52 protein-coding genes (1 of these 52 cut by a window edge) are annotated in these 57061 nt (G+C 63.4%); 29 read left to right on the top strand and 23 right to left on the bottom strand.

Going from position 1 to position 57061, the window contains the following annotated elements:
• Window positions 1–257: the final stretch of a serine O-acetyltransferase EpsC gene (gene epsC, locus AC1DSF_RS06340; protein ID WP_478126381.1), read on the top strand. The gene continues 658 nt to the left of window position 1, outside the view; 257 of the gene's 915 nt are visible here — the last part of the coding sequence; its start codon lies beyond the left edge, outside the window; the stop codon is at window positions 255–257.
• Window positions 258–307: 50 nt separating this feature from the next.
• Window positions 308–862 (top strand): NADPH-dependent FMN reductase, encoded by a 555-nt coding sequence (locus AC1DSF_RS06335; protein WP_478126380.1) that lies wholly within the window; start codon window positions 308–310, stop codon window positions 860–862.
• Here AC1DSF_RS06335 and AC1DSF_RS06330 read toward each other — a convergent pair.
• Genes AC1DSF_RS06330 through AC1DSF_RS06320 form a run of 3 tightly spaced genes read right to left on the bottom strand, consistent with a single transcriptional unit; the run spans window position 843 to window position 3277 of the window.
• The gene (locus tag AC1DSF_RS06330) at window positions 843–1634 is read right to left on the bottom strand and encodes a cyclase family protein (RefSeq protein ID WP_478126379.1); all 792 of its coding nucleotides are present in this window, start codon (window positions 1632–1634) and stop codon (window positions 843–845) included. The genes AC1DSF_RS06335 and AC1DSF_RS06330 overlap by 20 nt on opposite strands.
• Window positions 1615–2199, bottom strand: coding sequence for a flavin reductase family protein (locus AC1DSF_RS06325; RefSeq protein ID WP_478182470.1), 585 nt, complete (start codon window positions 2197–2199; stop codon window positions 1615–1617). The genes AC1DSF_RS06330 and AC1DSF_RS06325 overlap by 20 nt, the downstream gene beginning before the upstream one ends.
• The gene (locus AC1DSF_RS06320; RefSeq protein WP_478126377.1) at window positions 2174–3277 is read right to left on the bottom strand and encodes an LLM class flavin-dependent oxidoreductase; all 1104 of its coding nucleotides are present in this window, start codon (window positions 3275–3277) and stop codon (window positions 2174–2176) included. The genes AC1DSF_RS06325 and AC1DSF_RS06320 overlap by 26 nt, the downstream gene beginning before the upstream one ends.
• Window positions 3278–3503: 226 nt before the next feature.
• Here AC1DSF_RS06320 and AC1DSF_RS06315 point away from each other — a divergent pair, with 226 nt between their 5' ends.
• The gene (locus tag AC1DSF_RS06315; RefSeq protein ID WP_478126376.1) at window positions 3504–4514 is read left to right on the top strand and encodes an AraC family transcriptional regulator; all 1011 of its coding nucleotides are present in this window, start codon (window positions 3504–3506) and stop codon (window positions 4512–4514) included.
• A gap of 72 nt (window positions 4515–4586) precedes the next feature.
• On the opposite strand, the gene AC1DSF_RS06310 is transcribed toward AC1DSF_RS06315, so the two are convergent.
• The 4 genes from AC1DSF_RS06310 to AC1DSF_RS06295 are packed head-to-tail and all read right to left on the bottom strand — an operon-like array spanning window position 4587 to window position 7050.
• Window positions 4587–5285, bottom strand: coding sequence for an HD domain-containing protein (locus tag AC1DSF_RS06310; protein WP_478126746.1), 699 nt, complete (start codon window positions 5283–5285; stop codon window positions 4587–4589).
• The gene (locus AC1DSF_RS06305) at window positions 5285–5767 is read right to left on the bottom strand and encodes a carboxymuconolactone decarboxylase family protein (protein WP_478126375.1); all 483 of its coding nucleotides are present in this window, start codon (window positions 5765–5767) and stop codon (window positions 5285–5287) included. Before AC1DSF_RS06305 ends, AC1DSF_RS06310 begins: the two co-directional genes overlap by 1 nt.
• Window positions 5768–5787: 20 nt before the next feature.
• Window positions 5788–6498 (bottom strand): nitroreductase, encoded by a 711-nt coding sequence (locus AC1DSF_RS06300; protein WP_478126374.1) that lies wholly within the window; start codon window positions 6496–6498, stop codon window positions 5788–5790.
• 3 nt (window positions 6499–6501) lie between these two features.
• Window positions 6502–7050 (bottom strand): 4-hydroxylaminobenzoate lyase, encoded by a 549-nt coding sequence (locus AC1DSF_RS06295; protein WP_478126373.1) that lies wholly within the window; start codon window positions 7048–7050, stop codon window positions 6502–6504.
• A gap of 116 nt (window positions 7051–7166) precedes the next feature.
• On the opposite strand from AC1DSF_RS06295, the gene AC1DSF_RS06290 reads away from it, so the two are divergent.
• Window positions 7167–8147, top strand: coding sequence for a LysR family transcriptional regulator (locus tag AC1DSF_RS06290; RefSeq protein ID WP_478126372.1), 981 nt, complete (start codon window positions 7167–7169; stop codon window positions 8145–8147).
• 101 nt (window positions 8148–8248) lie between these two features.
• On the opposite strand, the gene AC1DSF_RS06285 is transcribed toward AC1DSF_RS06290, so the two are convergent.
• Window positions 8249–8896 (bottom strand): FMN-dependent NADH-azoreductase, encoded by a 648-nt coding sequence (locus AC1DSF_RS06285; protein WP_478126371.1) that lies wholly within the window; start codon window positions 8894–8896, stop codon window positions 8249–8251.
• Between the two features lie 130 nt (window positions 8897–9026).
• On the opposite strand from AC1DSF_RS06285, the gene AC1DSF_RS06280 reads away from it, so the two are divergent.
• From AC1DSF_RS06280 to AC1DSF_RS06245, 8 genes are all read left to right on the top strand, one after another.
• A complete protein-coding gene (locus tag AC1DSF_RS06280; RefSeq protein ID WP_478126370.1) occupies window positions 9027–9944 on the top strand; it encodes a LysR family transcriptional regulator in 918 nt (305 codons plus the stop codon).
• A 122-nt stretch (window positions 9945–10066) separates the two neighbouring features.
• The gene (locus AC1DSF_RS06275; protein ID WP_478126369.1) at window positions 10067–10645 is read left to right on the top strand and encodes an RBBP9/YdeN family alpha/beta hydrolase; all 579 of its coding nucleotides are present in this window, start codon (window positions 10067–10069) and stop codon (window positions 10643–10645) included.
• On the top strand, window positions 10642–11646 hold the full coding sequence (locus AC1DSF_RS06270) for a sulfate ABC transporter substrate-binding protein (protein WP_478126368.1): 1005 nt from the start codon (window positions 10642–10644) through the stop codon (window positions 11644–11646). The genes AC1DSF_RS06275 and AC1DSF_RS06270 overlap by 4 nt, the downstream gene beginning before the upstream one ends.
• A complete protein-coding gene (cysT, locus tag AC1DSF_RS06265) occupies window positions 11647–12540 on the top strand; it encodes a sulfate ABC transporter permease subunit CysT (protein WP_478126367.1) in 894 nt (297 codons plus the stop codon).
• On the top strand, window positions 12537–13427 hold the full coding sequence (cysW, locus tag AC1DSF_RS06260) for a sulfate ABC transporter permease subunit CysW (protein WP_478126366.1): 891 nt from the start codon (window positions 12537–12539) through the stop codon (window positions 13425–13427). The genes cysT and cysW overlap by 4 nt, the downstream gene beginning before the upstream one ends.
• A 167-nt stretch (window positions 13428–13594) precedes the next feature.
• On the top strand, window positions 13595–14689 hold the full coding sequence (locus tag AC1DSF_RS06255) for a sulfate/molybdate ABC transporter ATP-binding protein (RefSeq protein WP_478126365.1): 1095 nt from the start codon (window positions 13595–13597) through the stop codon (window positions 14687–14689).
• Window positions 14686–15198 (top strand): disulfide bond formation protein B, encoded by a 513-nt coding sequence (locus tag AC1DSF_RS06250; RefSeq protein ID WP_478126364.1) that lies wholly within the window; start codon window positions 14686–14688, stop codon window positions 15196–15198. The genes AC1DSF_RS06255 and AC1DSF_RS06250 overlap by 4 nt, the downstream gene beginning before the upstream one ends.
• 288 nt (window positions 15199–15486) lie before the next feature.
• Window positions 15487–16515, top strand: a complete 1029-nt coding sequence (locus tag AC1DSF_RS06245; protein ID WP_478126363.1) for an AraC family transcriptional regulator — start codon at window positions 15487–15489, stop codon at window positions 16513–16515.
• A 109-nt stretch (window positions 16516–16624) separates the two neighbouring features.
• On the opposite strand, the gene AC1DSF_RS06240 is transcribed toward AC1DSF_RS06245, so the two are convergent.
• From AC1DSF_RS06240 to AC1DSF_RS06220, 5 genes are all read right to left on the bottom strand, one after another.
• Complete coding sequence (locus tag AC1DSF_RS06240) at window positions 16625–16981, bottom strand: LysR family transcriptional regulator (RefSeq protein ID WP_478126362.1); 357 nt, start codon at window positions 16979–16981, stop codon at window positions 16625–16627.
• A gap of 165 nt (window positions 16982–17146) precedes the next feature.
• Window positions 17147–18310: a porin gene (locus AC1DSF_RS06235; protein ID WP_478126361.1), complete on the bottom strand. Its 1164-nt coding sequence runs from the start codon at window positions 18308–18310 to the stop codon at window positions 17147–17149.
• A 290-nt stretch (window positions 18311–18600) separates the two neighbouring features.
• Window positions 18601–19293: a P-loop NTPase family protein gene (locus tag AC1DSF_RS06230; protein WP_478182469.1), complete on the bottom strand. Its 693-nt coding sequence runs from the start codon at window positions 19291–19293 to the stop codon at window positions 18601–18603.
• On the bottom strand, window positions 19290–20405 hold the full coding sequence (locus tag AC1DSF_RS06225; RefSeq protein ID WP_478182468.1) for an esterase/lipase family protein: 1116 nt from the start codon (window positions 20403–20405) through the stop codon (window positions 19290–19292). Before AC1DSF_RS06225 ends, AC1DSF_RS06230 begins: the two co-directional genes overlap by 4 nt.
• An 84-nt stretch (window positions 20406–20489) precedes the next feature.
• Window positions 20490–21260 (bottom strand): hypothetical protein, encoded by a 771-nt coding sequence (locus tag AC1DSF_RS06220; protein WP_478182467.1) that lies wholly within the window; start codon window positions 21258–21260, stop codon window positions 20490–20492.
• Window positions 21261–21364: 104 nt separating this feature from the next.
• Here AC1DSF_RS06220 and smc point away from each other — a divergent pair, with 104 nt between their 5' ends.
• From smc to def, 5 genes are all read left to right on the top strand, one after another.
• The gene (gene smc / locus AC1DSF_RS06215) at window positions 21365–24880 is read left to right on the top strand and encodes a chromosome segregation protein SMC (protein WP_478182466.1); all 3516 of its coding nucleotides are present in this window, start codon (window positions 21365–21367) and stop codon (window positions 24878–24880) included.
• On the top strand, window positions 24877–25971 hold the full coding sequence (locus tag AC1DSF_RS06210) for a cell division protein ZipA C-terminal FtsZ-binding domain-containing protein (RefSeq protein WP_478182465.1): 1095 nt from the start codon (window positions 24877–24879) through the stop codon (window positions 25969–25971). Before smc ends, AC1DSF_RS06210 begins: the two co-directional genes overlap by 4 nt.
• Window positions 25972–26092: 121 nt before the next feature.
• A complete protein-coding gene (ligA, locus tag AC1DSF_RS06205) occupies window positions 26093–28180 on the top strand; it encodes an NAD-dependent DNA ligase LigA (protein ID WP_478182464.1) in 2088 nt (695 codons plus the stop codon).
• A gap of 97 nt (window positions 28181–28277) precedes the next feature.
• A complete protein-coding gene (locus AC1DSF_RS06200) occupies window positions 28278–28661 on the top strand; it encodes a hypothetical protein (protein WP_478126355.1) in 384 nt (127 codons plus the stop codon).
• A 27-nt stretch (window positions 28662–28688) separates the two neighbouring features.
• The gene (def, locus tag AC1DSF_RS06195; protein WP_478143091.1) at window positions 28689–29228 is read left to right on the top strand and encodes a peptide deformylase; all 540 of its coding nucleotides are present in this window, start codon (window positions 28689–28691) and stop codon (window positions 29226–29228) included.
• On the opposite strand, the gene AC1DSF_RS06190 is transcribed toward def, so the two are convergent.
• Window positions 29229–29633, bottom strand: a complete 405-nt coding sequence (locus tag AC1DSF_RS06190; protein WP_478126353.1) for a DoxX family protein — start codon at window positions 29631–29633, stop codon at window positions 29229–29231.
• 159 nt (window positions 29634–29792) lie between these two features.
• Between AC1DSF_RS06190 and AC1DSF_RS06185 the strand changes: the two genes are divergently transcribed.
• From AC1DSF_RS06185 to AC1DSF_RS06175, 3 genes are read left to right on the top strand one after another with little or no spacing between them, the layout of a single operon-like run.
• A complete protein-coding gene (locus AC1DSF_RS06185) occupies window positions 29793–30824 on the top strand; it encodes an amino acid ABC transporter substrate-binding protein (RefSeq protein ID WP_478182463.1) in 1032 nt (343 codons plus the stop codon).
• Window positions 30821–31825 (top strand): amino acid ABC transporter permease, encoded by a 1005-nt coding sequence (locus AC1DSF_RS06180; RefSeq protein WP_478182462.1) that lies wholly within the window; start codon window positions 30821–30823, stop codon window positions 31823–31825. Before AC1DSF_RS06185 ends, AC1DSF_RS06180 begins: the two co-directional genes overlap by 4 nt.
• A complete protein-coding gene (locus tag AC1DSF_RS06175; RefSeq protein WP_478126350.1) occupies window positions 31822–32886 on the top strand; it encodes an amino acid ABC transporter permease in 1065 nt (354 codons plus the stop codon). The genes AC1DSF_RS06180 and AC1DSF_RS06175 overlap by 4 nt, the downstream gene beginning before the upstream one ends.
• A 30-nt stretch (window positions 32887–32916) precedes the next feature.
• On the opposite strand, the gene AC1DSF_RS06170 is transcribed toward AC1DSF_RS06175, so the two are convergent.
• Together AC1DSF_RS06170 and map are read right to left on the bottom strand one after the other, a co-directional pair.
• The gene (locus AC1DSF_RS06170) at window positions 32917–35502 is read right to left on the bottom strand and encodes a [protein-PII] uridylyltransferase (protein WP_478126349.1); all 2586 of its coding nucleotides are present in this window, start codon (window positions 35500–35502) and stop codon (window positions 32917–32919) included.
• Window positions 35503–35531: 29 nt separating this feature from the next.
• Window positions 35532–36362 (bottom strand): type I methionyl aminopeptidase, encoded by an 831-nt coding sequence (map, locus tag AC1DSF_RS06165; RefSeq protein ID WP_478126348.1) that lies wholly within the window; start codon window positions 36360–36362, stop codon window positions 35532–35534.
• Between the two features lie 127 nt (window positions 36363–36489).
• Between map and purL the strand changes: the two genes are divergently transcribed.
• Window positions 36490–40518 (top strand): phosphoribosylformylglycinamidine synthase, encoded by a 4029-nt coding sequence (gene purL / locus AC1DSF_RS06160; RefSeq protein WP_478126347.1) that lies wholly within the window; start codon window positions 36490–36492, stop codon window positions 40516–40518.
• 37 nt (window positions 40519–40555) lie between these two features.
• Here the strand turns inward: purL and AC1DSF_RS06155 are convergent, their stop codons facing one another.
• The 7 genes from AC1DSF_RS06155 to AC1DSF_RS06125 form a co-directional block, all read right to left on the bottom strand.
• Complete coding sequence (locus AC1DSF_RS06155; protein WP_478126346.1) at window positions 40556–42028, bottom strand: hypothetical protein; 1473 nt, start codon at window positions 42026–42028, stop codon at window positions 40556–40558.
• A gap of 148 nt (window positions 42029–42176) precedes the next feature.
• Window positions 42177–42539: a hypothetical protein gene (locus AC1DSF_RS06150; RefSeq protein ID WP_478126345.1), complete on the bottom strand. Its 363-nt coding sequence runs from the start codon at window positions 42537–42539 to the stop codon at window positions 42177–42179.
• A 304-nt stretch (window positions 42540–42843) separates the two neighbouring features.
• On the bottom strand, window positions 42844–43629 hold the full coding sequence (locus AC1DSF_RS06145) for a peptidylprolyl isomerase (protein ID WP_478126344.1): 786 nt from the start codon (window positions 43627–43629) through the stop codon (window positions 42844–42846).
• 78 nt (window positions 43630–43707) lie between these two features.
• Entirely contained in the window at window positions 43708–43971 is a 264-nt protein-coding gene (locus AC1DSF_RS06140) for a BolA family protein (RefSeq protein WP_478126343.1), read from the bottom strand.
• Window positions 43968–44507, bottom strand: a complete 540-nt coding sequence (locus AC1DSF_RS06135; RefSeq protein WP_478126342.1) for a septation protein A — start codon at window positions 44505–44507, stop codon at window positions 43968–43970. Before AC1DSF_RS06135 ends, AC1DSF_RS06140 begins: the two co-directional genes overlap by 4 nt.
• An 8-nt stretch (window positions 44508–44515) precedes the next feature.
• Entirely contained in the window at window positions 44516–44935 is a 420-nt protein-coding gene (msrB, locus tag AC1DSF_RS06130) for a peptide-methionine (R)-S-oxide reductase MsrB (protein WP_478126341.1), read from the bottom strand.
• On the bottom strand, window positions 44932–46413 hold the full coding sequence (locus AC1DSF_RS06125) for a protein adenylyltransferase SelO (RefSeq protein WP_478126340.1): 1482 nt from the start codon (window positions 46411–46413) through the stop codon (window positions 44932–44934). The genes msrB and AC1DSF_RS06125 overlap by 4 nt, the downstream gene beginning before the upstream one ends.
• 67 nt (window positions 46414–46480) lie before the next feature.
• Here AC1DSF_RS06125 and AC1DSF_RS06120 point away from each other — a divergent pair, with 67 nt between their 5' ends.
• From AC1DSF_RS06120 to AC1DSF_RS06085, 8 genes are all read left to right on the top strand, one after another.
• Complete coding sequence (locus AC1DSF_RS06120) at window positions 46481–48121, top strand: carboxylesterase/lipase family protein (RefSeq protein WP_478182461.1); 1641 nt, start codon at window positions 46481–46483, stop codon at window positions 48119–48121.
• A gap of 146 nt (window positions 48122–48267) precedes the next feature.
• The gene (locus AC1DSF_RS06115; RefSeq protein ID WP_478126338.1) at window positions 48268–49911 is read left to right on the top strand and encodes a 3-(methylthio)propionyl-CoA ligase; all 1644 of its coding nucleotides are present in this window, start codon (window positions 48268–48270) and stop codon (window positions 49909–49911) included.
• Window positions 49912–50076: 165 nt separating this feature from the next.
• Window positions 50077–51312: a branched-chain amino acid ABC transporter substrate-binding protein gene (locus AC1DSF_RS06110; RefSeq protein WP_478126337.1), complete on the top strand. Its 1236-nt coding sequence runs from the start codon at window positions 50077–50079 to the stop codon at window positions 51310–51312.
• Window positions 51313–51392: 80 nt separating this feature from the next.
• Complete coding sequence (locus AC1DSF_RS06105; RefSeq protein ID WP_478126336.1) at window positions 51393–52346, top strand: branched-chain amino acid ABC transporter permease; 954 nt, start codon at window positions 51393–51395, stop codon at window positions 52344–52346.
• Between the two features lie 162 nt (window positions 52347–52508).
• On the top strand, window positions 52509–53852 hold the full coding sequence (locus AC1DSF_RS06100) for a branched-chain amino acid ABC transporter permease (protein WP_478126335.1): 1344 nt from the start codon (window positions 52509–52511) through the stop codon (window positions 53850–53852).
• Window positions 53849–54619, top strand: a complete 771-nt coding sequence (locus AC1DSF_RS06095) for an ABC transporter ATP-binding protein (RefSeq protein WP_478126334.1) — start codon at window positions 53849–53851, stop codon at window positions 54617–54619. The genes AC1DSF_RS06100 and AC1DSF_RS06095 overlap by 4 nt, the downstream gene beginning before the upstream one ends.
• 1 nt (window position 54620) lies before the next feature.
• The gene (locus AC1DSF_RS06090) at window positions 54621–55316 is read left to right on the top strand and encodes an ABC transporter ATP-binding protein (protein ID WP_478126333.1); all 696 of its coding nucleotides are present in this window, start codon (window positions 54621–54623) and stop codon (window positions 55314–55316) included.
• A 303-nt stretch (window positions 55317–55619) separates the two neighbouring features.
• Window positions 55620–57061, top strand: a 1442-nt coding sequence (locus AC1DSF_RS06085; protein WP_478126332.1) for a 3-hydroxyacyl-CoA dehydrogenase NAD-binding domain-containing protein, incomplete at its 3' end; no start/stop codon positions are given.

Here is a 57061-nt window from a genome sequence, read left to right as displayed (position 1 = left end):
GCATCTACCAGGCGGTGACGCTCGGTGCCAAGCGCTTTCCGACCGATGTCGAGGGCAATCTGCAAAAGGGCCTGCCGCGCCACCCGGTCGTTGAAGACGACGTGGTCATCTACGCCGGCGCGACCATCCTGGGGCGCGTGACGCTGGGCAAGGGCGCGACCATCGGCGGCAATGTGTGGATCACCGATGATGTGCCGCCCGGCGCCAATGTGACGCAGGCCAGCCTGCAGAACGCGCCGCAGCGTCGGCAGGCCTGACCCGCCCATCGTTCATTGCAACTTCCTTCAACCATAGACAAGGAGTTTTCATGGCCCAGAAAAAAATCGCCGTGGTCATCGGCAGCCTGCGGAAGGACTCGCTAAACCGCAAGCTCGCGCTGGCCATTGCGCATCTTGCCCCCGAGGACTTCACTTTCGAGCATCTGCAGATCGACGATCTCCCGCTCTATAACCAGGACCAGGACGGCAATCAGGCGCCTTCGGTCAAGCGCCTCAAGACCGAGATCGCGGCGGCTGACGGGGTGCTGTTCGTTACCCCCGAATACAACCGCGCAGTCCCGGGCGTGATGAAGAACGCAATCGATAACGCTTCGCGCCCCTATGGCCAGAGCGCCTGGGCGGGCAAGCCAGCCGGCGTGATCGGTATTTCGGTGGGCCAGATCGGCACCGCCATTGCGCAGCAGCAGTTGCGCACGATCCTGGCCTACCTGGACATGCCGACGCTAGGCCAGCCCGAGGTTTTCCTGCAGAACAAGGAAGGCCTTTTCGACGACAAGGGACATGTCGCGGAAGGTTCGACCAAGCAGTTTCTGCAGAGCTGGGTCGACAAGTACGTCGCCTGGATCAAGGACCACTCGAAATAAGCGCAAGAACGCGCAGCGGGCTGCCGGAGCCGCCCTGGATCTTCAGTGGCGCTGCCCAGATCATGGCGCCCCTCGGCGGCAACTGATGCAGGTTCGTCAGGCATTGCAGCCCGTAGCGATTGGCGCCGTGCATCAGCGTGTGGCACGGATAGGGCAGTGGCCACGAATGCGCCTGCCCGGCGTCGGTGTTGATGGTCTCCACGCCGAAGCCATGCACGTCGCGCTGCTCGATGAGCCATTGCACTGTTTCCTGGGTGGGCCCCGGCGTGTGGGCGCCGTCCTCGCGCAGATTCAGGAACGCCGCCGGATCGCTCGCGCGGCGGGACCAGTCCGTGCGAAACAATACCCACGCACCGGCTGGAATGCGGCCATGCTTTGATTCCCACGCTTCGAGGAAGGGCACGGTCAACAGCCAGTCAGGGTTGCCGGCGACTTCAGCGGAGGCGTCGACCACCACAGCCGGCGCGACAAAATTCCGGGCGTCGATGGTATCGACGCTGTTGTTCGGATGGTCCTTGCCGCTGATCCAGTGCACCGGTGCATCGAAGTGCGTGCCCGTGTGTTCGCCGCAAGAAAAGTTGTTCCAGTACCAGCCCGGACCCGCTTCGTCGTAGTGCGAGATCTTCTCCATCTTGAAGCCCCAGACTTGGCCGAACTGCGGCGGCAGTTGCAGCGCTGGAAAGTCGGGCGACAAGGTCTGGGTGAGGTCGACGACGCGGATTCGCCCTTCGAGCAGTTCGGAGGCGAGGCGATCAAGAGTGGCATGTGTCATGGGTGCGGATCTCCGTGGGAACAGTGAGAGCAGTGAGAGCAGTGGGAATGGTCAAGGCCGTGTAGTTGGTTTTCCAGTAGACGAGCGCGCCCTCGTCGCGCTCGCCGGTGCGAACTGCGCGCACGCGGCCAAGCACGACGCAGTGGCCGTGACGCTCGAAGCTTTCCTCGATCTCGCAGGCGAAGGCAGCCGTTGCGCCGTCGAGCAGCCACGCTTCTTCGATCCGATGCCACCTCGATCGCGCGTAGCGGCCCTCGCCCTGAATGCCCTGTCGGCCCGAAAAGCGCTCTGCGACGGTTTGCTGGTGCTCCCCAAGTACGTTGACGCCAAACCGTCCGTGCTCGCGCATCAACGGCCAGGACGAAGACGAGGCGTTGACGGACACCAGCAATACCGCGGGTTCGACCGACAGCGAGACGACGGACGTGGCCGTGAAACCCGTGCGCGCTCCAAGAGTGCCAACGGTGATGACGCTGACCCCGCCCGCGAGCTGCCGCATGGCCGTGCGGAAGGCGTGGCCGTCGACTGGATCGGCCGTGTCATGCATCGCGCAGGCCATGTGCATGGAGGATCGGGAGAACCGTGTCTCGGAAGTACGGGAACTCCTTGACGTAGTCGACGAAGGACAGCGTGGTGCCGCTGAAGCCGGCCTCGGCGAGGCTGATGATCCCCTGAGCCACTTGCTCGGGGGTGCCGACCAGCGGATAGCCACCGTGGCCCGCCGCCATGCGGTCGCGGATCAGCGCCAGCAGATCGTGCGGAAACGATTGTGCGTGCGCGAACTGAAGGTTGACCAGGTTGTCCACGGCCGCCCAGTCCGCATGCTCCTGCCCGAAATGCGAGAGATAGGCGCGCGCCTCTGCCTCCGTCGGCCGGCAGACCACATGAGAGAAAGTCAGTACTCCGACCTCGCGCCCCTTGGCGTTTGCCGAGCTTCGCAATTCGGCGACTTCATCCTTCGAGCGGGCAAGATCAATAGCCGGCGTGAAGAGGAAGTTCGCATTGCGCGTGGCGAATTCACGCCCCAGCCCCGAGCCTGCCGCATTGAGGATCGGCGGCAATTCGCCGTAGGGCTTCGGATGGCTGTGTATGCCCTTGAGCTGGAAATGCGCGCCGTCCCAGTCGAAGATGCCCGGGTCTTGCCAAAGCTTGCGCACCAGCTGATACCACTCTTCGGCGTAGGCATAGCGCGTCTCGTGATCGGGCGGGAGCTTCAGGCCCAGCGCCTCGTACTCCGGGTTGTTCCATCCGGCCACGATGTTCAGGCCGGCCCGGCCCTGGCCGAGCTGGTCGATGGTGGCAATCTGCTTCGCGACAACGACCGGATGGTTGGCCGCGGTGTGCGTGGTCGCGAACACCGTCAGTTGCTTGGTTTGGGCGACCAGTCCGGTTGCCCAGGTCACGGTTTCGAGAACATCGCCGTGGAAGTTGGTTTCGCCGCCGTAGCCGATCCAGCGTGCGATGGGCAGCATGAAGTCGATGCCCGCGTCGTCGAGCATTTGGGCGAGTTTCAGGTTGTTGTCCCAGGTGTTCTGCCAACGTTCCGGCACTTTGGTGACGGACATGCCGCTGGAACAGTTGGATGCAAAGGTGCCGAGCAGGAAGTGCTTGCGTTGCAGGAGGGGAGTTGCTTGGATTGGCATGGGGCGTGCATGTGTGGACTTGGACGGGTTCACGATAGGGGCACGGCGCGAGGGCAGTGTCCCGGGCGCGCAAGCGCTGTCCCATGAGTGCAAGTCTTTGTGCCGCCATGGCCGCAGGGAGCGCGGCGGTCGAGGGTTATCCCCGAAGTCCGGGCTCGGCGCGAGCGCCCAGTATCGGGACACGGGACTGCCCAGACGCGTTTCAGACCAGATTTCCGGAGAGAGCGTGATTCAAGCTTCAGTTGTTGCCGATGCCCAGAGCCCGTTGGCTCACGTCGGCCACTTTCAGACTTCAGATCTCGACGAGGCGCGCAGCCGCGTCACGCAGGTGTTCTGCGATCACAAGCTGACGGTCGTCGGCAGCCGCCAGCGCGTCAAGGCATCGATGCACTATCGCGGAATCGGCGCTTTGGGTTTGGGGCGGATGGGCTACGGCGCCACTGTGGCGATCGATCCGGGACGGCTTGAGAGCTTTTATCTCGTTCAGGTCCTTCTGAAAGGGAACGAAAGCGTGCGCACGGCGGGTGAAACGGTGCAGTCGACGAGCGCCGTCGCGTCGGTCGTCAGTCCCAGCGAGTCGATGACGATGCTCCACCATGAAGGTTGCGAGAAGCTGTTCGTGCGCGTGGAGCGCGCGGCACTCGAAAAGCATTGCGCCGGCCAGCTCGGCCGGCCCTTGCGCGACCCGCTCGTCTTTACGCCAGCGATGGTGCTCGATCAGCCGCAGGTGGCGGCATGGGCACGGTGGATTCGCTGGTTGTTCGAGGAGCTCGGCGACGACCTCTCGAAAAGTTCGCCATGGGTCGACTCCCCGCTGCTGGCTTCGCAAATTGAGCAAGCGGGCATTGCCGCACTGTTGCAATGCCAGCCGCACACGTACCGCGAAGTTCTCGGCGCGGCCGAGCACAGCGTCTCTCCCGGTTTCGTGCGGCGGGCGGAGGCTTACATCCACGATCACGCACACGAGTCGATTTCGATCGCGGACGTCGCCGGCCACGTGGACGTGAGCACGCGGGCGCTGTTCCTCGGGTTTCGGAAGTACAAGGGCACCACGCCGATGCGCTACATGTCCGATGTGCGCATGGCGCGCGTGCGCGACGAGCTGTCGCAAGGGCGCCTTGCCGGTGAAACGGTGCGCGATGTCGCATTGCGGTGGGGCTTCGCTCACCTTGGGCACTTCAGCGCACGTTATCGCGAGAAGTACGGCGAGTTGCCATCCCAAACGCTGAACCGCTGAGACCTAGGTCGACCGAATCAATCGCGCGCGCTATGACTGTTCATCCGTTGTCCCATCCTTCGTTGCGATGGCCTAGTGACCGCAGCTTCCCAGATGGTCGTGGGCGGATGAACAACCTGTTGGGACATTTCGGCTGTTCCAGCTTGATGCAAGGATGACGCTGCACATATCAACCCGCCGAAACTGTGGATCCTTGAACGCCAGGACGTCATCGTTGAAGGTTCCGAAAGTGCTGTCGGGGCGGTGCTTCATGCCCTGGTAGAAGGCGTCGATGATTCCCTGATTGAAGTCAGTTTCTCGGGGAAAGGCGGCGACAACGGCCTCCCGCTGAGCGTTGGTATATTGGTCATAGCCGCGGCCGGCTACATCCATGCCAGCCCCCGCCTGCACCAATGCGATCTCCGGACGCATGAATTGCGGTATGCCAGGCGTTGTGTGGAGAGCGACGGCGTTCCAAACCGTCTCGATATCGCTATCGGCGATGCCGTGCCCCCGAAGAAATTCACGCGCGGCATTCGCGCCATCCACTTCAAAGCGTAGCTGACTATTTTTATAGCGTGCGGTGAGGCCAATGTCGTGGAACATGGAAGCCGCGTAAAGCAGTTCAGGATCGAATTTCAATCCTGTTCGGTTTCCTGCCAAGACTCCCCAGCAATAAACTCGGACCGAGTGGTGGAAGAGCAAATCACTCTCGGTATCGCGAATGAGCTGAGTCAGTTCGCGCGCGAGTTTGCTGTCCGGGATACGCACCCCTGATATTTCCTTAAGCATCATGACTCTCTCCTGGCGTTGACTACCTGTTTTGGAATGACCGCCATAGGGGTGTTGCGGAAACTGATCGCCATGCGGTTGTAGGTATTCATCAGCCCGATGGCAATGGTCAGGTCCACTAGCTCCCGCTCGTCAAAGACGGTGCGAGCAGCTTGGTAGTCGCTGTCGGGGACCCCGGTCTCCGCCACGCGTGTCACCGATTCAGCCCAAGCCAGCGCGGCACGTTCCCGCTCGTCAAAGAGGGCACCTGCCTCTCTCCATGCTTGCAGCAGTGCGAGCTTTTCGATTGCCTGCCCCTTCTTCAACAGGTCACGCGTGTGCATGTCCAAGCAGTAGGCGCAGTTGTTGATCTGCGAAACACGCAAGTACACCAGATCCACCAGAACCGGTGAAAGACCGCTCTGCGAGATGTACCCGTACACGTTGCCAAGTGCCTTGATGCCCGTTGGGGCGACTTCGTTGTAGTCGATTCGATTGCTCATGGTCATGGTTCTGCTGATCTTCAGGCCGGGAAACCGAGAAGTCGCGCGAAATCGTGCCTGCGTTCCCGAGGCATGCTTGCTTGATTCACCGGGGCCTCCAGATCGCCGTATCCCATGGACATGCCGAAGGCGGTTACTTCCTCCGGGGGCATCGCAAGATGGGATGCGATCTGGTCATGAAACTGCGCAAATGCGACCTGCGGGCAGGTGTCGACGCCACGTGCTTTCGCGGCGATCATCACGTTCTGCGCGAAGAGGCCGAGGTCGATCCAGCTGTGTGCCTTCAGTCTGCGGTCGATGCTGAAAATGAGACCGACCGGGGCGCCAAAAAATGAGAAGTTTCGCTCGGTTTGGCGCATGCGCGCCGAAGCATCGTTGCGATCAATCTTGAGGGAGGCGTAGTACCGCGCGCCGAAGTCAAGCAACCTCGTACGGAATACATCCGGCAACGGTTCGGGGAAGTGCGTCGGCGCCGGTGCGGTTCCGGCACGAAACGCTGCGACCAACGCATTTGCCAGCTGCTCCTTGGCCACGCCGCTGACCACATGCACCCGCCAGGGCTGGATGTTGCCACCGCTTGGGGCAGTTGCTGCATCCTCCAAGATCGCTTCCACAAGCGTGCGGCGCAAAGGCTCCGGCTTGAATGCACGAACCGCTCGGCGCGAATGCATGACGGAGGAGACGCATTTCGCAATGGTCTCCTGGGACCATTCAGTTGCCGTCTGGACCATGGTTCACCCCTGCAGCGGCGCGTCGTGATACGAAATCCGTCCGGAGGGGAGGAAGAACAGCGCAATCACGGCGCCGCCCTTTGCTTCCGGATAGTGGTGACTGCCCGGCGGCGGTGCGGTCCAGCCACCAAAGCACCAGCCATTCGGCCCCTTCAATGCGGCGCCGGAATTGAGCGGAATGACCATGTTGATCTCGCCATAGGGATGGCCGTGGTACTGCCCGAGGAAGTGATGATCAGGATGACCCTGCTGATTCCCTGTGCTGTCCATGTATACGGCTGTGATGCTGAAGTGCAGTGTGCGCTCCGAGGGCTCCGCGATGCGGCTGCGGCGGTAAGCCTGACCGTCGATCGGGACGTTCGCTGCCCAGCCGTCTTGCACGCCCTTCAACACCAAGTGAGCCAGGGTCCGATAGAGCTCGCTGTCAGCCCCGTACTTCTGGTTCAACCAGTTTTCGACCGCGGCTCCGGCGGTCATGTCCTTCACTTCTTCGAGGAAGGGGATGCAGCGCTCGATGAGCGCCTGTCTGTCCTGAATGTTTGTTTCGGTCATCGTGGTCTCGCCTTTGCGGAATGCCTGGACACGATCATGGGCGAAACTCGAACTGAATGGAAACGATAGATCTGCAGTTCCATAATGAACGCAATTCAACTGCAGGAGGTGAAGTCGTGAGCATTGGTCGCATGGACCTCAACCTGTTGAAGGTGTTCGAGGCCGTCTACGAGGACCGCAATCTGCTAGTGGCGGGTAAGCGCCTCAATCTGACGCCATCGGCGGTTAGCCATGCGCTCAGGAGGCTGCGCGAACTTGTGGGCGACGAGCTTTTTATGCGTACGGGGAAAGGCATGGTGCCGACCGGCCGTGCAACGGCGATGGCGCCGGGCCTGCGGGACTCATTGCGCCAGATCGAGGCTATCGTGGGAGTGGAGCCGTTTTCACCCGAAACATCCAAGCGGCGTTTCGTCATTGCGGCGAACGACCACGTGACCGAGGTGATTGTTGTGCCCTTGTCCCGAGAACTGCAAGAAATTGCTCCGCATATCGATCTCGTCATCCGTCCGTCCACGCGACTGGACTTGGCTGAGCAGATTGACTTGGGGCGCATCGACCTGGCTATTGGCATTTTTTCGCAGGTGCCGTCGCGACTCAACTCTCAAACGTTGTTGTCCCAGGGAGAGGCGATCTTGATGCGCAAGGGACACCCCGCCTCCCGCCGGAAACTCACGCTCCAGGATTTGACGAAGTACCCGCTGGTCACCCTGTCCGTCGGAGGACAGGAGGAGGGCGCAGTGGGAGGGTTTATCGTTGAACGTGGCCTCGCACGCCAGTCGGAAATGTTTGACCGGCATGCGTTGGAAGAGGCACTCATTGAATCGAAGGAGGGGCCGCGGGTGAGAATCACCGTCCCCCACGCGCTCGCCATTCCCGCGCTGCTTCGTGACACTTCAATGCTGTCCATCGTGCCCGCGTCTCTGGCAGTGGCTCTCACGAAGCGCGAAGACCTTATTCGCCGACCGCCGCCCTACCAAGCTCGACCATCGACCATGCGTGCGATCTGGCATGGCCGCGACGAGCATGACGTGGGTCACGCTTGGCTGCGCGAGAAGGTAGCGAAAGCGGCTCGAACCACTGAGAAGGCGCTCGCATAGCTGGCCTACGTGTCCGCAAACCGGCTCTGCGCGTTGGCGCACCTCTCAAATCTGCCAATTCGGGTGGTGCGCACCCAGAGGTGCGCGAGCCAGTGTGTGGCTTACGCGGCCAGCGTTGCGACGTCCTGATTGGCAGCCTTGCCTGTCGCTCCGCCAATATTTGCGCGTGCAGCGGCGATCGCAGCCGACTTTGCAGCATCGCCCATGGCAAGTCCTTCGGCGCGCACGATGCGCACATCGGTAATTCCGAAGAAGCCGAAAATGACCTTCAGGTAGCTCTCCTGGTGCTCCATCGCCTGGCCGCCGTCGCTGGTCGAGTACATGCCGCCGCGCGTCGAAGCGACGATCACGGTCTTGCCGGTTGCGAGGCCGACTGGGCCCTTGTCGGTGTACTTGAAGGTGCGGCCGGCTTGAGCCAGACGGTCGATCCACGCCTTGAGTTGGGTCGGCACCGTGAAGTTGTAGAGCGGAGCGCCGATCACGATGACATCCGCAGCCAGGAATTGCGTCACGAGGCGCTCGGAAACTTCGTTTTCGCGGCGCTGCGCTTCGGTGGGTTCAGCCTGAACGCCGACCTTGATGCCGAGCGCATCGGCGCTGAAGTGGTTGGGGGTGTCCACGGCCAGGTCGAGGTACTCGACGGTAGTGTGGGAGTGGGCCTTGCGCCAGTCGGCCACGATTTCGGCACTCAGTTGACGCGAAACGGAGTTGGTGCCCAGGACACTGGAGTCGACGTGCAGCAGTTTCATGATCGATAGTCTTTCTTGAACAGTGCCGGCGCTGAAATCGGTCGGCGTGAGTAGGATTCTATTTTTGTGGCGATTGGCTGATAAGTAAGTAAAAATGGCCCAGTTCGTTCCAAAAATAGGACAGTGGATCATGCAAGACCTGAACGACATGGTGTTCTTTGCCGAAGTGGCGGAGCGCGGCGGCTTTGCAGCTGCCAGCCGCGCGCTTGGCATTCCAAAGTCGCGGCTTTCGCGCCGCGTCGCCGATCTGGAGGCCCAACTCGGCGTCCAACTCATGCAGCGCAGCACCCGGCGCCTATCCCTCACGTCTGCCGGCGAGATCTACCTGAAGCATTGCGCTGCCATGCGCGATGCGGCGCAAGCGGCGGCGGAGGCGGTGGCGCAAGCCCAGACGGAGCCGCGCGGAACGGTCCGCTTGAGCTGCCCCGTGACCTTGGCGCAGAGCAGCGTGGGGCCTTTGCTACCGCGTTTCATGGCGCTTTATCCCGCAGTGCGCGTGGAGATGCGTGTGCTGAACCGGCCGGTCGACCTGGTCGAGGAGGGCGTCGACCTGGCGCTGCGCGTGCGACCCGAGGTCGAGGACAGCACAACACTTGTAGCCAAGATTTTCGGAATCAGCCGCGGCATCCTGGTCGGCAATCCAGAACAGATCCGGCAGCAGGGGCCCGTGTCGGCGCCAGCGGACTTGTCGAAGCTCGACACCGTTTCGATGTCGACTGGCGATGGTCGTGCCAACTGGCGCCTCGAAGGGCCGAGTGGCAAGGTGACCGTTCATTCGCATGTGCCGCGCTACGTGGCCGACGACCTGCTTACGCTCAAGTTCGCCGTGGTGCAAGGCACCGGAGTCTCAGTTCTGCCTGACTACATGTGCCGCAGCGAACTGAAAGCAGGAAAGCTGGTTGAGGTGCTGCCGGGCTGGGGGCCGGCTCCGGGCATCACGCACATGATGTTCCCCGCCCGGCGCGCGTTGGTCCCGGCGGTGCGCCGGCTGATCGATTTCCTCGTGGAAAACCTCGACAGCGATGAGCCGCACGATCTTGCCGGGTGAGTTCCACCGCTTTTCCTTATGCGCAAAACACCATATTCAAACAAGCAGATATTCGTTTGTCTTTGAAGCGATGCTTCGCAGAATCCGGGGCTGCCCACCAACGCCTCCAACGTATTCTCCGTGTGACAAAACAAACCATCGTGATCGTGCCGGGCTGGCGTGACTCCGGTCCGGGCCACTGGCAAAGCCTGTGGGCCGAGCGGATGCAAGGCGCAGTTCGAGTGACGCAGGATGACTGGATCACGCCGACACGTGCGGCGTGGGTCGCTGCACTCGAAAAGCTTGTGCTCGAGAGTCCCACGCCGGTCGTCATCGCCGCACACAGCCTGGGCTGCATTGCGACGGCACACCTCTGCGAAGCCGCGGCCGCTCGCATCAGCGGCGCGCTGCTGGTGGCGCCGGCGGACCCCGAGCGCCGTGCCGTCTTGTCCGATTTCGCGCCGGTCCCTCACGCCAAGCTGCCCTATCGAAGCATCGTCGTCGCGAGCAGCAACGACCCCTTTTGCCCCGTGCGTTTGGCGGGTGCTTATGCTCGCGCTTGGGGAAGCGAATTCGTTCGGATGCAGAATGCCGGCCACATCAACATCGAATCCGGGCATGGGGACTGGCCGCTGGGCCTCGCTCTGCTCCAATCCTTGACGGACGAGCCGACCACTCTGATGGACGGCCGTCGAAATTTCGAACCTTTGGCAACTCTATGACTTCCAGAATCAAGACGATCCTCGGCGCGCTGGTGCTCGCCGCCGCCGGCGCTGCGTCCGCGCAACCGACCTCGCTTCTCAATGTCTCGTACGACGTGGCGCGCGAGTTCTACAAGGACTACAACGCCGCCTTCGTTGCGAACTACAAGAAGACCACCGGCAAGGACGTCAAGATCGACCAGTCGCATGCGGGCTCCAGCGCGCAAGCTCGCGCCGTTGCGGATGGGCTGGACGCCGATGTGGTCACAATGAACACCAGCACCGACATCGAATTCCTCGCCAACGCTGGCGTGGTCGCAAAGGACTGGGCCAAGCGTTTCCCGTACAACGCGTCGCCGACCACGTCGACGATGCTGTTCCTCACGCGCAACGGCAATCCCAAAGGCATCAAGGATTGGGACGATTTGATCAAGCCCGGCGTTCAGGTCGTGATCGTCAACCCCAAGACCGGCGGCAATGGCCGCTACGCCTATCTCGCCGCGTGGGGCTACGTGAAGAAGAAGGGAGGCACCGACGCCCAGGCGGCCGAGTTCGTCGGCAAGCTCTTCAAGAACGTGCCGGTGCTCGCGCGCGGCGGCCGCGATGCGACGACCGCCTTCCTGCAACGAAACATAGGCGACGTGCTGATCACCTTCGAATCCGAAGTGGTCTCCATCGACCGCGAATTCGGCGCAGGCAAGGCACAGGCCGTGTATCCGTCCATCAGCATCCTGGCCGAGAACCCCGTCGCTGTCGTCGAGCGCACGACCGCAAAGCGCGGCTCCGGCGAGCTTGCCAAGGCATATCTCGAGTACCTCTACTCGGACGAGGCGCAGGAAATCGCGGCCAAGCATGCGCTTCGCCCGCGTTCCGAAGCGGTGCTCAAGAAGTTCTCCGCGACCTTCAAACCGCTGCAACTCTTCACCGTGCAGGAACTGTTCGGCAGCCTGAGCGAAGCGCAGAAGGTGCACTTCAACGACGGCGGGCAGTTCGACCGGCTGTACACGCCCGGCGGCAAATAAATGAGCGGTGCCGTGTCTTCGGCGCTGCCGTCCTCGGCGGCGCCGCTTGCGCGTGCGGGTGGCACAGGTGTATCTCGGCGCGTGCTGCCGGGCTTTCACCTCACGCTCGGCTATGCGCTGCTCTACCTGAGCCTGATCGTCCTGATTCCGCTTTCGGCGCTGGTTTTCAAGACCTTCACGCTCACCTGGGACCAGTTCTGGGTCGCGGTCACAGCACCTCGTGTGATGGCGTCGTATCGCCTGACCTTTGGCGCATCGCTGATTGCCGCGCTGGTCAACCTGGTGTTCGGGTTGCTGGTCGCCTGGGTGCTCGTTCGCTACAAGTTTCCCGGCAAGCGGATCGTGGACGCGCTCGTCGACCTTCCTTTCGCATTGCCGACGGCGGTCGCCGGCATCTCGCTGACCGCGCTACTTGCCGGCAATGGCTGGATCGGCCAATACCTCGAACCGCTCGGCATCAAGGTGGCCTTCACCCCGACCGGCATCGTGATTGCGCTGATCTTCATTGGTCTGCCTTTCGTGGTCCGGACCGTCCAGCCGGTGCTCGAAGACACTGAAAAAGAACTTGAAGAAGCCGCCACGAGCCTCGGCGCAACGCGCCTGCAGACCTTCACGAAGGTGATCCTGCCTTCGATCGCGCCGGCGCTGCTGACGGGTTTCGCGATGGCGTTTGCGCGCGCCATCGGTGAATACGGCTCCGTGATCTTCATTGCCGGAAACATGCCGATGATCTCGGAGATCACGCCGCTGATCATCATCGGCAAGCTCGAACAATACGACTTCGGCGGTGCGACCGCGGTGGCGCTGGTGATGCTGGTGATTTCGTTCGTGCTGCTGCTGGTCATCAACGGCCTGCAAGCGTGGCAGCGGCGCCGCGCGGGGAGTTCGTCATGAGCGCGCGTTCCACCACCGTTCGCCGCGCGCAGGCCGGAACGACCGAATCCGCATGGGTGCGCCGAACGCTCATCGGCATCGCGATGCTGTTCATGCTGCTGTTCCTGGTGCTGCCGCTGGCCGCCGTCGCCACCGAAGCACTGCGCAAGGGCTTCGAGGCCTACCTCGATGCGTTGAAGGAGCCCGATGCGTGGAGCGCCATCCGCCTCACCTTGCTGACAGCCGCCATTGCCGTGCCGATGAACCTCGTGTTCGGGGTCGCGGCCGCATGGGCCATCGCCAAGTTCGAGTTTCGCGGGAAGGCATTTCTCACCACGTTGGTCGATCTGCCGTTTGCCGTGTCGCCCGTGGTCGCCGGCTTGATCTACGTGCTGATCTTCGGCGCGCAGGGCTGGTTCGGACCTTGGCTTGCAGCGCACGACATCAAGATTATCTTCGCCGTGCCCGGCATCGTGCTGGCGACGGTTTTCGTGACCTTTCCGTTCATCGCGCGCGAACTGATCCCTCTGATGCAGGCGCAGGGCACGGAAGAAGAGCAGGCCGCCATCGTGCTGGGTGCGACCGGCTGGCAGACCTTCTGGCGCGTGACGCTGCCCAACATCAAGTGGGGCCTGATCTACGGCGTGATCTTGTGCAATGCGCGTGCGATGGGCGAGTTCGGCGCCGTGTCGGTCGTGTCGGGTCACATCCGCGGCCAGACCAACACGATGCCGCTGCATGTGGAAGTGCTCTACAACGAATACCAGTCCGTCGCCGCCTTCGCGGTGGCATCGCTGCTGGCCATCCTGGCTTTGGTCACGCTGGTGATCAAGTCCTTCGTCGAATGGCGGCACGAGCGTGAAATGAAGGCCATCGCCGACCTGCCGCCAGAGCGGCCCCGGACATGAAGCTCGCCCCCAGGTTGCCCGCACTTCGTGTCGGGCGCCCATCCCCTGCCGGGGGCAACACCGGCGGCCCGGCGAAGCCGGTTCCGCGGTGTTCCTGGCTTGGGGACTATGGCAGTTTCATCGGGTGGCGCGGCCACGCAGTCGGTGGAAAGTGAAGGAGAGGAAACATGAGTATTGAAATTCGCAACGTCAACAAGGCCTTCGGCGACTTCCAGGCCTTGCGGAATGTGAGCCTCGACGTCTCGTCGGGCGAATTGGTCGCGTTGCTCGGCCCCTCGGGCTGCGGCAAGACCACGTTGCTGCGCATCATCGCGGGACTGGAAACGGCCGACGCGGGCAGCATTCTCTTTTCGGGCGAAGACACGACCGATGTGCACGTGCGCGAGCGGCAGGTGGGGTTCGTGTTCCAGCACTACGCGCTGTTCCGGCACATGACGGTGTTCGAGAACGTGGCGTTCGGTCTACGTGTGAAGCCGCGCAGTGCGCGTCCTAGCGAAGCGCAGATCAAGGCCAAGGTGCATGAGCTTTTGAAGCTGGTGCAACTCGACTGGCTGGCCGATCGCTATCCCGCTCAGCTGTCGGGCGGCCAGCGCCAGCGCATCGCCCTGGCGCGTGCGCTTGCAGTCGAGCCCAAGGTGTTGCTGCTCGACGAGCCTTTTGGCGCGCTCGATGCCAAGGTGCGCAAGGAACTGCGCCGGTGGCTTCGGCGCTTGCACGACGAACTGCACGTCACCAGCATCTTCGTCACGCACGACCAGGAAGAGGCGCTCGAAGTCGCCGACCGGGTGGTGCTGATGAACAGCGGGCAGGTCGAACAAGTCGGCTCTCCGCAAGACGTGTGGGACCATCCGGCGAGTCCGTTCGTCTACGGCTTCCTCGGTGACGTGAACCTCTTCCACGGGCGCGCTCACGAGGGCGAGGTGCACGTCGAAGGCATCCGCATCGACTCCCCGGAAAACAGCGAGCTCCGGAACGGAAAGGCACTGGCCTACGTGCGGCCGCATGACCTCGAGGTCAGGCGCTATGCGCCCGGTGCGACCGGAATCGTCGCAACGTTGACTCGCGCGATCGTGGTCGGCCCCATTGCGCGGCTGGAACTCGAACCCACCGAATCGAATCCAGATAATCCGGGCTCCGGAACCATTATCGAAGCGCAACTCCCTGCGCAACAGTTCCGGGACCTGGGTCTGCACGAGGGCGACACCGTTGTCGCCACGCCGCGCAAGGCCCGGGTGTTCGTAGAGGACTGGGTTTCACCATGATCGACTGGTATTTCGGCGCGCCTCGGCGTGCCCTGGCTTTGATTTGCGCCGCATGTGTGGCGATGCTTGCATTTGGCATGTATCTGCAGCACGTGGTCGGGCTCGAACCTTGCCCCATGTGCATCGTGCAGCGGTACGCGCTGGTGCTGGTGGCGGTATTCGCGGGGCTGGCCTCACTGAGCCGCCGAAAGGGGCTGCAGGTGACGGGCTCGCTGCTCGGGCTGATCATGGCTGTGGGCGGCGCATACACCGCCGCGCGCCAGAGCTGGCTGCAATGGCATCCGCCGGAAGTCGTGACGTGCGGCCGCGACATCTACGGGATGATCGAGACTTTTCCTCTCCAGCGCGCGCTGCCCATGATCTTTCGCGGGGCCGGTGATTGTTCGAAAGTCGATTGGACGCTGCTGGGGCTGTCGTTGGCCAACTGGTCTTTCATTGCATTCACCGTGTTGGGACTGCTGTTGATCGCTCTGATGTTCCGCCGCGGAGCCTCCAACAACGTGCGCTGATTCCAGCGCACGGCCAAACATATCGCGCGCCATGCAATGTGGCGCGCGGAGTGCGTCAATCATTGCACTCCGATTGAAGTTCTGGACCTTTCTGGACCTTTCTGGACCTTTCTGGACCAGCTTCGCGATCCTTCTCGGCCATTTGAAGGCCAAACAAAGAGACGCGGAGAGTAGATTTGGCGCGGTCGGCTCCGACTGCGATTTGAAGATCCCTCCAAGTCGAATGCATTGCCCTTTCTGACATGGGCACCTCGCGCACGGACTCGCCGATGCAATCCACGATCGACTATGAATCCCAAGGCCGAGGTCTCCATTCCGTTTGCGCATCCCGTCTATGTTCGAAGCGTGCTCGACTGCCTCAACAGCCGTGGCGTGTCGCCATCTACAGTGCTCTCAAACGCGGGTTTGGCATGGCAGGACCTCTGCGACGGGCAGGACATGGTGGACTTCTCGGTCTTTCGCCGCTTCGTCGCGCAAGCGGTGCTGTGCAGCGGAGAGCCGGCCTTGGGCCTGATGGCCGGCTCGATGATCCAGCCCTATCACAGCCCTGTCGGCATCGCCGCCGTGACGAGCGAAAGTCTCGGCCAAGGCCTTGAATTTGTGAGCCGACATGCCGGGCAGATCTTCGGTGGTGTGGAGTTCCAGATGGAAAACGGGCGCCAATGGAGCATCCTCAAGGTCAGGCCGTCGCGTCCGTTGTGCGAGACCCACGTCTTCGTTACGCAGTCCATCGTTGGCGCGCACTGCAGACTGCTGGAGGCAATGTTGGGGCGGCCCGCTGACGAACTCACGGTGGGGTTGCCTTACCCCCGGCCTGCGGGCAACGACGTGCCGTGTCTGCGGTACGTGCGACGGGCGGCATTCGACCAGGAATGCCTGACGTTTCAGTTGCCGACAGAGATGCTTCATTGGCCTTGTACTTCCGCTGATGCAAAGGCATTTGTCGCAGCCGCGGAGGCTTGCGGACGTGCGGCATCGGAACAGGGGCAGGGGGACTTCGTGCAGCGCGTCCGCCGCGCGCTTCTCGAGCGGCTGGCGATCAATCCGGAAGCGGGTGAGTTGGCTGTCGATCTCGGAATCTCCGGGCGAACGCTCGTGCGCAGGCTTGCAGATGCGGGCATCAATTACTCCGATATCAAGGACAACCTGCGCAAAGAGCACGCCGCCTGGTACTTGCAGCACACCGAACTGTCGATGGAAGCCATTGCGTCGCAACTGGGCTATTCAGACCCGACCAGCTTCGGTCGAAAGTTCAAGACCTGGTATCGCGTCGCGCCCAGCAAGATGCGGCAGAGCTTGCGCTCCGCCGCTCATTGATCTGCCGCAGTCCGGCTGAGCTCATGTGAACTGGGCGGCCATGGCGACTGCGCGGCAGCAAGCGTTCGCACGCGCAGTCTGATCAGCCATGACCCATGCGCCCGCTCGTTCAGGCGCCTTGCATGCGCAAGCCTTGCTCCCCGCCGTGGCGCTTTGACTGAGCATCGTTGATGCTGCCGATGTAGGCGATCGAGTCATTGACGTGGGAGAGGATCTCGACGGAGCGGACCTTCAAGGCCATGCCGCATCGCGTCAGTTGAACCTTGCGCGTCGTGCGCTGAATCAATGGTGCTTTCAGCATCGATTCAAGTCGCGTGATGCTTCTGCTGACGCTTGATTTATGAATCTGCAACGCGTCCGCCGCCATCGAGAAGCTGGCATGTGATGCGACGTACGCAAAAACGCGCAAGTCATTGAGGTCCAGGGCTTTGTCTGCGATGTGTTTGGACAGGATACTGTTCGGCATTGAGGCTCCCTTGCCATATCTTTGACCGAACAATCCGCCGTTGGCATGTGCGGGTCGTCGGCTGATGGCTATTGTGAAAATGAAAAGGGCCGCCCGACTCTCGCCGGACAGCCCTCAAGAACTGCCTAAGGATGCTGATATTTTTCAGCTTGCTGTCAGGTGGCGTTAGAAGGCGTGACGGATACCGATGTCGTAACCGGTGGAGGATTTCGGCACGGTCCAGACGCCGTCAAACACTGCGTTGTAGGCTGGGCCTCCAACTGTGAAGGCAGTTCCGTTCTTGTTGTTCACGCGAGCAACCGTGGTGTACAGAGCTGTGCGCTTCGAAAGGTTGTGCACATAGCCAATCGCGAACTTGTCGGCCTTTGGCTCTTCGCCGAGTTCGATGCCGCGATAACGCACTGACGAGTACGAGGCACGGATAAGACCTGGACCGACGGGGACGGTGGCCCCGAGCAACCAACCCTTCGTGCCGGGATCAGCCAGCAAGCCAAAGCTATCGGTGTCGATTTCGAGCTTGTTGTCAGAGTACTCGCCGAACAACTTGACCGGTCCAAAGTCGTACGAAGTACCCAGGCTCCAGTTGACCGAGTTTGCAGTCAATCCGAGGAAGAAATCGTCCGCCACAGTGCTTTGGCCGTAAGAGAGAGCCACATCCACCGGGCCGTTGGCGTATCCGACGCGACCACCGATATAGCGGCCGGTGCGCTGCGAGTCGGGCACACGAGGGGTCAGAACTGCCGGATCGAACTTTGCGTGTTCGTTGAACGAGTACATGAACTGTCCGTACACACCACCAAGTTTTGGTGGCAGGAAGTAGCCGACCGAGTTGCTGGCGCGCGTGTAGTTTTCGTTGTTCATCGACTGGCCTGCCGACACGATCAGGTTCGTGCCAACGCCATTGGCGCCGAACGGGTCGAACACGGTGTCGTTCCAGTAAGTCGGGGTGTAGTCGCGACCGAGGCGGACTTCACCGAATGCTCCGGCGAGGCTGACCGTCGAGCGACGGTTGAAGCTGAGCCCACCGCCAGTTGCCTTCCCGCTGCCGTCGTCGTTGTTCAGCCCAGCTTCGAGCCAAAAGCTGGCAGCCAAGCCGCCGCCCAGGTCTTCCGTCCCGCGGAAGCCCAGGCGGCTGGAGTTGTAGCCGGAGTTGGTGAGAGCGGTCTGGCTCGTCGTGAGGCTATTGCCCAGGGGGGTCTCTGCCCGGTTCGAGTAGCTGCTCACAGCAGCATCAACCACGCCGAAGAGCGTGACGGAAGACTGTGCCGAGGCAATGCCTGCGCTGGTCAAGGTGGCCAGGGCAGCCAGGGCGACAAAGGATTTTTTCATTCAGGGTTCTCCTAGGTTCAACAAAGGCACCGGTGTGACAGGCTCACCGTGACGGCACGTTTGTGCTCCCCACCGGCCCCCGGGCCAACCTCCCATTGGGAAGTTGAGTCGATTCCATCAGAGGCCCCTCCTTGCGGCAGACGCGCTCCTGCAAGATCGCCCCATAACCCTGCAAGATCGACCCTAGAAGTTGAGATTCGCGTTGTCTGTTTGCGACAAGGCAGGCATGCACCCGCAGCCCTCACGCGAGCGGGCTGGGTCGTTGAAGTGCCTGAGGTCGTGCCGAACGACTAAAGAGGCAGCGTGTCGAATGCCGCGTAGGCTGTCGCCAGCCACGTCTTCACGCGTTGCCGTTCGAGCAGTCCGAGCGCGTGCGGTCCTTCGCGGTCGTTGACCGCCTTCCAGAAGCTCGTGTTGCGCGCATCGATCTTGCGCATGCTGGCATCGTGCAGGCGCGGCAGGGCGATCACGCGCGCGCCATGTGCAGTCGCTTTGCTGAGCGATTGCGAACCGAGCAGCAGTCCGAAATCGTTGCCGCGGCCATAGTTCTGCACCACGATGTAGTTCGGCCGATTGCCGAAGGTGTCGATCAGCGTTCCCAGCAGATCGGTTGAATCCTTCCCGTCGTCCAGCACGTGCCAGAAGTTGACGGCGACGCCGAGTTCGGCGAATACATCGAACAGATCCGACTCCTTGATCCACCGCGAGAGTGGCGCCAGGGTCTGCGCGGCGAGGTCGACGATGACGCTCTGTTGCGGATTGGTTTCGAAGCCGTTCACGACCGTGTCGAGTCCCTCGAAGCTGTCCACCACGATTGGGGACGCAAATCCCTCGTAGAAGCGTGTGAAGGAGCTGTGCGAGCGATCGGTGTCGAATCCGACAAAGGGGCGGCTGTGGTCGATGAAATACTGCGCCAGGACCCGCGCGGTGACCGACTTGCCGACACCGCCTTTTTCGCCGCCGATGAAGTTGAGTGAGCTCATGAGGTTCCTGGACAGGGAGGTGCGAAGCATTCTAGGGGGCCGTCAGATGATTCGACGAGTCGTTCATGCGCTGATTCAGCTTGTCGATCATGGCTTTCGACCGGAGTATCGAACTGTGATCCTCGTGGAACCCGAAGACGAAGTCGGCGCGGCTTTGAATGTCGGGCGGCAGAACGCTCCGCAGGGACACGACCCCATCGTTGCTTCCCCCGTGCGCTCTCCTGGCCGAGCCACGGAGTGGATATCGAGATCAGGTGATGTACCGGCGGCTTGCGGCCTTCGCGCAGGATGATGTTCAGTGCCGCGCGGGTGACCAGTCCACCCATGCTGTGAGCCACGATGACGCTGGTGTCGAAGCCGTAGCGGTAATGCAACTCGTCGATCGCATTGTTCAGCATCATGGCCGAGAGGTTGATCGAGAAGCCGCTCGGGTAATAGAAGACCCAGGGCTGGAATCGGTTGGGGTCGAGCTGATCGATGACTTCTTCCCAATCGCGCGGCGACCCGCCGATGCCGTGGACGAAGATCACCGGCACGCGTTGCGGATCGAAGGGTTCGAGCATGAAGAGTCCGGCCCGGCCTTCGGCAATGAACTGCAAGGGCGCGAACATTCCCTGCCGGACTTTTTGCGGCGAGAAACGCGGTTCGTCGATGGTGGCCCGTGCGCCGAATTCCTCGGTTCGTCGACGCACCAGCTCTGCATATCCGTCTTCGAGAACAGCGGGCAAGTCAATCGCAGGTGCTGCAAATGGGATCTTGATCTGACCGAGCCCTGTCGCGACAGTCGGAGGATCGTTGATGGCATCCAGCGCCAGCGCGGCTCCTCGATAGAGTGCCACCGGCTCGTTGCTCTGGTGCAGCAAGTCGCGATTGACGTCCTCGAAAGCGAGGATGCCGTATTGGCCCGGCGGAGCCGCGAGGTGGTAGACCCCTCGGCTTCGTGGAACAACGTCGATGAAGACGGGCCTCGGATCATCGCCGAGCTTGTAAAGCACGACCACGATGGGGCCGCGAGCCGCTTTCTCGGTTTCGACGATTCCCGTGAAATACACGGCGTCGCCGATCCGCCTCATCTGCCGGTCGGCCGTGATGAGCGCGCAGCCGGCAGTCATGACACAAAACGCCGTCAACAAAGCGATGCGAAGCGTTCGTGAAAGAGTGTGGGCTGTCATCAGGATTTGCTCCGGGCCTCTACCTTAGTTCTTGGGCACCATCGAGAAGAAAGGTCCCAGGCTGCCGAGGAGCCAGTTCTGACTGAAGTCGAGCGCCGCGCGGCGGTATTTTTCGTCCGCTTGTGCGGCCATCAGGTCAAGCCGCGCAACCACTTTCGACAGCTCGCGATCGACCAGCAGATTGCGCCCGTGCTCACTGATTTCCGTGGCAAACAGCAGAGGCTTGCCGTCCACGCCAGTCTTGGAGCCGATGAGCCACAGCGAGATCTCGACGTTGCGGGCCGCGCGAAAACTGTTCTCGGCGTTCACGCCGTCCAGCATGGTCTGCTCCCATGTGTTGCCGTTGGCCTGCTTGAGCAGCGCCGCCCAGCCGACCACGAGAGCCGCGACGCGGTCGCCCTCGTAGGGCTTGGGAGCGGTCTCGAATGCCAGCCGGATGGCGTCGATGCCTGTGGTGCCGTGAAGATCGGGCAGCGGCTGTTCCTGCTGGATTGCATCCCATGTGCGCTGGATGGCTTCGTCCGCGCTGGTCGCCCACTTTTTCCATTCGCGCGGATTGCGCCGGTAGAGCGACAGCTGCACGCGCTTGATCGACTGCACGTTGTCGCGCAGCGCCAGGTTCGCGATGCGGTTGGTTCCGGTCTGGAGCCATTCCTGGTTGTTGTAGGGCTCCGCCCGCTGTGTGGACGAGCAACCGCCAAGTGCGAGGACGACCAGGGCCAGGAGGGCCGCCGTGCAGATTCCAGGCCGCCAGCTATGAGGTTCAAGAGGGGGAAAACGGGGGATCGCGCGCATGGACCGCACGTTATCATCCTGCCCTCGGGTGGCGGCCGGTCCTCCGGATCCAGGCCAGTGAAATCTCCTTACAAATCAACACCTTGGCTTAGGGCCGACCTGCCGTGCGTCTCAATTCCATCAAGCTCTCCGGCTTCAAGTCGTTCGCCGAACCCACCAATTTCCTCTTGCCCGGCCAGCTCGTCGGAGTCGTCGGCCCGAACGGCTGTGGCAAGTCGAACATCATGGATGCCGTGCGCTGGGTCCTCGGCGAATCGCGCGCCTCTGAACTGCGCGGCGAGTCCATGCAGGACGTCATCTTCAACGGCACCACGACGCGCAAACAGGCCAGCCGTTCGAGCGTCGAGCTGGTGTTCGACAACGCCGACCACCGTGCCGGCGGCCAATGGTCGCAATTTGCCGAAATCGCGGTCAAGCGCGTTCTGACGCGCGACGGCAATTCGAGCTACTTCATCAACAACCAGGCGGTGCGCCGGCGCGACGTGCAGGACGTGTTCCTCGGCACCGGCCTGGGCCCTCGCGCCTACGCCATCATCGGGCAGGGGACGATCAGCCGGATCATCGAATCCAAGCCTGAAGAACTGCGCCTCTTTCTGGAAGAAGCGGCCGGCGTTTCCAAGTACAAGGAGCGCCGCCGCGAGACCGAGAACCGCCTCGGCGACACGCGCGAAAACCTCACGCGGGTCGAAGACATCCTGCGCGAACTCAACAGCAACCTCGAAAAGCTCGAGAAGCAGGCCGAGGTCGCGGCGCGCTACAACACGCTGACAAGCGATGCCACACGCAAGCAGCATCAGCTCTGGTTCATGAAGCGGACCGAGAGCGAGGCCGACCAAGCCAAGATCAAGGCCGATGCCGAAAAGGCGATCAACGATCTCGAATCCCGCACCGCCGATCTCCGCCACATCGAGGCCGAGCTTGAAACCGTTCGCCAGGCGCACTATGCCGCCGGCGATCAGGTCAACCAGGCGCAGGGCAAGCTGTATGAAGCCAGCGCCGAGGTCGGGCGGCTCGAAGGCGAGATCCGTTTCGTGGTCGAAGGCCGTCAGCGTGTGGAGCAGCGACTGGTGCAACTGCGAGAGCAGATCGCGCAGTGGAGCGCCCGCAAGGAGGATGCAGAGGCCGAAATCGAAACGCTCGCCGGCCAAGGCATCAACGCCGAAGAGCAAGCCGAATTGCTGGCCGCGCAACTCGAAGAGCATGACGCGCGCCTTCCTGAACTCGAGGACGCGCAGCAACGCGCACAGGACGAGGCGAATGCCCAACGCGCTTCGGTCGCGCAGGTGCAGCAGCAGATCCAGGTGCTGGCCGCCGACCAGCGCAACATCGAGGAACAGAGCCGTCAGCTCAATCAGCGCGCAGAGCGTCTGCGCACGGACCAGAACGCGCTCGCCGCCCCCGACGAGGCGCGGCTGCGCGACTTGCAGGAACAGCTCGCCGCTGCGCAAGAGGCCGCTGCCGAAGCGGACGCGCGGCTGCAGGATTTGCAGGAAGCGGTACCGCAGCTGGACGACGACCGTCGCACACGCCAGCAGGCAGTCAACACGGAAGGCGCGCGCCATGCCGAGCTGTCCGCGCGTCTCGAAGCGCTCAAGGCGCTGCAGGAAAAGGTCAAGACCGACGGCAAGCTCGCACCTTGGCTGGCCAAGCACGGTCTCGAAAGCCTGCAAGGCTTGTGGAGCCGTATCCACGTCGAGCAGGGCTGGGAAAACGCACTCGAATCGGCGTTGCGCGAGCGTCTGGGTGCGCTCGAAGTCAGCCGGCTCGACATGGTCCGCGCATTCGGCAGCGACGCACCACCGGCCAAGCTCGCGTTCTATACGCCGCCCGTCGCCGCCGCGCCTCAGAGCGCCGCCGCGCTGCCGCGTCTCTCCGACCTGCTGCGATTGAACGATGCCGGCCAGCAGGCGCTGCTCGCTGAATGGCTGCACGGCTGCCATACGGCTGCCACGCTCGAAGAAGCCCTGGCGCAGCGCGACAAGCTCCAGCCCGGCGAGGCGATCTACGTCAAGAGCGGCCACGCGGTCACGGCGCACAGCGTCAGCTTCTATGCGCAGGATTCCGAACAGGCCGGCTTGCTCGCGCGCCAGCAGGAAATGGAAAATCTGGAGCGCCAGTTGCGCGCCCAGACGCTGATCGCCGATGAATCGCGCACCGCGCTCGCTCGCGCCGAGGCCGCCTACGCCGACGCGGCGCAGCGCCTCATCACTGCCCGCCGCGAAGCCGCCGACACGCAATCGCGCGCGCACGAGCTCCAGGTGGAGACGCTGCGCCTGACGCAGTTGGCCGAACAGACACGCGCGCGCAGCGAGCAACTGTCGAATGATCTAGGCGAAGTCGTTGCCCAGCTCGAGGAGCTGCAGGAACGTCGCATCGCAGCCGAATCACGCTTCGAAGAGCTGGACATGCAGCTTGCCGACAGCCAGGAGCGGCACGCGCAACTCGACGAGCGCGTCATCGAAGCGGCCCGCGCGCTGGCGGCGAGCCGCGACCAGCATCGCAGCCTCGAACGCCAGGCGCAGGAAGCGACCTTCGCTCAGCGCACGCTCGAAGCCCGCCGTGGCGAGCTCAGCCGCGCGATCGAAACCGCGACCCAGCAGACCGTGGCGCTCACCGAAGAAGACGAGCGCGCGCGCGCCGAACTCGGGCGCCTTTCCGACGCAGCCGCGCAGGCTGGTTTGCAGGACGCGTTGTCGCTCAAGCTGGAACGCGAGAGTGCGCTGGGCGCGTCGCGCAGCCAATATGACGACCTCACCCTCAAGTTGCGCGCGAGCGACGAGCGGCGCCTGCAACTGGAGCGCGAACTCGATCCGCTGCGCCAGCGCATCACCGACTTCCAGCTGAAGGAACAGGCCGCTCGCCTGGGCTTCGAGCAATATCAGCAACTGCTGGTCGACGCCCAGGCCGATCTCGAAGCTGTCGCGCTGTCGATCGAAACCGACAAGGTCCGCCTCACCGGCCTGCAAGGCGAAATCGACCGGCTGAACCGCGAAGTCGCATCGCTGGGTGCCGTCAACCTCGCAGCGCTCGACGAACTGGCCGTCGCGCGCGAGCGCAAGACTTTCCTCGATGCCCAGTCGGCCGACCTGAACGAAGCCATCGGCACGCTCGAAGACGCGATCCGCAAGATCGACGCAGAAACGCGCGATCTGCTCGGCGGCACCTTCAAGACCGTCAACGAGCATTTCAGCCGCATGTTCCCCGAACTGTTCGGCGGCGGCAATGCCAAGCTGATGATGACGGGCGACGAGATCCTCGACTCCGGTGTTCAGGTGATGGCCCAGCCGCCAGGCAAGAAGAACCAGACCATCCACCTGCTTTCGGGCGGTGAAAAGGCGTTGACCGCGATCGCGCTGGTGTTCGCAATCTTCCAGCTCAACCCGGCGCCGTTCTGCCTGCTGGACGAAGTCGATGCACCGCTCGACGATGCCAACACCGAACGCTATGCCAAGCTGGTCACGGCCATGAGCCGCGAAACCCAGTTTCTCTTCATCAGCCACAACAAGATCGCGATGGAAATGGCGGAACAACTCATCGGCGTGACCATGCAGGAGCAGGGCGTATCGCGCATCGTGGCGGTCGACATGGAGTCGGCGGTGTCGATGGTCGAGGCTGCATGAGCAGCCTGACCGTCGCCCTCGCCATTCTTGGCGGTCTCGTCCTCGCCGCGGTGGTCGGCTACAACACCTGGATGTCGCGTCGCAATGCGCCGCGACAACCCGATGCCGTCGACAGCGAGCCCCCCGAATCGAACCCACCGCCGCGTGACGACCAGGAGCCCGTGCTGCACCGCGATTCGCATCGGTGGCCCGGCACCGAGCGGCACGAGCCGCTGTTCGATCCGGATCTGCCGGCGCCGGCGGCCTTGCCCCTACCAACGGCGGATCGCCGTGGGGGTCTCGATCCGCTGATCGACGTCATCGCGCCGATATCGCTCGAAGGGCTGGCTTCCGGTGACGCTGCGATTGCCGCGATGCCCTCGACCCGGCGCGCCGGCAGCAAGCCCGTCGCGGTCGAAGGCTTGAACGAACACACGGGCAATTGGGAGCCGCCCGTGCCGGGCCAGCGCTACGGCGCCTTCCAGGTCGGCGTGCAGCTGGCCAATCGGACAGGCGCGCTCAACGAGATCGAATATTCCGAATTCGTCGTCAAGGCACAGGCTTTCGCCGACGCAGTGAACGGTGCGCCCGAGTTCCCCGAAATGCTCGATGAAGTCGCCCGTGGCCGCGAACTTGACCAGTTCGCGAGCACGCATGATGCACAGCTCGGCTTTGTGCTGCGCGCGCGCCATGCCGCCTGGAGCCCTGGCTATGTGCAGCAGAACGCCGCTCGCATGGGCTTCGTCGCCGGGATGATTCCGGGGCGCATGGTTCTGCCCGCCGCCGAACCGGGCTTGCCACCGATCCTTGGCTTGTCCTTTGATACGCAGGCGGCGCTGGCGGACGACCCCGCCCAATCGGCGATCCGCGAGCTCACGCTGAGCCTGGATGTGCCGCAAGTCGGACGCGAAGAACGGCCCTTCGACCGCATGCGAGAGGCTGCCGCGGCGCTCGCCCGCGAAATGGACGGCATCGTGACTGACAGCGACGGACAGCCATTGCGCGACGAGACCATGGACGCCATCGGCGCCGATCTCCAGCAGCTCTACGACACGCTCGACTCGCGCGATCTCTCGGCGGGATCGCCGCTGGCGCGGCGACTTTTTAGTTGACCACCCCCAGGCTTGCCCACTTCGTGTGGCCGCCACCCCCCTTCGAGGGGGCGATACCTGCGGCCCGGCGAAGCCGGTTCCGCGGTATCTCTGGAACTAGGTACATTGCCATTCGATATCCATGAAGACTACGCATGAAGACGCAGTTCGCGAAGCCGCCGCTCTGAGCGAGCAGCTTCACCGGCACGCTCATCTCTACTACGTTCTCGACGCGCCGGAGTTGCCGGACGCCGAGTACGACAGGCTGTTTCAGCGTCTTCAAGCGCTGGAGGCCGAATTCCCGGAACTGCGCACGCCCGATTCGCCGACACAACGCGTGGGCGGCAAGCCGCTCGAGGGCTTCATCAAGGTTCGCCACAAGGTGCCGATGCTGTCCATTCGCACCGAGACGGACATCACGCCGGGCGGTGCCAGCGCCTTCGATGCGCGCGTTCGCAGGGAACTCGGGCTCGCGGAAGACGCGGCGCAGGTCGACTATGTCTGCGAACTCAAGTTCGATGGCCTGGCGCTCAACCTGCGCTATGAAAAGGGCGTGCTGGTGCAGGCCGCAACCCGTGGCGACGGCGAAGTCGGCGAAGACGTCACGCAGAACATCCGGACGGTGCAGCAGATTCCGCTCAGGCTGCGCGGCAACGCATCCGAGATTCCGGCGGTCGTGGAAGTCCGCGGTGAGGTCTACATGCGGCGCGACGATTTCGACGCGCTCAACGAGCGTCAACGCCAGAAGATCGCCGCCGGGCAGAAGAACGAAAAGGTGTTCGTCAACCCCCGCAACGCCGCGGCCGGCGCGGTGCGCCAGCTCGATCCCGCGATCGCGGCCGATCGTCCGCTGAGCTTCTTTGCCTACGGCCTTGGCGAGGTCACGCCGCCGGAGCAGGGTGGCCCCAACTGGCCGACGCAGTTCGATTGGCTGCAGCAGTTTCATGCCTGGGGATTTCCGGTTGCCACGCAGACCGCGCGCGCCCGAGGCGCGCTGGAACTGATCGCCTTCCACGAGACGATCGGCCGTCAGCGCGATGCGTTGCCCTACGACATCGATGGTGTGGTCTACAAGGTCGACAGCCTCGAATTGCAGCGGCAACTCGGCTTCGTCTCGCGCGAGCCGCGCTGGGCCGTGGCGCACAAATATCCGGCGCAAGAGCAGATGACCGAAGTTCTCGGCATCGAGGTGCAGGTCGGCCGCACCGGAAAGCTGACGCCCGTGGCCAAGCTCAAGCCGGTGTTCGTCGGCGGCGTGACGGTGACCAACGCCACACTCCACAACGAAGACGAGGTGCGTCGCAAGGACGTGCGGGTGGGCGACACCGTGATCGTCCGACGCGCGGGCGACGTCATTCCCGAGGTGGTCAGCGTACTGCCGGAGAGTGTCGCCAAGCCCGACGACCAGCGGGGGCCGATCTTCACGATGCCTCACAAATGCCCGGTGTGCGATTCGGATGCCGTGCGCGAGGAGGGCGAAGTCGACTACCGCTGCACGGGCGGACTTTTCTGCGGCGCACAACGCAAGGAAGCGATCCTTCATTTCGCGGCGCGACGCGCGCTCGACATCGAGGGCCTTGGCGGCAAGCTGGTCGAGCAGATGGTCGATACCCAACTGATCCGAACCTTGCCCGATCTCTACAAGCTCGGCTTGTCGACGCTGGCCGGCCTGGAACGGATGGCGGAAAAGTCCGCAAAGAATATCGTCGATGCGCTGGAGGCATCGAAGAAAACCACATTGCCGCGTTTTCTCTTCGGGCTGGGGATTCGCCACGTGGGCGAAAGCACCGCCAAGGACCTTTCCAAGCACTTCGGCAAGCTCGACGCGATCATGGATGCGACCGAAGAGCAACTGCTCGAAGTCAACGACGTCGGCCCCGTCGTAGCGCAGAGCGTGCGTACTTTCTTCGACCAGCCGCACAACCGCGAAGTGGTCGAGCAGTTGCGCGCCTGCGGGCTGCACTGGGAGGAGGGCGAGCCTGCCGCGCGAGTGCCGAAGCCGCTGGCGGGCAAGACTTTTGTGATTACAGGAACGCTTCCTACGCTGAGCCGCGACGAGGCAAAGGACAAGCTTGAGGCGGCTGGCGCCAAGGTGTCGGGTTCCGTCAGCAAGAAGACCGATTACGTCGTTGCGGGCGCCGAAGCGGGCAGCAAGCTGGACAAGGCGCGCGATCTCGGTGTCGCAGTGATCGATGAGGCGCAGATGCTGGAAATCCTTCGGTCGCCCTGAACGAACCGCAGAAGGCGCTTTACACGCCGGCCCGGCAAGCCCTGTCAACAAGGCGGACGATGGGGCGTTGAACTGATGCGTGTCGACAGGAGTCCTCATGAATCGAATTCGTCGTCTGGGCGCTTGCATCGCCATCGGGGGTGCCGCCTTACTCAGCGCTTGCGTGGCGTACCCGACAGGGCCCTACTACAGCGGTGCCGTGTACTCAGGGGCTTACCCTTACGCCTCCTATCCTTACTACTACCCTTATGCCTACCCCTATGGGGCGTGGGGCGGATCGTCGCTCGTCATCGGCGGCGTCTACGGATCCGGCTACTACCGCGGTGGCTGGGGGCACCCCTATTGGGGGCACGGCGCAGGATGGGGTTACGGCGGTTGGGGTCATGGGGGATGGGGCCACGGCGGTCCCGGTCCAGGACGGGGGGCGGGTGGAGGCGGCGGGCGCTGGGGCGGCGGGGGCGGTGGAGGCCGACACTCCTGACGGCCGTGGCCTCGCGATAATCGCGCCATGGCCATCCGCGAAATCCTGAAAATGGGCGATCCCCGGTTGTTGCGCGTCGCGCAACCGGTCGCTGCCTTCGACACTGACGAGTTGCATCTGCTCATCCGAGACATGTTCGAGACGATGCATGCCGCCAACGGCGCCGGCCTTGCCGCGCCGCAGATCGGAGTCGACCAGCAGATCGTGATCTTCGGCACCGGCGCTGTGAACCCGCGCTACCCCGATGCCCCCATCGTGCCGCGAACGGTGCTGATCAATCCGGTCATCACCCCCATCGGCGACGAAGAAGAAGAGGGCTGGGAAGGCTGCCTCTCCGTGCCCGGCCTGCGCGGCGTGGTGCCGCGCTTTGCAAATCTTCGATACACCGGCTTCGACCCCTACGGCGACCCGGTCGACAGGACCGTGAGCGGCTTCCATGCCCGCGTCGTCCAGCACGAAGTCGACCACCTATGGGGCAAGCTCTATCCGATGCGTGTGCGCGACTTCACGCGCTTCGGCTTCACCGAGGTCCTGTTTCCGGGCCTCGATGCGAGCGAGGACGACTGATCAGTTCAGGCGGCCGCCGCTGCCGGCGACGCTGAATCGACCGCCGCCGAGGAAGGCGAGGGCGAGGGCCCCGAACAGGTACATGCCCTGCAGTTCGAGTGCCCAGCCGCCGTTGCTTCCGAGGGCCCACATCTGCTTGGCATGCACCAGCCAGATTGCCACCAGCATGTTGAGCACCACGATCCACGCCGCCGCGCGCGTGTAGATCCCGACAATCAGAAGCACCGGTGCCAGGACTTCGCCGACCAACACGAGGTAGGCCAAAGCACCCGGGAGGCCCTGCGCGGTGAGCTGGCCGGAGACGAATCCGATGCCGCCGGTGAGCTTGGCGATGCCGTGAAGAAGAATGAGCACGCCAAGCGCAAGGCGCAGAACGAGCTTGCCGGTGTCATCGGAACGGATCATGGACGAGGAACCTTTTTGGTCGTTTGAAGAGGCCCGATTGTGTTCGATCTGGATGAGCATTTTGCGAATTTGCTTCGAACCCCCGGTTCTTTGGCAGACTGTCACCTGCCTCGTAAACTGCCCGCTGCAGCAATTTCCAACAATGAAGAGGGTCTCCCAATGAACCAACGTTTTCGCCCGGCGGTTGCCGCCGCAGCCGCCGCCATGGCTTTCATTGCCGCGCCGGCCTTTGCCGGCAAGACGCTCGACGCGGTCAAGCAACGCGGCAGCGTCAAGTGCGGCGTGACCAACGGGGTCGCCGGCTTCTCCGCGCCTGACACGCAGGGCAACTGGTCGGGGCTGGACGTCGACACCTGCCGTGCCATCGCGGCGGCGGTGCTCGGGGACGGCAAGAAGGTTGAATTCGTACCGCTCAATTCGCAGCAGCGGTTTTCAGCACTGCAGGCCGGAGAGATCGATATCCTCGCGCGCAACACCACCTGGACCCTGACGCGCGATGCATCGCTCGGCTTTCATTTCACGACCATCACCTACTACGATGGCCAGGGCTTCCTTGTACCCAAGAAGATCAAGGTGACGAGCGCCAAGCAACTCAAGAACGCCACCATCTGCACGCAGTCGGGCACGACCAACGAGAAGAACGTCGCCGACTACTTCAAGGCGCAGAACATTCCGGTCAAGACCGTCGTGTTCGAGAGCTTCGAGGCGTCGTTCAAGGCGTTTTTCTCCGGCCGCTGCCAGGCGTTCACGACCGACGCATCGGCGCTCGCCGGCTTGCGCAACAAGGAAGCATCGAACCCCGATGACTATGTCATCCTGCCCGAGCTGATCTCCAAGGAGCCGCTCGCGCCGCTGGTGCGCCGGGGCGATGACGAATGGTTCGCGATCGCCAAATGGGTGCCCAATGCACTGATCGAGGCCGAGGAGTTCGGCATCACGCAGGCCAACGTCGATGACCTGAAGGCCAACAGCAAGGACCCGCAACAGCAACGGCTGCTGGGCACGAGCGAAGACCTCGGCAAGCTGCTCGGTCTCGACAAGGACTGGTCTTACCGCGCGATCAAGGCGGTGGGGAACTACGGCGAGGTCTTCGAGCGCAACGTCGGTCCGAAGTCGGTGCTCAAGCTGCCCCGCGGCGTCAACAACCTCTGGAACAAGGGCGGCCTGATGTACGGATTGCCGGTCCGATGAATCGGCCGGCGGCCAGCGGGCGCCGCGCCGTCTGGCTTGCCTGGGCGGTGCAGGCTTTGCTGATCGCGCTGGTGGTGGGCGCCGCCTTCTGGCTCGTCCTGCACGCCCTCGAAGTGCTTCGGGGGCGCGGCGTGCGGTCCGGCTTCGACTTCCTTCTTCAGCCAGCCGGTTTCGAGATCTCGGAAGGATGGCTCGACTTCAACGCGGGCCAGCCCTTCTGGCGTGCCTTTCTGGCCGGTTTGATCAACACGATCCGAGCGGCGATTCCCGCTGCCGTCATCGCGGTGGTGTTCGGGACGCTGCTCGGTATCGGCAGGCTTGCGCCGCATGTGCTGGTGCGTGGCCTTTGCGGTGCCTACGTCGAGACGATTCGCAACGTGCCGCTGCTGGTGCAGTTGCTGATGTTGTACTTCGCCCTCACGCAACTGCTGCCGGATTCGACCGAGCCGATTGAACTGGCGAGCGGCTTCTGGCTCAGCAAGGGCGGTCTCTCGATGCCGTGGCCGGTCATCGAAGATGGGGGCTGGTGGCCGAGCCACTTCGAATGGCCCGAGCGTGGCAGCTTCAACATCAACGGCGGCGCGGCGCTCAGCCCGGAATATCTTGCCGTGGTGATCGCGCTGGCGCTGTACACGGCGGCCTTCGTCGCCGAGATCGTGCGAGCCGGCATCACTTCGGTCTCGCAGGGGCAGAAACTCGCAGCGCAAGCGCTCGGGCTTTCGCCGCGGCAACAGCTTCGAATCGTCGTGCTGCCGCAAGCGCTGCGCGTGATCGTGCCGGCGCTCACCAACCAGTTGCTGAGCCTGACCAAGAACTCTTCGCTCGCCGTCGCGGTGGGCTATCCGGAACTGGTGTCCATCGCCAACACGTCGATCAATTCAACCGGCCGCGCCTTCGAGTGCATCGCTGTGATCATGGCGGTGTACCTGGCGCTGTCGCTGCTTATTTCAGGCGGGATGAATCGCTACAACGCGCGCGTCGCGCTCAGGGGCTGGCGGTGAGCGGCGCGAGAAGCGCAAGCCAGGCCATCGCATGGCGCGCCGAGCTGTGGGGATCGCCGCTGCGTGCAGCTTCGACGATTGCGCTGATCCTTGTGTTCGCCTGGGCCGGTTTTCACATCGTCGACTGGGCTGTGCTGCATGCCGTGTTTCGACCGGATGCCGAAGCTTGCCGGGCGGTGCAGCACGGCGCGTGCTGGGGCGTGATCGCCGAAAAATGGCGTCCGATCCTTTTCGGCCGCTACCCGTACGAAGACCAATGGCGGCCGGCCATCGCCGTCACGGTGCTTTCGGCGACAACCATGCTGAGCGCGTGGCCGCGCACCTGGCGGTGGTGGCTGTTGCCGCTTTGGGTGGCGACGCTCGCGTTGTTCCTCGTATTGATGCGCGGCGGCATTTTCGGGCTCGACTCGGTGCCGACCAACCGCTGGGGCGGGTTGCCGCTCACCATCGGGCTGGCGGTCGTCGGCCTGGCGCTTGCGTTTCCACTGGCGCTGGCGCTTGCGCTAGGGCGGCGCTCGCAATGGCCGGCGGTCCGTACGCTATGCGCGACCTACATCGAACTGGTGCGGGGCGTGCCGCTGATCTCGGTGCTGTTCATGGCCTCGTTCCTGTTGCCGTTGCTCTGGCCAGCGGGATGGCAGCCCGATGTGTTGATCCGTGTTCTTGCAGGGCTTTCGCTGTTCGTTGCGGCCTATCTGGCGGAGATCATTCGTGGCGGACTGCAGGCGGTGCCGCGCGGGCAGACTGAAGTCGCGATGGCGCTCGGATTCGGGCGGTGGCCGGTGCAGCGCGACATCGTGCTGCCGCAAGCGTTGCGCATCGTGGTTCCGGCGCTCACCAACAGCGTGGTGGGCACCTTGAAGGACACCTCATTGGTGACGGTCGTTGGCTTGTTCGAGTTGACGGGCGCGCTGGGGCTTGCCCTCGGCGGCGATCCCACGTGGAGGCCGTTCTACCTGGAGGGCTACCTGTTTATCGCGCTGGTGTACTGGGTGCTGTGCTTCGGGCTGTCGAGGTACAGCGTGTGGCTGGAGCGGCGGCTGGCGAGCGGGAGGATGTAGCCGCCACAGTCCAAAGTCCAAAGTCCAAAGTCACGAAGCCAGCGCGTCCAGCAATTCCGTCTCGATCGCCGCCTGCGCCCGTTGCCCTTGCAACTCCGGCCCGCTGATCAGGAACGTATCTTCGACACGCTCGCCCAGCGTCGAAATCTTCGCAAGCTGAAGATTGAGGTGGTGTCGAGCCAGCACCCGCGCGACCGAATACAGCAAGCCCGCACGGTCGCTCGCGGAGATGCTGAGCAGCCAGCGCTGCGCTTTTTCGTCGGGCAGCAGACTGACGCGCGGCTTGATCGGGAAGCTGCGCACCCGGCGTGACACACGACCCTTGCTCGGCGTCGGCAGCGGCCCGGCTTCGCTCAGCGTCTTGGTCAGCCCGGCTTCGACCATGTTGATCAGATCGCGGTAGTGCTCCGGAATGAAGGTGGTGACCACCTGGAACGTATCGAGCGCAAAGCCATTGGTGGTGGTGTGCACCTTGGCATCCAGAATGCTGAAGGACGACTGGTCGAAATAGCCGCAGATCCGCACGAAGAGATCGGGCTGATCGGGCGTATACACGGCCACCTGCAAGCCTTCGCCCACCGGCGACAGGCGCGCGCGGACGAGCGGCGGCGTGCGCGGATCGATGGGCACGCCCCGGTGCGGCACGTGGCGCGACAACTGCTTCGCGTGCCAGGCGATCTCGGATGCATCGTGCCGCATGAAATAGCCGACGTCGAGCGTTTCCCAGAGCGCCTTGTGCGAGTCCAGAGGCTCCGCATGCAGCGCGAGTTGCACCAGCGCTTCGCGCTTGCGCGATTCGATCTCCGCACCCGGATCGGGCATGCGGCCGCCCAAGGCGCGCAATGTCAGGCGATACAAGTCTTCGAGCAGCTTGCCCTTCCACGCATTCCAGACGCGCGGTGACGTTCCCCGGATGTCCGCGATGGTGAGCAGATAGAGCGCCGTCAGGTAGCGCTCATTGCCCACGCGCTTGGCAAAGGCGCCGATCACTTCCGGATCGCCCAGGTCCTGCTTCTGCGCGACCTGGCTCATCACCAGGTGTTCGCCGACCAGGAATTCGATCAGCTTGGCGTCTTCGCGCGGAATCTCGTGCTGGCGGCAGAAGCGCCGCACGTCGCGCGCGCCCAGCGTCGAATGGTCGCCGCCGCGGCCCTTGGCAATGTCGTGGAAGAGTGCAGCGATGTACAGGATCCACGGCTTGTCCCAGCCCGCCGCGAGCTGTGAGCAGAAGGGGTATTCGTGCGCGTGCTCGGCGATGAAGAAGCGCCGCACGTTACGCACCACCATCAGGATGTGCTGGTCGACCGTGTAGACATGGAACAGGTCGTGCTGCATCTGCCCCACGATGCTGCGAAAGACGCGCAGGTAGCGGCCCAGCACCGACGTCTGGTTCATGAGCCGCAGCGCATGCGTGATGCCGCGCGGTTGCAGCAGCATGCGCATGAAGGTCATGTGGTTCACGCGGTCGTTGCGGAACTTGCTGTCCATGACGTGGCGCGCGTTGTAGAGCGCGCGCAGCGTGCGGGCCGATAGGCCGTTGACACCAATGGTCTTCTGGTAGAGCAGGAAGGTCTCGAGGATCGCGTGCGGATCCTTGACGTAGAGATCGTCGCTCGCGACTTCGATCAGCCCGGCCTTTTCATAGAAGCGCTCGTTGATCGGTGTCGGCTGCTCGATCTGCGGCTGGAGACGGTCGGCAATGTTCAGGAGCAGGATCTGATTGAGCTGCGTCACTGCCTTGGCCGCCCAGTAGTACCGCCGCATGAGGGCTTCGCTGGCCTTGCGCTGCGATTCGCCGACGTAGCCGAAGGTCGCGGCCACGGCGGTCTGCAGGTCGAACACCAGGCGATCCTCGCGGCGGTTGGCCGTGACGTGCAGACGCGCGCGAATCAGGCTCAGAAGCGCTTCGTTGCGCTTGATCTGCTGGATCTCGAAGGTTGTCGCAAGGCCGTTCTTGGCAAGGTCGTCCCAGCGGTTGCCGAAACCAGCCGCCTTGGTCATCCAGAGGATCGTCTGCAAATCGCGCAGGCCTCCGGGCGATTCCTTGCAGTTGGGTTCGAGCGCGTAGGGCGTGTTTTCGAACTTCTGATGCCGATGGCGCATTTCCTGCGACTTGGCGGTGAAGAACGCCTGCGGATCGATGGCCGCGAAAAAGCTCTTGCGGAAGGTGGCGTAAAGCTTCTTGTCGCCAATGATCAGGCGCGATTCGAGCAGCGAAGTCTGTACCGTGACGTCCTTCGCCGATTCGGCGAGGCATTCGGACACGGTTCGCACGCTGGAGCCGATTTCGAGACCGGCGTCCCAGCAATGGCCGATGAAGGCTTCGAGGCGGGCGGGTTCGATGTCCGTTCCATGGTCTTCGGGCAGCAGCAGCAACACGTCGACGTCCGAATACGGAAACAGCTCGCCACGCCCAAAACCGCCGACGGCGACCAGCGCCATCTGGGTGCCGAAGCCGGCATCCGCCCAGAGCGCGCTCAGGGTTTCGTCGGCCAGCGCGGCAAGTTGGCGCAGTACCGTATGCACGCTGCGCGCGGGCGCGCGAGCGCTCCGGAGCTGGTCGAACAGCGCCAGCTTGTGGGTTCGGTAGGCGTCACGCAACGAGGAAATATCCACCGTGGCAGCCTTGCAAGGCCAATGCCACGTCAGGCCGCAACGGCAGCGGCGACGAAGGCGGGTGGCGGCGGGCTGCCGGCCGAGAGCGTGAGCACCTCGTAGCCGGTTTCAGTGACGAGCACTGTGTGCTCCCACTGCGCGGACAGCGAGTGGTCGCGCGTCACGATCGTCCAGCCGTCATATTGGCCGCCCCGGGCGTCTTCCTTGATCTCGCGCTTGCCCGCGTTGATCATCGGCTCGATGGTGAAGGTCATGCCGGGCTTGAGCTCTTCGAGCGTGCCGGGCCTGCCGTAGTGCAGAACCTGCGGCTCTTCATGGAACCCGCGCCCGATGCCGTGCCCGCAAAATTCGCGCACCACCGAGAAGCCATTGCTTTCGGCAAAACGCTGGATCGCGAAGCCGATGTCACCCAGGTGGGCCCCCGGCTTGACCTTGACGATGCCGTGCCACATGGCTTCGTACGTGAAAGCGCAGAGCCGCTTGGCCGCGATGGATGCGTCGCCGACCACGAACATGCGGCTCGTGTCGCCATGCCAGCCGTCCTTGATGACGGTGATGTCGCAGTTGATGATGTCGCCCTTCTTGAGCGGCTTGTCGTTCGGGATGCCGTGGCACACGACGTGATTGACGGAGGTGCAGATCGACTTGGGGTAAGGGACGCTGCTCGCGCCCATGTAGTTCAGCGGCGCAGGGACCGCGCCCTGCACCTGCGTGATGAAGTCGTGTGCGAGCTTGTCGATCTCGTTGGTCGTGACGCCAGGCTTGATGTGGGGGGTGAGGTAGTCCAGCACTTCGGAGGCGAGGCGGCACGCCACGCGCATGCCGGCCACGCCTTCGGCGTCTTTGTAGGTAATGCTCATGGCGGGAATTATCCCATCGGGACCGCTAAAATTCAGGGTTAGCGCGGATGGCCCCAGTCAGCGGTTGCCGCCTCATTTTCTTCATTCCCAACGCGGCCGACCGGCCGATCCGAACGTGACGTTGCCCGTGAAACCGCCCCTCCATTCCGTTGCACCTGTGGTGACTTTCTTCGAGGGCGGCAGCGCACTCAGCGAATTCCGGGCGCAGCAACTGCTGCCGAAGCTTCAGGCGGTCGACTCCCGAATCGAGGGGCTCAGCGCCCGTTTCGTCCATCTCGTCGTCACCGATTCCGCGCTGGACGTTTCGGCGAAGGAGCGCTTTGCGGCGCTGCTGGGCTACGGCGAACCCTTCTTCGCGCCGGGCAGGTCGGGCCCGAAAGTGATCGTGACACCCCGCCTCGGCACTGTGTCTCCGTGGGCTTCCAAGGCGACGGACATCGCGCACAACTGCGGCCTTGCACTGCGCCGCGTCGAACGCGTCACCGAATACCACCTGACGCTGAAAGCACCGCTGCTCGACAAGGCGCTGGGCAAGGCGGCCACTCTCGAAGGCGACAAGCTCGCCGCCGTCGCCGATCTGCTGCACGACCGCATGACGGAATCGGTGCTGGCCCGGCTCGACCAGGCCGCCGGTCTTTTCGCGGAGTTGCCGGCCCAGCCGATGGCACAGGTCGACGTGCAGGGCGGCGGCCGCGCCGCGCTGGTGCAAGCCAACAAGACCTTCGGCCTTGCCCTTGCCGAGGACGAGATCGACTACCTCGTCGACGCCTTCACCCGCCTGGGCCGCAACCCGAGCGACGTCGAACTGATGATGTTCGCGCAGGCCAACAGCGAGCACTGCCGCCACAAGATCTTCAACGCCGACTTCATCATCGACGGCCAGCCGCAGCCACAGAGCCTGTTCTCGATGATCCGCCACACCGAGCGGCAGAACCCGCAGCACACCGTCGTCGCCTATTCCGACAACGCGTCGATCATGGAAGGCACGCGCATCGAGCGCTTCGTTGCAGCGTCCGACGCCGGCGCCTACGCCAAGCAGGACGCGCTGAGCCACGTGCTCATGAAGGTCGAGACGCACAACCATCCGACGGCGATTTCGCCGTTTCCAGGCGCCTCGACGGGTGCCGGCGGCGAAATCCGCGACGAAGGCGCGACGGGCCGCGGCTCCAAGCCGAAGGCGGGCCTGACCGGCTTCACGGTGTCGAAGCTCTGGCCCAAGGACGGCAGCTACGGCAAGCCGGATCACATTGCGAGCCCGCTGCAGATCATGACCGAAGGTCCGCTGGGCGGGGCCGCTTTCAACAACGAATTCGGCCGGCCGAACCTGCTCGGCTACTTCCGCGAATACGAGCAGGCTGTCGAGAGCGATGGCGGCACGGTGCAGCGCGGCTATCACAAGCCCATCATGATCGCCGGCGGGCTGGGCAGCATCGACGCCGACCAGACCAAGAAGATCCAGTTCCCGGCCGGCGCGTTGCTGATCCAGCTTGGCGGACCCGGCATGCGCATCGGCATGGGCGGCAGTGCCGCGAGCTCGATGGCGACGGGCGCCAATGCGGCCGAACTGGACTTCGATTCGGTGCAGCGCGGCAACCCCGAAATCGAACGCCGCGCGCAGGAGGTCATCAACCACTGCTGGCAGCAGGGCGATGCGAATCCGATCCTGGCGATCCATGACGTGGGCGCTGGCGGCCTGAGCAACGCCTTTCCGGAACTGACCAACGACGCGGGGCGCGGTGCGCGCTTCGACCTGCGCGCCGTGCCGCTCGAAGAATCCGGCATGGCGCCCAAGGAAATCTGGTGCAACGAGAGCCAGGAGCGCTACGTGCTGGCGATTGCGCCCGAGTCGCTCGATCAGTTTCGAGCCTTCTGCGAGCGCGAGCGCTGCCCGTTTGCCGTGGTGGGCGTCGCGACCGAAGAGCGCCAGCTTCTGGTGGGCGACGAAAGCGCCGAGGCGCAGCCGGTCGATATGCCGATGGATGTCCTGCTCGGCAAGCCACCCAAGATGCTTCGCGACGTCAAGACCGTAGAGCGCCGCTTCAAGCCGCTCGATCTGACCGGCGTCGATCTGCAGAAGGCCGCGATCGACGTGCTGTCGCATCCCACCGTCGCGTCCAAGCGTTTCCTCATCACCATCGGTGACCGCACCGTCAGCGGCTTGACGCACCGCGACCAGATGGTCGGCCCCTGGCAGGTGCCGGTGGCCGACTGCGCCGTCACGCTGGCCGACTACAAGGGATTTGCCGGCGAGGCGATGAGCATGGGCGAGCGTACGCCGCTGGCTGCCATCGACGCCCCCGCATCCGGCCGCATGGCGGTGGGCGAAGCCATCACGAACCTGCTTGCCGCGCCGATCGAGCTGTCGCGCGTGAAGTTGTCGGCCAACTGGATGGCGGCTTGCGGCGAGCCCGGCGAGGATGCGGCGCTCTACGAGACCGTCAAGGCCATCGGGATGGAACTGTGTCCGGCGCTCGGCATCTCGATTCCGGTCGGCAAGGATTCGCTGTCGATGCGAACCCAATGGCAGGACGGCGGCACCCAGAAGAAGGTGACTTCGCCCGTGAGCCTGATCGTGAGCGCCTTCGCAACGCTGACGGATGTGCGCGGCACGCTCACGCCGCAGCTAGATGCCGAAGAGGCCGACAGCACGCTGGTCCTCATCGACCTCGGCCATGGCAAGCACCGCATGGCCGGAAGCATCCTTGCGCAGACGCTCGAACAGAGCGGCGATACCGTCCCCGATCTGGACGATCCGCAAGACCTCGTCAAACTGGTCGCTGCCGTCAACGCACTGCGCGCGGAGGGCAAGATCCTCGCCATGCACGACCGCAGCGACGGCGGCCTGTTCGCCGCCGCCTGCGAAATGGCCTTCGCTGGGCACGTCGGCGTGGCGCTGAATGTCGACCTGCTGGTCACCGAAGGCGACGGCATCAGCGACAGCCGCGCCGAATACGGTGATGCCAAGAACTGGGCCGGACAAGTCAGCGCGCGCCGCGAGGAACTCACGCTCAAGGCGCTTTTCAACGAAGAACTCGGCATGCTGCTGCAAGTGCGCACGGCGGATCGCAACGAAGTCATGCAGATCCTGCGCGCCCACGGGCTGAGTGCCCACAGCCATTTCGTCGGCAAGACCCGCCCAGCTGCGTCCACCATGGACGCCGGCAAGGGCAAGGTCGAAGTCTGGCGCGACGCCAAGTCCGTCTTCAGCGCAAACCTGAGCGATCTGCACCAGGTGTGGGATTCCGTCAGCTGGAAGATCTGCCGCGAGCGCGACAACCCCGACTGCGCCGATGCCGAACACGCCGCAGCCGGCGACCCGCAGGACCCGGGCGCGCACGTGCGGCTTGCGGACGGCGTTGCCGAAAACGTCGCCGCGCCTTTCCTGAATCTCGCAAAGCCGAAGGTCGCCATTCTTCGAGAGCAGGGCGTCAATTCGCACGTCGAGATGGCCTACGCCTTCACCGAAGCCGGCTTCGAGGCTTTCGACGTCCACATGACCGATCTTCAGACGGGCAGGGCAGACCTCGCGGACTTCAAGGGGGTCGTCGCCTGTGGCGGGTTCAGCTACGGCGACACGCTGGGTGCCGGCATCGGCTGGGCGCGCAGCATCACCTTCAATCCGAAGCTTGCCGAGCAGTTCAAAGGCTTCTTCGGCCGCACCGACACTTTCGGGCTGGGCGTCTGCAACGGCTGCCAGATGTTCGCCGAACTCGCCGAGATCATCCCCGGCGCCGAGGACTGGCCACGCTTCACCACCAACCAGAGCGAGCGTTTCGAAGCGCGCCTGTCGATGGTCGAGGTTCTCGATTCACCCAGCCTCTTCTTCGCCGGCATGGCCGGAAGCCGTCTGCCAATCGCGGTCGCGCACGGCGAGGGCTACGCCAACTTCAAGCACCGCGGCAACCCAGCCAAAGCCATCGCCGCCATGCGCTTCGTCGACAACCATGGTCAGCCCACAGAGCGCTACCCGTTCAACCCCAACGGCAGCGCAGGCGGCCTCACGTCAGTAACCACCGCCGACGGCCGCTTCACGGCCCTGATGCCCCACCCCGAACGAGTGTTCCGCAGCATCCAGATGAGCTGGACCTCCGGCGACAAAAGCGAGTTCAGCCCCTGGATGCGAATCTGGCGCAACGCGCGAAAGTGGATAGGCTAACCAAGCGAACCCCCAGGCTGTCGGAGCCAGGGCGACATCAACGATCGTCACCATCGCGGCCTTCGGATGCGGGCACCGCAGGGCGCACGGACTTTTGGCTTCCGCTCAGCACCCAGCCTCTCTGGCTCGGGGCAAAGCGCGGTGCCAGCATCCCGTCGTTGATCTCACGCGTGACCGCGAAGCGGTCGAAAGAGGTTGGCGGAAGGAACAGCCGTGTGTTGTCCGCGAAGCCATCGGAGGCCGTGTCGACGTCGCCTTCAACGGCCGAAATCACGCCGTCGCCATTGGTGTCGACGCGCTTCACTTCGATCGCGTACGCGTCGAACAAGCGCTGCGGGAACGGCGTACCCGGCTCGAAGGACCTGACCCGCTCGTAGACATCGAGGTAGATCTCGTGCGCCAAGCCGCTCGGGATGAATCGCATCCGGTACTCGCGCTGTGCGTCGGCTTCCCCGTCGAACCTGTCAGGGTCGCGCGGTCCGCTGCCCATCAGCGTGCCGAGGGTGTTCGGGTTGTCGCCATAGGTCAAAGGGTTGTTCTTCATGCCGGCGGGGCCCGACCCCGGCACGAGTGAGGACAGTGCGCCGACTTGGCCGGCCTCGAAGCTGCCCGGCAAGCCGCCGGTGAATGGCAGCTCATAGGTCGGATGGGTCCAGTTCGTCGTGTAGTTGAATTCCCAGTACGAATGGCAGTCGCTTTGCTGCAGGCAGTTGTACGCCCCCATGCTCAATTGGATCGGCACGACGTTGGTCTGCCGGCTCGGGAACTGGTCATTGGCGCTTGGGAAATGCACGTCGCGCCCGTCCATCGTGAAGAATTGGCCCGGCACATTGTGCCCACCGCCCATTGCTTTCAGCGCGGCAGCGTCCTCCGCGGTGATCGTGCCGAACGCCGGCCTGCCGGACGCCGGTGCAGCCACCGGTGCGACGCGGAGATCGTGAATCATCCAGCCTTCGTACCAGCCGCTTTCGTTGTTGATGACGAACAAGCCCGAGAGGTCGGTGAAGATGTCGATGAACGCACGAACGTCGGTCGGGTCGGTCGGCAGCCCCGGTTTGGGTTCCACAACGAGCCTCACCGCTCCGATCGTGGACAGACCGCAGTCGAATCCGGTGGCGGTCAACTGCACCTGGTCGTTGACACCTGGGAACCGACTGGTGAACGGATTCGGCTCGAAGCCTGTGGTGTCGAGCAGGTAGTACTGGAACAGCTGGCTCGCCTGATCGGCTTCGGCGTAGGCCTGGGTCGGCAGTGCAGAATGCGGACGCTCGGCCAACGCCTCCAGGCGCTCCCTCAATGGATCCGGTAGATGCCGCACGTCGCCGCGTTGCTCGACGGCCTCGCCGTCGGCCCTGGCATGCGGGTTCGGATGGCAAGGCGGCGGCGGCTGGTTCGGCGCTGCGCAAGCCTCGACGCTCCACAGGCCGATGCCGCACACGGCGGCAAGGCAGGCGCCGGCAACGCGACTGAGGCGAAGCTGACGGGCGGTCGACGACGGTCGGATATTCATGGTTGCCTCCAAGCAGATCGGGACATGGACTCGGACGGCGCTTGCCGACCGGAACGGTTCATTCGCGGAGACGGACGATCGGTTCAATACCCATGTCGGCAAAAGCCCGCACGGCGTTCGCCTGGCACGGGCGGTGGCGACAGGACCCTCAATGGGCGCGCATGGCGCGACGCAGGATGTACGCGAACACGGCGACACCCGCGAGCGCCGCTGCAACCACAAGACTCACGCCTGCGTTGTCGGCATCCGAGGATGGCTTCGCAGTGGCTTCAGGCGGGTTGTTGGATTTGGATGCGTCGGCGAAGGGGTTGTAAATTGCCCCTCCGGGGCTCACCGTGGCCTCGGTCTTCGCGATATTCGAGTCATCGTCGGGCGACTCGGTGCTCTCGACCGGTCGGTGTGACACGCCACGGTGGGACGGGCCACCACCCATGACTTCGGTGCGGGCATGGGCAGGCGTCATAGTGGCAAGCACAACAAGTACCGCTCCGATATATGCTCCTGGGGTCATGCCATGCCTCGTTCGCTCGGCGCGCTCCGCAGCCGATTTTGATTCGGACGGCGCTTGCCGACCGGAACGGTTCATTCCCGGAAGCGGACGATCGGTTCAATACGCATGGATGCGCCTCAATGGCAGCCTCAGGGGTGTTCCTTGGAAGGAGAGCCGAGGATCGTACCCAACAAAAAAGCGGCCCAAAGGCCGCTTTTCTTATTCAAGGAACACCGCGGAACCGGCTCCGCCGGGCCGCTGGTGTTGCCCCCGGCAGGGGGTAGGCGAAGCGACACGAAGTGCGCGAAGCCTGGGGGCGAGTCAATCACTCAACTTTGGCTTTGGCCCGCAGTTCTTCCTGATACTTCTGCAATCGCTGCTGCTGCAGCTGCTGCACGATCTGCGGCTTCACTTCATCGAACTTCGGCAACTGCGCCTGGCGAACATCGTCCACGCGGATGATGTGATAACCGAACTGCGTCTTCACCGGTGCAGCCGTGGTCTCGCCCTTGTTGAGCTTGATCATCGCTTCGGAGAATTCGGGCACGAAGCTCGACGGCGAAGCCCAATCCAGGTCGCCGCCATTGGCGCCCGAACCCGGGTCCTTGCTTTGCTTCTTGGCGATGTCCTCGAACTTGGCACCCTTCTTCAGGTCGGCGAGGATCTTCTTGGCTTGGTCTTCGGTCTCGACGAGGATGTGACGAGCCTTGTATTCCTTGCCGCTGTTGGCGGCGGCAAACTTGTCGTATTCGGCTTTCGCGTCGGCATCCGAAACGACATTGGACTTGCGATAGTTTTCGAACAATTGGCGGATCAGGATGGCCTGGCGCGCGAGTTCGAGTTGATTCTTGTAGTCATCCGTCGCGTCGAGACCTTGCTTCTGCGCTTCCTGCATGAAGACTTCCCGGGTCACCACTTCTTCGCGCAGTTGCCCTTGCATCTCCGGCGTGACCGGGCGGCCTGCCGCGGCCAGTTGCTGTGCCAGCACGTCCATGCGCGCCTTCGGCACGGGCTTGCCGTTGACGATGGCTGCGTTCTGCGCGAGCGCCGCGAGAGGAACCGCGCCAACGAGCACGGCGGCCGCGAGGGCCTGCAAGATGTGTTTCTTCATAGGGGGAGCGAAAAACGCTGGGATAAAAAAGGGGGGAATCTTTGGCCGCACGGGGCGGCGGGTGTGATCAAGAACGCATCAAAGCGTTTCGATGGCAATCGCGTGAAGACCCTGTGCGATGAAAAGTTGCAGCGCATCATACACAAGCCGATGGCGCGCCACGCGCGGCTTGCCGGCGAACATCGGCGAGGCGATGCGAACCCGGAAATGCGTGCCGTAGCCCTCGGCGTTGGCACCCGCATGACCGGCGTGCGCAGCGCTTTCGTCGATCACTTCGAGATGCGTTGGCGCCAAAGCGTCGCGCAGCCGCGCTTCGAGATCGGCAGGCGTGGGAAGGGTCATGCGGCCGGCTCGTCGGATTTGAGATGGGGCGAGATATACAAGCCCTGCGCGATCAGGAAGACGATGGGAAACGCATAGCCCCAAAGCTTGAAGTTGACCCAGGCCTCGGTGCTGAAATACGCCGCCACATAGCCGTTGAGCACCGCCATGAAGACGCAGTAGGCGATCCAGGCGACGTTCAGGCGACCCCAGATGTTGCCGGGCAATTCGAGTTGCGCACCCAGCAACATCTTGAGGAAGTTCTTCTTGAAGACCCACAGCGCCACGCCGAGCGCCAAAGCCATCGCGCCGTAGAGCACGGTCGGCTTCCACTTGATGAACCGGTCGTCGTGCAGCACCAGCGTGAGCGTTCCGAAAAGCAGGATCAGCACCAGCGTCGCCTTCTGCATGGGCTGCAGCTTGCGCTCGGTGAACCAGATGATCGCCATCTGGATGACCGTGCCGGCCATGAGGACGCCTGTGGCGGTATAGATGTCGTATAGCTTGAACGCGCCGAAGAACAGCAGGATCGGGAAGAAGTCGAGGATCAGTTTCATGGTGTGGGTCAGTCGGTCTCGCGCTTCTGGAAATCCAGCGAGGCCGAGTTCATGCAGTAGCGCAGGCCGGTTTCGGTGGGGCCGTCCGGAAACACGTGGCCGAGGTGCGCACCGCAATTGGCGCACACGTTTTCAGTGCGGACCATCCCGTGCGAGCGGTCGACGATGTTGCGGATCGCCCCAGGCACTGCCTCTTGCGAAAAACTGGGCCAGCCGCAGCCCGCATCGAACTTGGTGGCCGATTCGAACAGCTTGGCTCCGCAGCAGACGCAATGGTAGGTGCCGTCGTCCCAGTGGGCTTCGTACTTGCCGGTGAAAGGGCGCTCCGTCGCGGCATGCCGGGTGACTTCGAAAGCGGCGGGTTCAGCGCCTTTCTCCGCGAGCAGGGCTTTCCATTCGGCGTCGGTCTTCTGGATGGGTGTGGTCATGATGAGCAGCTGATTTCAATCGTGGAAGCCCAGTCGGGCGGAAAACCGGCAAAGGCATCGTGGCCGGCATGCTCTTCAAATGGGGTTTCGAGCAGCCCGAGCAAGGTGGCAACGCCCGAATAGTCCTTTTGCTGCGCGGCTTCGATGGCTTGCTGGCCCAAGTGGTTGCGCAGCACGAACTTGGGATTGGTCTTGGTCATGAGGTCGGCCGACTGTGCCGCCGGAATGCCCGCACGGCGTTCCGAATACGAGGACAGCCAGCCGTCGATGCCGGCGCGGTCGATGAAGAGATCGCGGACGACATCGGGATTGTCGCCTGCCACAAGCCCGGAAAGTCGGCGCCAGAAGATCGTGTAGTCGACCTTTTCCTGTGCGAGCAGTTTGAGCACGCCTTCGATGAGCGCGCGATCGGACTCGGCTGATTCCGCCAAACCCAGCTTGGCGCGCATGCGGGACTCGAATTCGCTCGGGAAGACGGTCTTGTACGACTCCAGCGCCGCAACCGCCACGTCCTGCTCGCCGATCAGCGGCAGCAGCGCCTGGGCGAGGCAGAAAAGGTTCCAGTAAGCGACGTTGGGCTGCTGGTTGTACGCGTAGCGGCCCGCGGTGTCGCTGTGGTTGCAGATGTGGCCGGGGTCGAAGCCGTCGAGAAACTGGAACGGCCCGTAGTCGATGGTGAGCCCCAGGATGCTCATGTTGTCGGTGTTCATCACGCCGTGGCAAAAGCCGACCGCCTGCCACTGCGCCAGCAGGGCGGCCGTGCGCTCGCTGACTGCTTCGAGCAGGGCGGCGTAGGCATTGCCGTTGAAGCGATCGGTCGTCCGGCAAGCGGGGTAGTAGCGATCGATGACGAAGTCGGCCAGGGCGCGAAGTTCTTCGTCGCGCTGGTTGGCCGCAAAGTGCTCGAAGTGTCCGAAGCGAACGAAGCTCGGCGCGACGCGGGTGACGACGGCCGCGGTTTCGAGCTCTTCCCGGCGTACGCGCGCGTCGGAACCGGTCACGCACAAGGCGCGGGTCGTCGGGATGCCCAGCGCGTGCATCGCCTCGCTGCAGAGGAATTCGCGGATGCTGGAGCGCAGCACCGCCCGGCCGTCGCCCATGCGGGAGTAGGGCGTGAGTCCGCTGCCCTTGAGCTGGACTTCGAGGCCGCTCGTGGTTTCGCCGAGCAGGATCGCCCGGCCGTCGCCGAGCTGGCCCGCCCAGACGCCGAACTGGTGCCCGCTGTAGACCGTGGCGATCGGCCGAGTACCGGCGATTGGCGCGTTTCCGGTGAAAGCCGCCAGCCCTTCGTCGGATTCGAGCCACGCGGGGTCGAGTCCGAGTGCGCGCGCGGCGGCCAGGCTGCGGCCGACCCAGTAGGGCTCCGGAAGCGGTCGAGGGCGGAGTTCGGTGAAGAATTGGGAGCCCAGGCGTGAAAAGCCGGGGACCCAGCGCAGGCCGAGGTCAATGACTTCGGCTTCGTCTGCAAGCATGCTCATGCGCGGATTGTCCCGCACCGGACCCAGCCCCCCAAACTCCAAGGGGAATGGTGCTACCGTCGCGCCCATGGACGGACTCATGGTGCGCGCTACGGCGCAAGGCAAGCTCGAAGGCGTCGACGACACCGCCGGAAGCGGTACCTACTTCTGGAAGGGCATTCCCTTCGCCCAGCCGCCCGTTGGCGATCTGCGCTGGCGCGCTCCCATCGAGCCGGCACCGTGGACCGGGATCCGCCAGGCCCGCGAATTCGGCCATGCCAGCCTGCAGATCGGCCGCATCTACGGGCCGGGCGCCAACAACACGTGCGACGCGACCATCGCCAGCACGCTGAACACACCTGTCGGCGGCGAGGATTGCCTGACGCTCAACATCTGGCGCCCCGCTGGCATCGAAGAAAAGTTGCCGGTGATGCTGTTCATCCATGGCGGCAGCAACATCTCTGGCTACAGCGCGGACCCGCTCTATGACGGCGCGAACCTGGCACGCAAGGCGAACGCCGTGGTCGTCACGGCGAACTACCGGCTCGGTATCTTCGGTTTCCTGAACATGCCGCAGTTGCGCGTCGGCGGATCGGAAGGCGACGACTCCGGCAATTTCGCGCTCCTCGACAACCTGGCGGTGCTGCGCTACATCCAGCAGAACATCGCCGTTTTCGGGGGCGATCCGGGCAATGTCACGGCCATGGGGCAGTCCGCTGGGGCCATCAATCTGCTGGCGCTGATCGCTTCGCCCCTGTCGGCCGGGCTCATTCACAAGGCGATGCCACTGAGCGGCGGGATTTCGCTCCCCAGCAACCTGCCGCAAGGCAGCTTGCCGACGCTGATGCCTGCGTCGGCCTACCTCGCCCAAGGCCACGCGCTGCTGCTGAATCTTCTGGTAGCTGACGGCAAGGCGGCCGACCTGGATGCCGCCGGGGCGTTGGCCGCCAGCCAGACGAATGAGCAAATCGCCGCGTTCATGCGATCGCTGGACGGAAAAGCGATCCTGAACACCGTCCTTGCCAAGGGCCTGACGGGCTCCGGGCCGATTCCGGATGGCGCGGTCTTGCCGACCGACCCGATTGCAGCGCTCGCGGCCGGGCGCTACGCCAGGGTGCCCATGGTCGTCGGCGTCACGCGCGACGAGGGAAAGCTGTTCTCGCAGTTCCTGACGCTGTTCGGCGGCAAGCCCGGACTGAAGATCGACGACGCCACGCGCTTCACGATGATGCAGAACTTCGATCCGGATGCGCCGGGCAGCCTGACCGCGGCCGACCTCATCGATCCGTCCTACCTGCCGGTGGAAAAGCCGGATACCGGCTACGACGCGATGACCGGCAGGATCACGCAAAGCTTCATGATGCGCAGCCGAGACAACCTGCTCGACACCCTGAAAACGCAGCAGGCGAACATCTGGCATTACCAGTTCGATTGGGCGCAGGAGCCGGCGCCGTGGGACGCCGTCTACGGTGCGGCGCACGTTTTGGATCTTGCCTTCGTCTTCGGAAATTTCGGACCGTCGCTGTTTTCCAATGTGACGAACAGCGTTGCCAACAGCGCCGGCCGCCTGGCGTTGTCGGACGCGATGATCGCGAGCATCGCCGCCTTCCTCCGCACTGGCGATCCGAACACGCCGGAGCTCGGTACCCACTGGGCGCCCTGGCCCTCGAAGATCGTCTTCGATGCCAGTCCAGACGCCGCCCGCATCCACGCGCAACAGGCGCAATAAACCTGCCCCGCACGGGGGCACCGCAGCCTGCAACTGCGGGTTTGTGTCATTGTGTGCGGTGCACAACATCGGCGAACCTCGGGCGGTAAGGGATCGCCGCTTCGGCGCCCCGTTTTCAAGAAGCCCATTCAACAAGGAGCCACTAGATGCTGGGTTTGATGCAGGACCAACCATTGCTGATCTCGTCGCTGATCGAGTTCGCAGAGCGCCATCACGGCGACGCGGAAATCGTTTCGCGGCGGGTGGAGGGCGACATCCATCGCTCCACCTGGAAAGAGATCGCGTCCCGCTCCCGCCAGGTCGCCAATGCGCTCGACGATGAGCAGCTGCTGTTCAGCGACCGCGTGGCAACTCTCGCCTGGAACGGGTATCGCCATCTGGAGCTGTATTACGGCGTGAGCGGCTCCGGTCGCGTGCTGCACACGATCAATCCGCGGCTGCACCCCGATCAGATCGCGTGGATTGCCAACCATGCCGAAGACCAGATCCTGTGCTTCGACACGAGCTTCCTTCCGCTCATCCAGGCGGTGCACGCCAAGTGCACGACCGTGCGCAAATGGATCGCGCTCTGCGATGCGGACAAGCTGCCAGCGGACACCGGCATCCCCAATCTCGTCAGCTACGAGGCGTGGATGAGCCAGCGCTCCACCGACTACGCGTGGCCGAGCTTCGATGAAAACTCCGCGTCGAGCATGTGCTACACGAGTGGCACCACCGGCAATCCAAAGGCGGCGCTCTACAGTCATCGCTCGACCCTGCTGCATGCATACGCCGCGGCCTTGCCCGACGTGATGATGTTTTCGGCGCGCGACTCGATCTTGCCCGTGGTGCCGATGTTCCACGTCAACGCCTGGGGCATTCCGTACTCGGCCGCTCTGGTCGGCGCCAAGGTGGTCTTCCCCGGACCGGCCCTGGACGGCAAATCGGTTTACGACTTGATCGAAGCCGAGAAGGTGAATGTCGCCGCCGGCGTGCCGACGGTCTGGCAGATGCTGCTGGGGCACCTGCAGGCCAACGGGCTCAGGTTCTCCACGCTCAAGCGCACGGTCATCGGCGGTTCCGCATGCCCGCCGGCGATGATCAACGCGTTCCAGCAGCAATACGGCGTGGAAGTGCTGCACGCCTGGGGCATGACCGAGATGTCGCCGCTGGGCACGCTCTGCACTTTGAAGAACAAGCACCTCGACATGTCGCCCGAGCAGCAGACCGCCATCCGCATGAAGCAGGGCCGGGCGATCTTCGGTGTGGACATGAAGATCATCGACGGGGACGGCAAGGAACTGCCCTGGGACGGCAAGGCTTATGGCGACCTGCTGGTCAAGGGGCCGTGGGTGGTCAAGGAATATTTCAAGGGCGAAGGCGGCAATCCGCTGATGCCCGACGAAAACGGCCGCGGCTGGTTCCCGACCGGCGACGTTGCAACCATCGACGCCGACGGCTTTCTCCAGATCACCGACCGCAGCAAGGACGTGATCAAGTCCGGCGGCGAATGGATCAGTTCGATCGACATCGAGAACATCGCCGTGGCGCATCCGTGTGTTGCCATGGCGGCCTGCATCGGCGTCGCGCACCCCAAGTGGGACGAACGGCCCATCGTCGCCATCGTGAAGAAGCCCGGAAGCGAGGTTTCGCGCGACGAACTGCTGGCCTTCTACGAGGGCAAGACAGCCAAGTGGCAGATTCCCGATGACGTGGTGTTCGTGGATGCGATTCCGATCGGTGCGACCGGCAAGATCCTGAAGACGCGCCTGCGCGAGCAACTGCGCGATTACCGGCTTCCGACCGTCTGATGAGGCCGTTCTACCGGCCGGTAGCACCAACGGCTTGTACCGTGTCGCATGAGTGATAGAAACCGCCTTCCCGGCGGTTCCCTTACGGGCATTCCCTGACGGGCGAGGTTCCAAACACTTGTAATCTCGTGCCGCATTCCGACAGCTTGACCCAGGAGACTCACAATGAAGTTCGCTCTGAAAATTGCAACTGCCGCCATCCTTGTAGCGAGCGCCACCGGCGCCTTCGCTCAAAAGGGTGAAACCGTCAAAATCGCATGGCTCGATCCGCTCTCGGGTCTGATGGCAGCGGTCGGGACCAACCAGCTCAAGACCTTCCAGTTCTTTGCCGAGGAGTTCAACAAGAAGAACGCCGCAGGCGTGAAGTTCGAGATCATCGGCATCGACAACAAGCTCAGCCCGCAGGAAACCACGAGCGCATTGCGCTCTGCAATGGACCAGGGCGCGCGCTACATCGTCCAGGGCAACGGCTCCGGCCCGGCGCTGGCGATCATCGATGCGCTCGAGAAGAACAACGCGCGCAATCCGGGCAAGGAAGCGCTCTACCTGAATTACGCTGCGGTCGACCCCGAGCTGACCAACTCCAAGTGCAGCTATTGGCAATACCGCTTCGACGCCGACACGTCGATGAAGATGGAAGCGCTGACCACCTACATGAAGGAACAGCCGGAGATCAAGAAGGTCTACATCATCGGCCAGAACTATTCGCACGGGCAGCAGGTCTCCAAGTACGCCAAGGAAGACCTCAAGGCCAAGCGTCCTGACATCGAGATCGTCGGCGACGACCTGCATCCGCTGGCCCAGGTGCGCGACTTTGCACCGTACATCGCCAAGATCAAACAGTCGGGCGCCGACACCGTGATCACCGGCAACTGGGGTTCCGACCTGGCGCTCCTGATCAAGGCCGCCAACGACGCCGGCCTGAACGTGAAGTTCTACACCTACTACGCCGTGACGACCGGCACGCCCACCGCCATGGGCGCGGCTTCGGACGGCAAGGTCTACCAGGTCGGCTACGCCCACTACAACATGGGCGGCGACATGCAGAGATACGCCAACGAATTCAAGAAGAAGTTCAACGACGACCTCTACACGAGCGACATTTACACCGTGTTCGCTGCGCTGACCGAGGCCTTCGTGAAGGCCAAGTCGACCGACCCGGTGAAGGTCGCCGCGGCCATGGAGGGCCTGCGCTTCAAGAGCTTCAACGGTGACGTCGAACTGCGCAAGTCCGATCACCAGATGCAGCAGGGCCTCTACATTGCACGTTGGGAAAAGGCGAGCGCCAAGTATCCCTACAGCCCTGAGAACACCGGCTACACGCTCGCACCTGTGAAGTACTACGACGCCTATGTCGCCAGCACGCCCACGACGTGCCAGATGAAGCGGCCCAGCCCCTGATTCGATGACAGCACATTGACCGGTCGAGGCCCGACTTCAAAACTCGGGCCTCTTTTTTTTCCTAGCGATCCCAAGGACCGATGAACGTCGAATTCTTCGTCATCTCGCTGCTCAACGGCGTCAGCTACGGCTTGCTGTTGTTCATGCTGAGCTCTGGCCTGACCCTGATCTTCAGCATGATGGGCGTGCTGAATTTCGCTCACACCAGTTTCTACATGCTGGGCGCGTACTTCGCGTTCAGCATCTCGCAGGTCATCGGCTTCTGGCCGGCGCTGATCCTGTCGCCGTTGATCGTGTTCGCGCTTGGCGCAGCCTTCGAGCGCTACTGCCTGCGCCGCGTCCACAAGTTCGGCCATGTCCCTGAACTGCTCGTCACCTTCGGGCTTTCCTACCTGATCCTCGAAGTCGTGCAGTTGGTGTGGGGTCGCTCCACCGTGCCGTATGGCTTGCCGACCCAGTTGCAGGGTCCACTTTTCACGCTCTTCGGCACGCAGTTTCCGAAGTCGCGCTCCTTCATCATGCTCGTCGCGATGCTGATGCTGCTGTCCGTGTGGCTGCTGCTGACGCGCACGCGCATCGGGCTTGTGATCCAGGCGGCACTCAAGCATCCCGAGATGGTCGAGGCGCTCGGACACAACGTGCCGCGCGTCTTCATGCTGGTCTTCGGCGGGGGGGCGGCGCTTGCCGGCCTTGCCGGGGTGATCGGCGGCAATACCTACGTCACCGAACCGGCCATGGCCGCGTCGGTCGGCTCCATCATCTTCGTCGTCGTGGTTGTGGGCGGCATGGGATCGCTGGCGGGTGCGTTCCTCGCGTCGCTGCTGATCGGCATCATCCAGACTTTCGCGGTCGCGATGGATCAATCCTTCGCGGGTGGACTTCAGATGCTAGGACTCACGGTGACGGACCAGACGCCAGGCTACGAGTTGCTTCGCCTCACGATTTCGCAGGTTGCGCCGATTCTTCCCTACCTGTTCCTGGTGCTCATGCTCATCTTCAGGCCCAAGGGTCTGCTCGGCACGCGGGAAGACTAGGATGAAGCTCGCCCCCAGTCTTCGCGCACTTTGTGTCGCTGCGCCAACCCCCTGCCGGGGGCAACACCAGCGGCCCGGCAAAGCCGGTTCCGCGGTATTCCCGGCCTTGACTACGCCAGTCTCACGCGTCGTGGGTCCCGCCTCACGCGGTGGAGCACTGATATGAATCAGCAGAATACACAACCCATTCAAGCAGTCGGCGATAGCAGAGCGGCGCGGCCGTATCAGCGCGCCAAGCCATCGAACGTCTCGCGCATGGTGATCTGGTCGGTGTTCGCGATCGCGCTGATCGTGGCGCCGCTGGTCTTCAAGAGCAGCCTCGCGCTCACGATGCTCTCGCAGATCGGCTATCTCATCATCATCTGCCTGAGCTACAACATGCTGCTGGGGCAGGGCGGGATGCTGAGCTTCGGTCATGCGGTGTATGTGGGCATGGGGTCGTTCATTGCCATTCACACGATGAACCTCGCAGCCAAAGGCAGCGTTCCGGTCCCGCTTGTGCTGATCCCGCTCGTGGGTGGCCTCGGCGGCATGGTCTTCGCCATCCTGTTCGGCTACGTGACGACGAAGAAGGCCGGCACGACCTTCGCGATGATCACCCTCGGGATCGGCGAACTGGTGGCTTCGATGGCGCTGATGTTCCCGAGCTTCTTCGGCGGCGAAGGTGGCATCACGACCAACCGCGTCTATGGCACGCCGTTTCTCGGGTTCACCTTCGGGCCGCAGATGCAGGTGTATTACCTCATCGCGGTGTATTGCTTCATCTGCACGGGGCTGATGTATGCCTTCACGGGCACGCCGCTCGGCCGCATTCTCAACGCAGTGCGCGACAACCCCGAGCGGGTGGCCTTCATCGGCTACAACACGCAGCGCGTGCGCTACTTCGCGTTCATCATCGCGGGCTTCTTTGCGGGCATTGGCGGCGGGCTGGCAGCGATCAACTTCGAGATCGTCAACGCAGCGGACAGCCTGAGCGGCATCCGTTCGGGCGGCTACCTGCTCTTCACCTTCCTGGGCGGGGCGACCTTCTTCTTCGGGCCGATCATCGGCGCGGTGCTGCTGGTGTTCGCCTCGGTGCTGCTTTCCGAACTGAGCAAAGCCTGGCTGCTGTACCTGGGCCTGGTCTTCCTCTTCATGGTGATGTTCGCGCCGGGTGGCGTGGCCAGCCTGATCATGATGAACCTGCGGGTCGCCAAGTTCGGCAAGTTCCATCGCTTCTGGGCGCTCTATGTGGGCCTGATCGCCACGGGCGCGCTCATGGTCGCGGGTGCCGCTGCCATTGTCGAGATGATCTATCACATGCAACTCAACGCAGCGCTGGGGCCCGAGTTGCCCTTCGCCGGGCTGACGCTCGACACTTCATCGAGCACGAGCTGGACGACCGCCGCGGCGCTGTTCTTCGTCGGGCTGGGTCTGTTCGAGATCGTGCGGCGCCGCTTCGTCCGCGCCTGGGGCCATGCGCAAGAAGAAATCGAAGCCGAGATCAAGCGGAGGGAAGCGGCATGACCCGCGCACTCGAACTCAAAGACCTGCGCAAGAGCTTCGGCAAGACGGAGATCATCCGCGGTGTCGACCTGGCCATCGAGGCCGGCGACCGCATCGGCATCATCGGCCCCAACGGGGCGGGCAAGTCGACGCTGTTCAACCTGATCAGCGGGAGGCTCGCGCCCACCAGTGGCGAAGTGCTGCTGAACGGCCAGCGCGTGGACGGCAAGCAGCCCTTCGAGATCAACCGGCTCGGGCTGTCGCGCAGCTTTCAGATCACCAACATCTTTCCGAAGCTCAGCGTCTTCGAGAACCTGCGCTGCGGCGTTCTGTGGAGCCTGGGCTATCGCTACAGCTTCCTGCGCTTTCTGTCGAGGCTCGACGATGCGAACGAACGCACAGAGGAGTTGATTCACCAGGTCGGCCTGGACAAGAAGCGCGACGTGCTCGCGGTGAACCTCACCTATGCGGAGCAACGCGCGCTGGAGATCGGCGTCACCATTGCCGGCGGCGCCAACGTCATCCTGCTCGACGAGCCGACTGCCGGCATGAGCAAGACCGAGACGTCGCACTTCATCGCGCTGATCAAGCAGGTCACGGTCGGCAAGACGCTGCTGACGGTGGAGCACGACATGGGCGTGGTGTTCGGCTTGGCCGACAAGATCGCGGTGGTTGTCTATGGCGAGGTCATCGCGTTCGACACACCGGCCGCCGTGCGCGCCAATCCGCGCGTCCAGGAAGCTTACCTGGGCTCCTCGGTCGCCGATGCGCAAGGGGCTGGACACTGACATGCTGAAGCTTCACGACATCCACGCCTATTACGGCAAGAGCCATGTGTTGCATGGTGTTTCGTTTGACGTTGGCCCCGGGGAGATCGTGGCACTTCTGGGCCGCAACGGCTCCGGGCGCTCGACCACGGCAAAGGCCATCATGGGCCTCGTTCACGCCGAAGGCACTCTGCAGTGGAAAGAGCAGGACATCCTGCGCCGCAAGGCGTATGAGATTGCTCACCAGGGCATCGGCTATGTGCCCGAGAACCGCGACATCTTTCCGAAGCTGACGGTGCATCAGAACCTGCTGCTCGGACAAAAAGGCAAGGGCAAGGGCAGTCGCTGGTCGTTCGAAGACATGTACACCATGTTCCCGCGGCTGAAGGAGCGCCAGCACACCGAAGCAGGCGTCCTGTCGGGCGGCGAACAGCAGATGCTGACGCTCTGCCGCACGCTGATGGGCGATCCTGATCTGATCATCATCGACGAGCCGACCGAAGGTCTCGCGCCGAAGATCGTCGAACTGGTGGGGGAGTACCTGCGCACCCTGAAGGACAAGGGTGTGTCGGTGCTTTTGATCGAGCAGAAGCTGACCATCGCCATGCAGATTTCGGACCGCGCGCTGGTGATGGGCCACGGAAGCATCGTCTTCGATGGCACGCCTGATTCGCTCCGCGCAGACGCTGCCACTCGCAAGGAATGGCTGGAGGTCTAGCTCGCCCCCAGGCTTCGCGCACTTCGTGTCGCTTCGCCTACCCCCTACCGGGGGCAATACCAGCGGCCCTGCTAAGCCGGTTCCGCGGTATTTCTGGGATTGGGGCAGGTCGTGGGGGTGAGGGGCTGCAATGAATTTGTCTCCGCAGCGACTTGGGGCTGTTGCCCACGCATGCGAAACGCCTAGAATTTCACCAAAAAAAGAACACTCGTGCTTTTTAAGTGCGAAGGTTGTGGTGCCGAGGGTGCCATGGCTTTCGAAGACCGGTTTTTTCGATCCTCTCCCATCCCAAAGGAACGCAGCATGACGGCTGAATACAAAGTGCTCGGCGATGTCGCCGTGATCACCATGACCAACCCCCCGGTCAATGGCCTCGGATTCTCGACACGCATCGGCATCACCGACGGTCTCGCCAAGGCGATCGACGATCCGGCCGTCAAGTCGATCGTCATCACCGGTGCCGGCAAGGCTTTCTCGGGCGGCGCGGACATCAAGGAATTCGGCACGCCGAAGGCCCTGCAAGAGCCGAACCTGCTGAGCGTCATCCTCGCGCTCGAAGCGTCGACCAAGCCGATCGTCGCCGCGATCCACTCCGTGTGCATGGGTGGCGGTCTCGAGCTCGCGCTCGGCTGTCACTACCGCGTCGCGGCACCGGGCACCAGCATTGCGTTGCCCGAAGTCAAGCTGGGGCTCATCCCCGGTGCCGGCGGCACGCAGCGCCTGCCGCGCGTGCTCGGCGTCGAAACCGCGCTCAACATGATCGTGAGCGGCGAGCCGGTCAAGAGCGAATTGCTCGCTTCGCTGCCCGGCCAGAAGCTGTTCGACAAGCTCGCCGGATCGGCAGAGTCCCTGTTCGATGAAGCGGTCGAGTTCGCGAAATCCGTTGCCGGCAAGACCGGCGAGGCACTGCCGCTGGTGCGCAACCTGCCATGCAAGCACCCGCAGGGCGACGCGTATTTCGCGTTCGCGCGCAACATGGTGGGCGGCATGTCGAAGAACTATCCGGCGCCGTTGAAGTGCGTCGACGCAGTCCAAGCCGCGACGAAGATGAAGTTCGACGACGGCATGGCCGAAGAGCGCCGCATCTTCACGGCGCTGATGTTCACGCCCGAATCGATGGCGCTGCGACACCTGTTCATGGCGGAACGCGCGGCTTCTCGCATTCCGGACGTGCCGGAAGACACGCCCCAGCGCGCCATCAAGTCCGTCGGCGTGATCGGCGCGGGCACCATGGGCGGCGGCATCTCGATGAATTTCCTGAATGCGGGCATCCCCGTCAAGATTCTCGAAATGAAGCAGGAGGCGCTCGATCGCGGCATCGCCACCATCAAGAAGAACTATGAATCCCAGGTCAAGAAGGGCAAGCTCAAGCAGGACAAGTACGAGCAGCGCATGGCGCTCCTGAGCACCACGCTCGACTACAACGACTTGAAGGACGCGGACCTCATCATCGAGGCGGTGTTCGAAGAACTGGGCGTCAAGGAAAAAGTCTTCAAGGAACTGGACCGCGTCGCCAAGCCCGGTGCCATCCTGGCGTCGAACACCTCCACGCTGGACGTCGACAAGATTGCCGCCTTCACGAAGCGTCCGCAGGATGTGGTCGGCATGCACTTCTTCAGCCCCGCCAACGTGATGAAGCTGCTCGAAGTCGTGCGCGGCAAGGCAACGGCCAAGGACGTGCTCGCGACGGTCATGTCCACGGCCAAGAAGATCAAGAAGACGGCAGTGGTCTCCGGCGTGTGCGA

This window comes from Variovorax sp. 01N429 (assembly GCF_056399425.1).
This window is presented reverse-complemented; position numbering and strand designations above follow the sequence as displayed.

Coding starts and splice junctions, on each gene's coding strand:
- AC1DSF_RS06335 (WP_478126380.1), top strand. CDS start 308: ATGGCCCAGAAAAAAATCGCCGTGGTCATCGGCAGCCTGCGGAAGGAC.
- AC1DSF_RS06330 (WP_478126379.1), bottom strand. CDS start 1,634: ATGACACATGCCACTCTTGATCGCCTCGCCTCCGAACTGCTCGAAGGG.
- AC1DSF_RS06325 (WP_478182470.1), bottom strand. CDS start 2,199: ATGCACATGGCCTGCGCGATGCATGACACGGCCGATCCAGTCGACGGC.
- AC1DSF_RS06320 (WP_478126377.1), bottom strand. CDS start 3,277: ATGCCAATCCAAGCAACTCCCCTCCTGCAACGCAAGCACTTCCTGCTC.
- AC1DSF_RS06310 (WP_478126746.1), bottom strand. CDS start 5,285: ATGCTTAAGGAAATATCAGGGGTGCGTATCCCGGACAGCAAACTCGCG.
- AC1DSF_RS06305 (WP_478126375.1), bottom strand. CDS start 5,767: ATGAGCAATCGAATCGACTACAACGAAGTCGCCCCAACGGGCATCAAG.
- AC1DSF_RS06300 (WP_478126374.1), bottom strand. CDS start 6,498: ATGGTCCAGACGGCAACTGAATGGTCCCAGGAGACCATTGCGAAATGC.
- AC1DSF_RS06295 (WP_478126373.1), bottom strand. CDS start 7,050: ATGACCGAAACAAACATTCAGGACAGACAGGCGCTCATCGAGCGCTGC.
- AC1DSF_RS06285 (WP_478126371.1), bottom strand. CDS start 8,896: ATGAAACTGCTGCACGTCGACTCCAGTGTCCTGGGCACCAACTCCGTT.
- AC1DSF_RS06280 (WP_478126370.1), top strand. CDS start 9,027: ATGCAAGACCTGAACGACATGGTGTTCTTTGCCGAAGTGGCGGAGCGC.
- AC1DSF_RS06270 (WP_478126368.1), top strand. CDS start 10,642: ATGACTTCCAGAATCAAGACGATCCTCGGCGCGCTGGTGCTCGCCGCC.
- cysT (WP_478126367.1), top strand. CDS start 11,647: ATGAGCGGTGCCGTGTCTTCGGCGCTGCCGTCCTCGGCGGCGCCGCTT.
- cysW (WP_478126366.1), top strand. CDS start 12,537: ATGAGCGCGCGTTCCACCACCGTTCGCCGCGCGCAGGCCGGAACGACC.
- AC1DSF_RS06255 (WP_478126365.1), top strand. CDS start 13,595: ATGAGTATTGAAATTCGCAACGTCAACAAGGCCTTCGGCGACTTCCAG.
- AC1DSF_RS06250 (WP_478126364.1), top strand. CDS start 14,686: ATGATCGACTGGTATTTCGGCGCGCCTCGGCGTGCCCTGGCTTTGATT.
- AC1DSF_RS06245 (WP_478126363.1), top strand. CDS start 15,487: ATGAATCCCAAGGCCGAGGTCTCCATTCCGTTTGCGCATCCCGTCTAT.
- AC1DSF_RS06240 (WP_478126362.1), bottom strand. CDS start 16,981: ATGCCGAACAGTATCCTGTCCAAACACATCGCAGACAAAGCCCTGGAC.
- AC1DSF_RS06235 (WP_478126361.1), bottom strand. CDS start 18,310: ATGAAAAAATCCTTTGTCGCCCTGGCTGCCCTGGCCACCTTGACCAGC.
- AC1DSF_RS06230 (WP_478182469.1), bottom strand. CDS start 19,293: ATGAGCTCACTCAACTTCATCGGCGGCGAAAAAGGCGGTGTCGGCAAG.
- AC1DSF_RS06225 (WP_478182468.1), bottom strand. CDS start 20,405: ATGACTGCCGGCTGCGCGCTCATCACGGCCGACCGGCAGATGAGGCGG.
- AC1DSF_RS06220 (WP_478182467.1), bottom strand. CDS start 21,260: ATGCGCGCGATCCCCCGTTTTCCCCCTCTTGAACCTCATAGCTGGCGG.
- AC1DSF_RS06210 (WP_478182465.1), top strand. CDS start 24,877: ATGAGCAGCCTGACCGTCGCCCTCGCCATTCTTGGCGGTCTCGTCCTC.
- ligA (WP_478182464.1), top strand. CDS start 26,093: ATGAAGACTACGCATGAAGACGCAGTTCGCGAAGCCGCCGCTCTGAGC.
- AC1DSF_RS06200 (WP_478126355.1), top strand. CDS start 28,278: ATGAATCGAATTCGTCGTCTGGGCGCTTGCATCGCCATCGGGGGTGCC.
- def (WP_478143091.1), top strand. CDS start 28,689: ATGGCCATCCGCGAAATCCTGAAAATGGGCGATCCCCGGTTGTTGCGC.
- AC1DSF_RS06190 (WP_478126353.1), bottom strand. CDS start 29,633: ATGATCCGTTCCGATGACACCGGCAAGCTCGTTCTGCGCCTTGCGCTT.
- AC1DSF_RS06185 (WP_478182463.1), top strand. CDS start 29,793: ATGAACCAACGTTTTCGCCCGGCGGTTGCCGCCGCAGCCGCCGCCATG.
- AC1DSF_RS06180 (WP_478182462.1), top strand. CDS start 30,821: ATGAATCGGCCGGCGGCCAGCGGGCGCCGCGCCGTCTGGCTTGCCTGG.
- map (WP_478126348.1), bottom strand. CDS start 36,362: ATGAGCATTACCTACAAAGACGCCGAAGGCGTGGCCGGCATGCGCGTG.
- AC1DSF_RS06155 (WP_478126346.1), bottom strand. CDS start 42,028: ATGAATATCCGACCGTCGTCGACCGCCCGTCAGCTTCGCCTCAGTCGC.
- AC1DSF_RS06150 (WP_478126345.1), bottom strand. CDS start 42,539: ATGACCCCAGGAGCATATATCGGAGCGGTACTTGTTGTGCTTGCCACT.
- AC1DSF_RS06145 (WP_478126344.1), bottom strand. CDS start 43,629: ATGAAGAAACACATCTTGCAGGCCCTCGCGGCCGCCGTGCTCGTTGGC.
- AC1DSF_RS06140 (WP_478126343.1), bottom strand. CDS start 43,971: ATGACCCTTCCCACGCCTGCCGATCTCGAAGCGCGGCTGCGCGACGCT.
- AC1DSF_RS06135 (WP_478126342.1), bottom strand. CDS start 44,507: ATGAAACTGATCCTCGACTTCTTCCCGATCCTGCTGTTCTTCGGCGCG.
- msrB (WP_478126341.1), bottom strand. CDS start 44,935: ATGACCACACCCATCCAGAAGACCGACGCCGAATGGAAAGCCCTGCTC.
- AC1DSF_RS06125 (WP_478126340.1), bottom strand. CDS start 46,413: ATGAGCATGCTTGCAGACGAAGCCGAAGTCATTGACCTCGGCCTGCGC.
- AC1DSF_RS06120 (WP_478182461.1), top strand. CDS start 46,481: ATGGACGGACTCATGGTGCGCGCTACGGCGCAAGGCAAGCTCGAAGGC.
- AC1DSF_RS06115 (WP_478126338.1), top strand. CDS start 48,268: ATGCTGGGTTTGATGCAGGACCAACCATTGCTGATCTCGTCGCTGATC.
- AC1DSF_RS06110 (WP_478126337.1), top strand. CDS start 50,077: ATGAAGTTCGCTCTGAAAATTGCAACTGCCGCCATCCTTGTAGCGAGC.
- AC1DSF_RS06105 (WP_478126336.1), top strand. CDS start 51,393: ATGAACGTCGAATTCTTCGTCATCTCGCTGCTCAACGGCGTCAGCTAC.
- AC1DSF_RS06100 (WP_478126335.1), top strand. CDS start 52,509: ATGAATCAGCAGAATACACAACCCATTCAAGCAGTCGGCGATAGCAGA.
- AC1DSF_RS06095 (WP_478126334.1), top strand. CDS start 53,849: ATGACCCGCGCACTCGAACTCAAAGACCTGCGCAAGAGCTTCGGCAAG.
- AC1DSF_RS06090 (WP_478126333.1), top strand. CDS start 54,621: ATGCTGAAGCTTCACGACATCCACGCCTATTACGGCAAGAGCCATGTG.